The organism is Caenimonas sedimenti, assembly GCF_007833165.1.
Lineage (GTDB): Bacteria > Pseudomonadota > Gammaproteobacteria > Burkholderiales > Burkholderiaceae_C > Ramlibacter > Ramlibacter sedimenti.
In genome coordinates, this window is the sequence record NZ_VOBQ01000022.1 from 1 (window position 1) to 55,820 (window position 55,820).

The following is a 55,820-nucleotide window of genomic DNA, read 5'->3' on the forward strand; positions in this document are numbered from 1 at the left end:
GCGTCGAGCCGCTTTGCCGCAGTGGAACCACTTCTACAACTGGCACCGACAGCACCATGGGATCGGCTGCAAACCGCCAATCTCCAGGCTCTCAGCTACAAACAACCTCTTGACACTTCACACCTAGGAGCCTGGGCGGCAGGGAAACGGGCCTGCGTTGGGCCGAGAACAGGGCTCCTAGGCTTCCTCGAGTTCCACCGGCTGGCCCAGCACCAGCCGGAACCGCCCGCGGCCGGTCTTCTCGATGCGGATCGGCCCGCCTTGCTCCGCCAGCCGCCGTTGCAGCAGGAGCAGGCGTGCCTCGAGGTTGTCCGCGACGTCGGGCAGCTTGTGCGCGAGGTCCAGCCGCAACTCGCGGTTGCTGAATTCCACGCGGCCGGACTGCTGGTGATCGCGCAGCAGTTTCCAGAGGATGGCGCCGGCCACGCCCTTGATCAGGTAGGCGTCCTGCAGGAAGACGCTGTCGTTGCTGCCGAAATGCCGCAGCTTCAGCGGCGTGCCGACCGCGACGGACGGCGCGAGCGGCGGCGCCGCGGCATCCGCGCTGTCCGCCGTGGCCTGCAACAGCTCGATCGTCGCCCCCAATTGGCCTGCGATCGCAACCAGGGCGTCTTCGTCCTCGTAGCTGAATTGCAGGTCGCTCGCGCTCTCCACGAACAGCACGCCCAACAGCCCGCGAGCGCTTTGCACCGGCACCGCCAGCTGGCTGTGCGGTGCCTCCAGCCCCGGGTAGGGAATGTCGGTGACCGGGTCGAAATCCGGAATCTGTGCTTCGAAGCTGCTGCGCATGGCCTGGCTGTACAGCGCCGCGTTGGTCATGTGGCCGATGCGCACCGGCGTGCGCTCGCGGGCGGCCACACCGATCACGCCCTGGCCCATGTGCACCTCCGATCCGACGCCGGACGTCGCATAGCCGCTGCTCGCCACCGTGTAGAGCCGCTGCCTGGCGGAGTCCACCATGAGCACCATCGCGTGCGGAACCCCCAGCGAATCCGACAAGGTCGTCAGCACCGCCCTCAACGCGTCGTCGAGACTCACGCAGCGCACCAGTTGCTCGCTGGCGCGCCGCACCGCGCCCAGCCATCCTGCGCGCGGCGCCGGTGCCGCCAACGGATGGCTCTCCGGCACCTCGATCCGGACCACTTCATACACGTCCGAGCCCAGCAGGCGGAACACGTCCTGCATGCCGCTGTGCGAGGCGATGCCGGCCAGTTGCGCCTTCATGCCTTCGAACAGCGGGCCCCACGTCTCGGTGCGCAGGTAGCGCAGGTGCAGGCGGTAGAACTGCGCCGTGCCCGGATGCAGCAGCAGCGCTGTCGCGCAGGGATTCGCCAGGATGTTCTGCCGCGTCTTGTTGAAGAACTGGAACGAGAGCGCGACGTGGCGTTCGTCCACGTAGAACACCTGCGAGATGTAGGCGACGTTGGGCACGCCGTCCGCGCCACAGGTGGCCACGACGGCCGGAATCGCACCTTCGAAGCAGGCGCGGATTTCGTGCAGCGCGGTGCCGTTCACCGCGCGTCTCCCAACGGCGCGCCGGCGCGCGGGCCGGGCGTCTGTTCGAAGGCCTGTTCGGGCGTGAAGGTGAGCGCGACCACGTCTTCCAGGCGGTGCGCCAGCATCGCCCGCGTCAGCTCCGGCCGGAAGCCCACGGCCTGGATCTCTCGTTCCATCGAAGCGAGATAGGCCGCCAGCACGGGGGCGTCATCCGGCTGCGCGGAACGCTGGACGGTGCGCGAAGCTTTCAGTTGCACCGTGCGATGCGTCGACGGTTCGCTGAAGACCACCGCGATGTGGCCGGTGGCCGCGATGTCCTGCAGCAATTGGCGCGACTGCGGCCGCGACAGATAGACCGTGACCGACGTGCCATCGGCCTCGACGCGGCTGCCGACGCCGCGCATCACGCTGGGCCGCAGGTTCGCATCGCGCGAGCCGACGATCACGGACACGCCGCGGGCCATCATGGCCAGCAGGTCGGGCGGCAGGTGGACGGCCGGCATGGAACGCCTTCAGCTGGCGAAACGCCTGCGCGTGAGCGCCAGCGCCACCCAGAAAGCAGCCACGGTGTACGCCACGAGGACCAGCGCGGGACGCCAGGGCTGTTCGGGCCACTGGTCGAGGAACATCGGCCGCACCAGGTCCACCGTGTTGGTCAGCGGCAGCCATTGCGCGACGGCGCGCACCGCGCCGGGCAACTGCTCGCTCGGAAAGAACACGCCCGACAGGAACATCATGGGTGTGAGGAACAGCGTGAAGTAGTAGGTGAAAAAGTCATAGCCCTGGGCCAGGGCGTTGAAGATCAGCGCGATGCACGAGAAGGTGATGCCCGCGGCCAGCAGCACGCCCCAGGCGGCGAACAGCTTGGGGCTGTGGCTGATGCCCAGCGCCAGCATCACACCCATGATCGCCGTGACCGACAGGATGGCCTTGAAGGCGGCCCACAGCATCTCGGCCAGCACCACGTCGTCCAGGCTCACCGGCGCGTTCATGATGCCGTCCCAGGTCTTCTGCACGTGCATGCGCGAGAAGGCGGAATACAACGCCTCGAAGGACGCCGCGTTCATCGCGCTCATGCAGATGGAGCCGCTGGCCAGGAACAGGATGTAGGGCACCTCGGTGCCGCCCACCCGCACCTGCCCCACCAGCATGCCCATGCCGTAGCCGAAGGCCACCAGCCAGATCAGCGGCTCCGCGATGTTGCCGACCAGGCTGGGCACGGCCAGCTTGCGCCAGACCAGCAGGTTGCGGCGGAACACCGGCCACCAGCGCATCGAGATGGTTGGCGGGCGCCAGGGAGACAAGGTCATGCCTCCTCCCGGATCTGCCGGCCGGTCAGTTTCAGGAACAGGTCTTCGAGATTGGCCGGCCGGTGCAGCGTGCGCATCTTGGGGTGCGCAGCGAGCGCGTCGAGCAGCGGCTTGGCATCTTGCGTATAGAAGAACACCGTTTCGCCGCTCACTTCGGTGCGCGCCGCCAGCGATTTCAAGGGCGAATCCGCCAGGGCCAGCGCGCCGTTGCCATAGGCCTCCACCACATCGGGCTCCAGGTGTTCGCCGATCAGGTCGCGCGGCCGGCCCTCGGCGATCTTGCGGCCGTGGTCCAGCACCAGCAGCCGTGAACACAGGCGCTCGGCTTCGTCCATGAAGTGGGTGGTGAGCAGGATCGCCTTGCCTTGCTGCAGCAGGACTTGCAGGCGCTCCCACATCAGGTGGCGCGCCTGCGGGTCGAGGCCGGTGGTGGGCTCGTCCAGCAGCAGCAGTTTGGGGTCGTTGACCAGGGCGCGTGCCAGGCTCAGCCGGCGGCGCATGCCGCCCGAGAGTTCGCTGGGCTTTGCGTCGGCCTTGTGGGTCAGGGCCGCGAATTCCAGCAGCATCGGGATGCGTTGGCGGATGGCCGCTTCGCGCATGCCGAAGTAGCGCCCATAGACGAGCAGGTTCTCGGCGCAGGTGAAGTCCGGGTCGAGCGTGTCGAACTGGCTCACCACACCCAGCTGTGCCTTGATGGCCAGCGCGTCACGCGGCATGTGCAGGCCGAGCGCGTGGATCTCGCCACTGTCGGGCACGGTGAGCCCGAGGCACATGCGGATGGTGGTGGTCTTGCCGGCGCCATTGGGGCCGATCACGCCCAGGCATTCGCCGGGGGCGATCTCGAACGACACGTCGTTCACCACGGTTGCGTCGCCGTAGCGTTTCGTGAGCTGGTGCGCGCGGAACAGCGTTTCGATCATGGAAGGCTGGCTATTATCAGGGCCATGCTCCCACCGATGGCCATCCAGAAGCAGTACCTCCTGCCAAAGAAACTCATGACGCAGTTCGGCGGGCTGATCGCCGGCATGAAAGGCGGGGCGATCACGCACGCGATCATTCGCAAGTTCGTGGCGCACTACAAGGTCAACATGGAAGAGGCGGTGGACCCGCGCATCGAAAGCTACGCGAGCTTCAACGATTTCTTCACCCGGCCCCTGCGCGAAGGCGCGCGGCCGATCGCCGCCGCGCCCTTCGTCTGCCCGGTGGACGCGGCGATCAGCCAGTTCGGCCCGATCGAACACGACCAGCTGTTCCAGGCCAAGGGCCACAGCTATTCCACGCGCGCGCTGGTGGGCGGTGACCAGGCGCTGGCGCACCGCTTCGACCACGGCCACTTCGCCACCCTGTACCTGGCACCCAAGGACTACCACCGCATCCACATGCCGTGCGACGGGCGCCTGAAGCGGATGATCTATGTCCCGGGCGACCTGTTTTCGGTGAACCCGGTGACGGCGCGCCACGTTCCCAGCCTGTTCGCGCGCAACGAGCGGGTGGTCTGCGAATTCGAATGCCCGCATGGGCCCATGGTGCTGGTGCTGGTGGGCGCCACCATCGTGGGCAGCATGGCCACCGTATGGCACGGCGTGGTCAACCCGCCGCGCACGCGGGCGGTGCGCGAGTGGCGCTACGACGACCAGGACGTGGTGCTGGCCAAGGGCGCTGAGATGGGGCGCTTCCTGCTCGGAAGCACGGTCATCCTGCTGTTCCCGCCCAACATCCTGACCTTCACGCCCGACTGGGCCCCCACCCGGCCGGTGCGGCTCGGGGAGGCGATGGGCACGGTGATCGAGAGCGAAGCGGCCCTGTAGCGTGTGGAAGTGCGCGGAAGTGCGCAGCGCGGGACCGGAATTTGCTTGGCATCGCCGGACGATGCAGATATAAAGTAGTCCGTTTCCGAGGCCGCCACCCGCCACCATGAACTACCGTTGTCCCCAGTGCCGCAACACGCTCAGCGTGCCCAAGCTGTTTTTCAGCGACATCTCGGCATGCAAGAACTGCGCTCAGAAGGTGGTGCTCGGGGATTTCCTGGCCTTCTTCGTCGCCTCCGTGTCCATGATGGTGATGGCGCTCAGCTCGCTCTACATCCTCACCAACCGCCTGAACGACAACTACGTGGCCGGCGGCTATGCATTGTCGATCGGCATGCTCACCGGGATCGTGGTGCTGATCCTCCTGGGCCGGGCCACCCCGTACCGGCCGATCCGCAAGCGCAAGGTGGCCGCGCCCACCGGCGCGGCGCCGCTTTCCACGAATTCCGCGCCTCTGAACAAGACGAAGGGCTGAAGAGGCCCTTTCCTACTGGAACGCGACTTCGTCGAAGCTGCGCAGCTTGCGGCTGTGCAGCCGCTGTGGCCCCTGCGAGCGCAGGAGCTCGATGGCGCGCATGCCGATGCGCAGGTGCTGGTCCACCCGCTCCCGGTAGAAGTGATTGGCCATGCCGGGCAGCTTGATCTCCCCGTGCAGCGGCTTGTCGCTCACGCAAAGCAAGGTCCCATAAGGCACGCGGAAGCGGAAGCCGTTGGCCGCGATGGTGGCGCTTTCCATGTCGAGCGCGATCGCCCGGCTCTGGCTGAAGCGCCGCTGCGGCTCGTTGCCCGGCAGCAGTTCCCAGTTGCGGTTGTCGGTGCTCGCCACCGAGCCGGTGCGCATGATGCGCTTGAGGTCCGCGCCCTTGAAGCCGGTGACGTCGGCCACGGCCTGCTCCAGCGCCAGCTGGATTTCCGCCAGCGCGGGGATGGGCACCCACTGCGGCAGCTCCTCGTCCAGCACGTGGTCTTCGCGCACGTAGCCGTGGGCCAGCACGTAGTCGCCCAGCTGCTGGCTGTTGCGCAGTCCGGCGCAGTGCCCCAGCATCATCCAGGCGTGCGGCCGCAGCACCGCGATGTGGTCGGTGATCGTTTTCGCGTTGGAAGGCCCGACGCCGATGTTCACCATGCTGATGCCGTCGCGGCTGGCGCGCATCAGGTGGTAGGCCGGCATCTGGGGCAGGCGCGGCGGCGGCGCCCCCAGGGTGTCATGCGCCTCCAGGGGCAGGCCCACGCGCCGCGTGACCACGTTGCCCGGCTCCACGAAAGCGACGTATTCGCTGTCCGGTTTGGCCATTTCCTCATGGCCCAGGCGCACGAATTCGTCGATGTAGAACTGGTAGTTGGTGAACAGCACGAAGTTCTGGAACCAGTCCGGCGCGCTGCCCGTGTAGTGGCGCAGCCGGTGCAACGAGTAATCGACGCGCGAGGCGGTGAAGAGCGACAGCGGCTGCGGCTCGCCCGGCCCCTGGCGCCAGGTTCCGTTGGCGATGCCGTCGTCCATGGCGCCGAGGTCCGGCAGGTCGAACTGGTCGCGCATCAGCGCGCGGCGCGCGGGCGACAGGCTGCCCTCGATGTGGTCGTGCTCCGCGAAGGAGAAGTGCACGGGGATCGGCTCCGCGCTGGTGCCCACTTCGAGGTTGATGCCGTGGTTCTGCCGCAGCAACTGGAACTGCTCCAGGTAGTAGTTGCCGTACAGGTCGGGCCGCGTCAGCGTGGTCTCGAAGCGGCCGGCGTCGGCGACGAAGCCATAGCTGAGGCCGGAATTCTCCAGCGCCGCCTGCGGCGCGACCGTGTCGGTGTGGATCCGGACGAACGGATAGCAGGCGCGCACGCGCCCGGGAAGCGAATCGCCCGCCACAAAGCGCTGCATGGCTTCGCGCAAGTGGTTGATCTGCTGCGCATAGATCGTCCGGACCTGCCCGAGGGCCTGCTCGGGATCCGCGTGGTAGGTGGGCGCGATGAAGGGCGGCATGAACGGCATGCGCCTATTGTGCAACTCCGATGTGACAAGGCGTTGTGTCCCGTTTTGCCGTGCGCCACCGTCCTACAAGGCGTGACGAACTCACCCGACGTTACATCTTGCGACCACCGGCCACAGTCTGCTTCATCAAGAACAACGCGTCGCAGCGCGCTTTCAAGGAGTTCAAGAAAATGACGACAGCAGTGGCCGCCAACCCCTTCGCCTTGATGGTCGACCCAGCGCAAGTGCGCGAAATGATCGCCGGGTCGGCCGAACTGAGCCAACTGAGCCAGCGCCAATGCCACCCGCTCGACCGCGCCGTGATCCGCTGCGCGAGTGCCGAAATTGCCGCCTACGACGCCAAGATCGATCGCACCACCATCTACCTGCCGCCGGAAGAAGAGAAGCCGTCCCCCGTGGTGCGTTCCGCCTATCCGCGGCGCGTCAACTAGGGCGCTTCCAGCACACTTGATCCGACGGCGCCCCGTCAGCTGACCCGGCGCAGCGGAAAGCCCATCGGCGCCGGCCTCGTGGGCTGGTTGGCGGGGATCACCTGCTGGTGCCGCAACCAGACTTCGTGATCGCGTTGCCGCTGGTCGTTCAGGGCCCGTTGGCGAGCAGCCACTTCGCGGCGTGCATCGTCATCGCGCCGGGCCTGTTCTTCCCGCTGCGCGTCTCGCCTGGCCAGGTCTTCCCGGCGTGCTTGCTCCTCGCGGCGGGCCTGTGCCGCTTCGCGTGCCTGCAACTCATCGCGCCGCGCCTGGTCCTGCAGCCGCGCCAGCTGTTCACGCCGTGCCGCTGCGATCTTTTCTGCTTCCTGCCGGCGCGCCTGCGCCACACGCTTGTCCTCAGCCGCCCGCCTGGCCTGGGCCACGCGGCGTTCCTCCTCGGCCCGCTGGGCCTGCAGGGCGCGCCGTTCCTCTTCGGCCCGCCGTGAAGCCACGGCGCGGCGCTGGTCATCGGCGCGCCGCACCTGGGCCAGCCGCTTGTCTTCCGCCGCGCGCTTGGCCAGGGCGGCCTTGCGGTCCTGGTCCGCGCGCTTCGCGAGCACGGCGGCCTTGCGGTCCTCTTCCGCCCGCTTGACGATCGCGGCCTTGCGGTCCTCTTCGGCCGCACGCTTTTCTTCCACGCGCCTGGCGTTGACATTGGCGCTGCGGCGTTCGGCCTGGGCGAGCTGGCGTGCCGCGTCAGCGCCAGGTTTGACGGCGGTCGCCGCGGCTTCCGGGGCCGCGGCAGGCGCTGCAGGCGCCGCCTGCATCGGAGCGGGCACCGCCCGCGCCTTGGCGCCGGAGCGAAGCGCGGCGAGCTGCCGGTCTTCTTCGGCGCGTTGCGCGGCCAGACGCCGGTCCTCCTCCGCCCGCTGGGCGGCCAGCCGGCGTTGCTCGGCGGCCTGCAGCTGCGCGACACGTTGCCGTTCTTCCTGATCCCGCTTGGCCTGCGCGGCGGCCAAGGCCTGCGCCTGGGCGGCGGCTTTGGCTTGGGCCGCCGCCTCGGCCTGCGCGGCGGCCTGGGCTGCTGCCGCTTGGGCGGCCGCCTGCACCTGGGCCGCGTTCGCCGCGCCGCCGGCCGGCACGCCAACGCGGATCGCCGAGGCCGCAGTCGGCGCGGCCGCCGCCAGGGGCGAAGCGGTGGTCGCGGAGGCCTTCGCGGCGGGAGGCGCGCTGCCGGCCAGCTGTGAGCCCGGGGGCGCGGGGATGATGATGGGCGCGCGGCCGCTCATGGGCGGCGTGGGGACCGGCGCCGACGCGGCGGCCATGGCGGGCATCGTGACCGTCGGCTCCCCCTTGCGCCGGGCCGTCGACCAGCGGTCGAAATCGTCCATCACGGCGAAGGCCGGCTGGTTCACCTTGGTGAGCGCCCGCTCCCGGAAGACGAGCCGCTGGCCGTTGCGCACCTCGAGGCTCTCGCCGCGCTCGCCGTAGACGATGCCGAGCCCCGCCAGCACGCTGACGCGTGTCGTGCCCTGCTTGGCGTCCACGTCGATGCGGTATTCCCCCGGCATGCGCGCGCGGAAGGCCAGGTTGGGCGTCCCCAGCTCGAAGCCTTCGCCGGGGTTCAGGCGAGTCACGCTCACGGCCACATGACCTTGCGTCAGGCTGAGCTGGGTCGCGGTTTCCCCGGCGTTCTCAATGGTCACCTGGGTGTGGCTGTCCAGGCGCAGCACGTGAGGTCCGGCCTGGACTTCGGCGCGGGAGCCACCGTCGATCCACAGCCGGTCGCCGCGCTTGAGCACGCGGCGGGGCTGGATGTCGTGCCATTCCTGCTCGCCCTTCGGGGCGTGCGCCACCGTGCCCTCCGCATGGTTCAGCTGGGCGCCGGACGAAGTCTGGGCCTGTGCGGCGCCGGCGAGGAGGCAGGCCGCTGTGATCTTGCCCAGTGCGTGCCAGCGGGGGGCCGTGCCGCCGGCTGCTCGGTCGAATGCGTTCATTTCCCGATCAACGCATGAGCCACCCGCGGTGTCCGCTAACGCCGTGTAAAGGTGGGCGTCAACGCGTGAATTTTTTGGCCTGGCGGCGGGGCCACGCGACGCGCGGCCCGCCCGTCCTCAACCGGGCAGCGGCTCGCGCATCGTCACGAACTCCTCCGCCGCCGTCGGGTGGATGCCCACGGTGCTGTCGAACACCGCCTTGGTCGCGCCCGCCTTGAGGGCGACGGCGAAGCCCTGGACGATCTCGCCTGCGTCGGCACCGACCATGTGCAGGCCGACGACGCGGTCGGTGTCCCCGTCCACCACCAGCTTCATCAGCGTGCGTTCGGTGTTCTCGCTCAGCGTGTGCTTCAGCGCCTTGAACTCGCTGCGGAACACACGCACTTTCGGATGCGCCTTGCGCGCCTGGTCCTCCGTCAGACCCACGGTGCCGATGTTGGGATGGGTGAAGACGGCGGTCGGGATGAATTCATACGACAGCTGGCGCTTGCCATCCCCGAAGAGGTGGTCCACCAGCACCATGGCTTCGCCCAGCGCCACCGGGGTGAGCTGCACCCGCGCCGTGACATCGCCCAGGGCGTGGACGGAGGGCACCGAGGTCGCGTAGTTCGCATCGACCTCGATGGCGCCGCTGGGCGCCTGCCGCACGCCCGCGGCGTCCAGCCCCAGGCCGTTGACATTGGGGACGCGTCCCGTGGCGTAGAGCACCGCATCAGCCTCGACCACCCGTCCGTCAGCCAGCGTGACGGCGAGCCCGGCGCCGGCGCGTTGCACGGCTCGCACTTCGGCGCCCAGCCGCAGGTCGATGCCGTGCTTGCCCATCTCCTGGGCCACGAACTGGCGGACGTCTTCATCGAAGCCGCGCAGCACCTGCGCGCCCCGCACCACCTGCGTGACCTGCGCGCCCAGTCCCTGGAAGATGGAGGCGAATTCGCAGGCGATGTAGCCTGCGCCCACCACCACCAGGCGCGCCGGGAACGGTTCGAGATCGAACATGGCATCGGACGTCACGACCAGCTCGCGCCCTGGCAATTCGGGAACGGAGGGCGTGCCGCCCGTGGCCACCAGGATGTGGCGCGCGCGAACCCGCCGCGCGCCGTCCGTGGTTCGCAGATTCACCGTGTGGCCGTCGACCAGGCTGGCCCAGCCCCGCAGCATCTCGACCCCGGCGCTGCGCAGCAGGTGTTCGTAGATGCCGTTCAGCCGCGCGATCTCGCGCGCCCGGTTCGCCTTCAGGCGCTGCCAGTCGAGCCGCGTGCGGCCCACGTCCCAGCCGAAGCCGGCGGCATCGCTGAAGTCCTGGGCGAAATGCGCCGCGTAGCTGTAAAGCTTCTTCGGGATGCAGCCGACGTTGACGCAGGTGCCGCCCAGCGCCGCCGCCTCGGCCAGCAGCACCCGGGCGCCACGTTGCGCCGCCATGCGCGCGGCGCGCACGCCCCCGGAGCCGCCGCCGATGACGAAGAGGTCGCAGTCGAAGTCGCTCATGGCTGGTCCTTGGGGGCGCGGAACTGGGGGATCTCCGCGCGGATGAAGTCGATGAAGGCCCGCGTGCGCGCCGGCAGCAGCCGCGCATGAGGGTAGACGATGCTGATGGGTCGCGGCGGCAGCTCGAATCTTTCCAGGACCACGCGCAACTTCTTCTGTTCGATGTAGGGCGCGACCTGATAGTAGAAGAACATGCCGAAGCCGGCGCCGGCGGCGCAAGCCTCCACGGCGGGAAGCAGGTGATTGAATTCGAGGTTCCCCGTCACCGGCACCTGGAACACGCGGCCCTGCTCCTGGAAATCGCCCCAGCCGGCACGCCCGGACAGGACGCGCACGCAATTCACTTCCTGCAGGTCGCGTGGATGGCGCGGCGTGCCTTGCTTGCGCAGCAAGGCGGGCGTCGCCACCACCACCCGGCGGATTTCGCCCAGCGGCTGCGCGACCAGCGACGAATCCTCCAGCCGGCCGATGCGGATGCCGAGGTCCAGCCCTTCCTCCAGCAGGTTCACCATGCGATCGAGCAGCATGGTGGTGCAGCGCATCTGAGGGTGTTTCTGCACGAAGCGCGTGACGGCCGGCGCCACGTACATCTGGCCGAACAGCACGGGTGCGGTGATGCTCAGGTGGCCCGCGGGGACGGCCGCGCCCGCGCGCAGCGCCGACTCCGCATCGTCCACTGCCGCCAGGACCTGCCGGCAGCGTTCCAGGTGCTGGCGGCCGTCCTCGGTGAGCGAGATGCGACGCGTGGTGCGATGGAACAGCCGCACGCCCAGGGTGGCTTCGTAAGCGGCGAGGGATCGCACCACGGCTGGCAAGGAGGCGCCCGTGGCCCGCGCGGCCGCGGTCAGGCTGCCTTCGTCGGCGATGCGCGTGAAGGTCTGCATGGCGCGCAACTTGTCCATGGCAACATATTACTGCGATTGCTGCAGTAGTGTCCTGTGATGTCCGGCATTGATCCGGCTGGCGCAGCAAAACACAATGCAGCCCATGCAAAACCTCATCCCCGCCCAGCCCATCCGCCTGTATCGCGCGGCCATCTCCGGCCACTGCCACCGCGTGGAACTGCTCCTGTCCCTGTTGGGCCTGCCTTATGAAGTGGTCGAGATCGACTTCGCGGCGCGCGACCACAAGCAACCGGACTTCCTGGCTCGCAACCCCTTCGGGCAGGTGCCGGTGATCGAGGACGGCGAGGTGACGCTGGCGGACTCCAACGCCATCCTGGTCTACCTCGAGGGCCGCTATGCGCCAGGCCGCTGGTTGCCGCGCGATCCGCTCGGGGCGGCGCGTGTGCAGCGCTGGTTCTCGGTGGCCGCGGGGCCGCTCGCCTTCGGCCCGGCCGCGGCGCGCGTCATCGAACTGTTCCAGCGCCCGGATGATCCAGCGCCCCTGGTGGCGCGCGCGCACCTGCTGTTCGGCCTGATGGAGCAGACGCTGGCGCAGACCGACTGGCTGGCCGGCGACAGCGCGACCCTGGCCGACATCGCGAACTACAGCTACGTGGTGAGCGCGCCGGAAGGCCGAGTGGCTTTGGATGACTATCCGAAGCTGCAGGCTTGGCTGCGGCGCGTGGAGGGCTTGTCCGGCTTCGTGCCCATGGTGCGCTCGCCGGTGGGCCTGCACGCATGACCACTCCTGCGTGGCATGCGGGCGAGGTCGCTCTGCAACAGCGGGTCGGCAGTGCCGAGCGCCTGGCCGCCGCCGGACCGCGCGTGCTGCGCGACCACATGCCGGACCAGCATCGGGAGTTCTTCGCCGAGCTGCCCTTCGTGCTGGCCGGCACGCTCGACGCGCAAGGCCAGCCCTGGGCTTCCGTGCTGGCCGGTCGGCCCGGGTTCGCGCATTCGCCCGAACCCCACCTGCTGCGCGTGGACGCGGCACCACTGCGGCACGACCCGCTGGACGGCGCGATCGCCGACGGCATGGCCATCGGCCTGCTCGGCATCCAGCACCACACCCGCCGGCGCAACCGCATGAACGGCTGGGTGCGCGACAGCGGCCCGGGCGGGTTCACCGTCGAGGTCGGCCAAAGCTTCGGCAACTGCCCGAAGTACATCGACCCGAGGGAATTCCGCCACGCACCTCCTGGCGCGGCGCCAGCCGAAGTGACCGAGGGTGAGCACCTGGACGAGGCTGCACGCGCGATCGTGCGCGCGGCCACCACCTTCTACATCGCCACCGCGCATCCGCGCGCCCGCGATTCGTCGGATCCGGCGGAAGGCGTGGACGTTTCGCACCGCGGCGGTCCGGCCGGCTTCGTCCGGATCGGGCGCGAAGGCGAGCTGCTGGTGCCCGACTACCTGGGCAACGCCTTCTTCAACACGCTGGGCAACCTGCAGCTGGAGCCGCGCTGCGGATTGCTGTTCCTGGACGCGGCCCGCCGACAGCGGCTGTACCTCGCGGCCACGGCCAGCTTGCAGTGGGACGGTCCCGAGGTCGCCGCGATTCCCGGAGCGCAACGGCTGCTGAAACTGCGGATCACCGCGGCCCGCCGCGTGAGCGGCGGCCTGCCCCTGGCTCAGCTGTAGGCGCCGCCTTACGAAGCCATAGCGGCGACGCCGTTACCATCGGCGCATGAGACGCACGGCCGTTCCGAAGGCGAATGCCGCAGCCCGAAGGGCGGGGGCTTCCTGATGACGCACATGACGGCCTTGTATCGGAAGGTCGGCCACACCAGCCTGACGCCGGTGCGGTGGCTGGCGGCATGGGCCCGCATCACCTTCTTCGGCGCCGTCATGCTGGTGCGCGCGCTGTCGCCGGCCAGCTACAGCCCGCAGACGCGCTACAACCTGGCCCGCCACGCCTACGTGGACACGGCGCCCATCCTCGGGTGGTTCACGGTGATGATCGCGCTCTTCACGCTGATCATCACCCGCATCGTCATCGTCACGGCGACGAGCTACGGGCTCTCCTTTTACGCGCTCGAGATGGTGATCCGAGTGCTGGTGATCGAATTGATCCCCCTCACGGCCGCGCTGTTTGTCGCCTTGCGCTGCACCATCCCGAGTGGCGCCGCGCTGGTGGAGATGCGGCGCATCGGGCACTTCCGCAAGCTGCGCCGGCGCCGGCTGGACCCGATCGCCGTGGAAGTGCTGCCGCGGATGCTGGCCGGCGTGTTCTCCTGCATCACGCTCGCGGCGCTCAGTTGCGTGGTCGCCGGCGTGGTGGCCTACCTCGCGGTCTACGGCGCGACGCCGGCAGGCGCGGGCGCCTACACGCACATGTTCGGGCGCGTCTTCGATCCGCTCTTCACGCTGATCTTCGCCTTGAAGACGCTGTTCTTCGCGCTGGCGGTCTCCATCATCCCGATGGCCTCCGGCCTCAACAACGTCGACGGGGTCAGTTCCCGCGAGACCGCTGCGCTGCAGGGCCTGGTGCGCATGTTCATCGTGCTGCTGGCGCTCGAAGGCATCTCGCTGGTCGGCAACTACATCTGAAGGCAGGAATGGCCGAGCAATCCCCACCGCCCGCGACGCCGCCGCCGCAGCCCGACACGCCGGTGCAGAAGTCGGAGCCCACCGCCCAGGCCCAGGCCGTGCCGAACCTCGCCATCAAGGCCACGCTGCTCCTGCTGTTCACGGTGGCGCTGATCATCGGCACGGCGCTATTCCTTCTTCGCGCGCGCGGCTACTTCGAACCCAAGCAGACGCTGGTGCTCATCACCGACAACTCCGAAGGCGTTTCGGCGGGCATGGACCTCACTTTCTCCGGCTTCCCGATCGGCACCGTGGAAAAGGTCGCGCTGGGCGAGCAAGGCAATGTGCGGATCCAGATCGCCGTGATCAAGCGCGACGCGAAATGGCTGCGCACCTCCAGCGTGTTCACGCTGGTGAAGGGCCTGCTGGGCGCGCCGCAGCTGCGCGCCTACAGCGGCGTGCTGACCGACCCGCCGCTGGCGGACGGCGCCGAGCGGCCGGTGCTGCGCGGCGACGCCAACGAGGAATTGCAGCGGGTCATCGGCGCCACGCGCGACGTGCTGGACAACCTGAACGACATGACGACGGCGACGTCCGAAATGAACCAGGCGATGGCGAACCTGAAGGTGTTCACGCAGAAGCTGCAGAGCCGGCAGGGCGCGCTGCACGCGGTGTTCGGCAACGAGGAGGACGCGCGCAAGCTGGTGCAGGCCGTCGAAAGCGCCAACGCCGCCATGGGGCGGGCGAACCGCCTGATGACGAGCGCGGACCGCCTTGTCGGCAACGCCGACCGGGAGGTGTTCGGGCCGAACGGACTGTCCACGGAGACGCGCGCGGCCATCCGCCAGATGCAGGGCATCCTGACCGACGCGCAGGGCAGCCTGCGGCGCGTGGATGCAGTGCTCACCGAGGCCCAGGGTGTGGCCGCGAACGTCAAAGCCGGCACCGCCGACCTGGGGGCCCTTCGTGGCGATGTGGAGGCGAACCTGCGCAAGATCGAGGACCTGATCAACGACCTGAACCGCAAATGGCCGTTCGCCAAGGAGCGCGAGGTGCAGGTGCCATGAGGGAGCTGTTCGTTGCTGCCGTCGCGGTGCTGCTGCTGGCCGGCTGCGGCAACAAGCCGCGGCAGCCCGACTGGCTGGTGAATGCCGACGGCGCGCAGGACCGCTATGTGCGGGCCTATCTCTCCGGGAACGACCGGGTGGCGGATTCCGAGTTCGCACGGCTGCGGGCTGAAGTCACGAGCACCGGCCAGCCCGGGCTGGTGGCGCGCGTCGAACTGACGCGCTGCGCCCTGCGCGTGGCCAGCCTGGACTTCGCCCCCTGCACCGGCTTCGAGGCCTTGCGCGCGGACGCGCCGGAGGCCGAGCGGGCCTACGCGGACTTCATCGCCGGGACCCTCGCACCGGAGAGCGCCAAGGCCTTGCCGGAGCAGTACCGGGCGGTTCCGGGTGCTGCCAATGCCGGTGCTGCCGTCCAGGCGATCAAGGATCCGGTCTCGCGCGTGATCGCCGCGGGGGCGCTGCTGCGCGCGGGCCGGGCCGATCCGCAGGTCTTGCAACTCGCCGCCGACACTGCCTCCGAACAGGGCTGGCGGCGCGCCGTGCTGGCTTGGCTGGGCGCGCAGGCACTGCGTGCCGAGCAGGCCGGCGCCACCGAGGAGGCCCGGCGCCTGCGCCGCCGCATGGCGCTGGCTGCGCAGGAGCGTTGACTTCTACCGTCCCGTGCCGCGGCGGTGCGAGGGCGTGCGCAAGGTGATCGAATAGCGCAGCGCCTTGGTGGGCGGCACGTGGTGCTGCCATTCCCAGCGGGCCGGGCCGTGCAGCAGGTAGATCGAACGGGGCAGCACTTCGAGCTTGAGCGAGCGGGCCTTGCTCCCAGTTTCGTGCGGATAGGGGCGAAACCGGAGGGTCGCCGCGTTCAGCAGAGAGATGCCGACGACGTCTTCGAAATCGGGGACGTCGCGATGCCAGCCGAGTGGCGTGCCGGGCTGGTATTCCGCGACCAGCGCTTGCGTGAAGGCGCCCGGCGCCAAGCCGGCCCAGCCGGCCGCGCGCCGGCACAGAGGCGCCAACCAATCGGGAAGCGGCTCCGCTGCTTCGAGTTTCTGCGCGCTGAAGTCGTACTGCCCGCCGTAGCTCACCACGCGCCGGCGGGCGGTGTACTGCTGGTAGCGCATGGGCGCGAGCGGCAGTTGCTCGATGCGCGCGACGAGCGCGGCTTCTTCGGCGGGCGAGAGGAAATCCGCCTCGTAGCGCAGGCCGGGAGGCAGCTGGGCTTCCGCCGGGGCGAACAGTGAAGCTTGCATGGCCGCAGCCTCCCGCCGCGCCGGCTATTCCTGCGCCAGCAGCCGCCGCGCGTTCAGGTAGGTCGGCACTTCGACCCAGAGCCCATCCACGAGCGCGCGTTCCTCGCCGCGCGCCCGCGCCGCTTCGAATGCGGTCACCAGGCGTTCGGCGGCAGCGCGTTCGGCCGCGTCGGGCACCAGCGCCGCCCGGATGGGCCCGGCATGGTCCGGCCGCACCAGGCTCTTGCAGCGATAGCCCAGCCGCCTCGCGTAGCGCGCCTCGCGCACCGCGCCTTCGGCGTCGCTGAAGGTGTAAGGGGCATCGATCGGCTCGATGCCCGCGGCCCGGCACTCCAGCACGAAGCGGCGGCGGGCATGGTCCAGCTCCACCGCTTCGCGGCTGCGTTCCGCCATGAGGTCGGCCGCCAGGTCTTCGGCACCGAGCAGGGCGAAGCGGATGCGCGCGCTGGCGGCTGCGATCTCGCGGACGTTGACGACGCCGAGCGCCGTTTCGCAGACCGGCAAGATCCCGATGGCGCCCGGCGGCAGGCCGTGCCGCTGCTCCTGCGCGGCGATGGCCGCGTCGAGCGCCCGCATGTCCGCCGCCGTCGATGCCTTCGGATACGACACGATGTCGGGCCGCGCGGCGACGGCGTGCTCCAGGTCGTCGACGCCGCCACCGTCCAGCGCATTGATGCGTACGCACACCACGGCACCCGCCTGGCGCCAGCGGGCATACAAGCCGGAGGCAAGCGCGCGGGCTTGCGGCCGCAATGCCGGCGGCGTGAAGTCTTCCAGGTCCTGGATCAGCGCGTCGGCCCCACTGGCCGCCATCGCCGCATGGTTGGTCTCGTCGGCACCGGCACCGAACAACCAGGTGCGCGGCAGCTTGCCTTTGCTTTCATTCATGCCGCAGTATCGCGCGGCCGCTGGCCCAGGTAGCGGCCGACTTCCGCGGTGCCGGGGCCCTGTCGTGCGCCCGGGCCCACCAGGAACTCCAGCTCACCCAGCGCCAGGGGTTCACGGCAGACTGAACAGCAGGGCACGGCCGCGGTGACCTGGCCGCACGTCGCGTGGCGCACCAGCACCGGCTGGCCGCCGGCCGGCGCCAGCCATTTGTCGCCCCAGGCCATCAGCGCGAGCAGCACCGGATAGAGCTCGCGCCCTTGTTCGGTGAGGCGATAACGCCAGCGGCGGGCGTCCTCGGCATCGGCCTCACGCTCCACCAGTCCCGCCTCGCGCAGGCGCTGCAGCCGGGCGGCCAGCACGTTGGAGGCGATGCCCAGGTCGCGCTGGATTTCGTCGTAGCGCGACATGCCGGCAAACAGGTCGCGCAGGATCAGAGGCGTCCACCACTCGCCCACCAGGTCGACGGCACGGGCGATGGAACAGGCGAAATCGGAGAAGGCGGCCATGGCTTGCTTTTCGAAAGTGATTGCGGCAGCTTGCTTGCATTATGCAAGTGATCTAGGAAATCCATGTACCACGCCATCGTCGAACACCAGCTGCGCCGTGTCTTCGCCCGCCTCGGCCAGGGCGATTTCTGGCCCATGATCGACAGCCTCGCGCCCGGCTTCGTCTACCGCTTCGAGGGCGATTCGGCGATCGGCGGCGTGCGTTCCAGCCGCGTCAGCATGCAGTTGTGGTGGGAACGCATGTACCGGCTATTCCCGGGGCTGTCGTTCGAGGTGCAGGACGTCGTGGTGAGTGGCGGGCCGTGGCACACCCGCATCTTCACGCAGCTGGAATTCCGCAAGCCCTTGCCGGATGGCACGCCCTACCGCAACGTGGTGATGCAGCGCATGGTGATGCGCTGGGGGCGCATCACGGAGATCCACACGCTGGAGGACACGCAGCGGTGCGCAAGGCAGCTGGCATGGCAGGCCAGCCAGGGGAAGGCGGAGGCAAGCGCGGCGCCGATCACGGATGTCGAATGGCCGCAGCGGGGGCCGTTTCTGAGTGGGGATACCGTGCCTGCAACATAGGAGTGCCACGCGTGCCCCCACCCCGACCCTCCCCCAGAGGGGGAGGGAGGAAGAAAAGAGGGGAGTTCAAATCCGCTAGCGGCACCCGGATCGATCGGAGCATCGCGCAGAGCGATCCCCCTTTCTGGATTTGCGGGTCCCCCGCGAATCCAGAACCAATCAGACCACTCGGAAATCGCGCAGCGATTTCCGAGTGAACACAAAAAAAGCCGCGACCTTGCGATCGCGGCTTCGAACCTTGATGAGGCGCTTGCGCGCGTTTTAAGGTTTGGATGCCGTCGGGAACGGCCAGGCGGCCTGCGGGTTGAGCGTCGTCTGCGCCGCAGGCGCAGAAGGCGCAGCCGCCGGTGCCGACTTGGCAACCGGCTTCGCAGCAGGCGCTTTCGCGGCCTTTTTCGCAGCGGGCTTTTTCGCCGCCTTTTTCGCCGCAGGCTTTTTCTTCGCAGGCGCCTTCTTGGCGGTGGCCTTCTTCGCCGTCGCCTTCTTGGCTGCCTTCTTCGCCGGGGCCTTCTTGGCCGCCTTCTTCGCGGTGGCCTTCTTGGCCGCCGGGCGCTTCGCTGCCGCCTTCTTGGCAGCGGGGCGCTTCGCCGCGGCCTTCTTCGCCGGGGCCTTCTTGGCAGCGGCCTTCTTCGCCGGAGCCTTCTTCGCCGCCGCCTTCTTGGCCGGGGCCTTCTTCGCAGCCGATTTCTTCGCAGGCGCCTTCTTGGCGGCCGATTTCTTCGCAGTTGCCATTTCACTATCTCCTGTTCAAGTTGATCAACATCAACCAAAGAAGCACTTCGCGGTTGTTGGTTCGCGAAGCGATCCGTGGGGTTGGGCCTAGGCCCAGCCCCACGAACACCATTTGTCCGGATGCCTTCAGCCTCTAGCGGGCGTCGAAGGTCATGCGGACCAATCCAAGCTCATTCGCAGTTGCCTATCAATCCCAAGAGAGAGCGCCACCCGTCTGGTATTCGATCACGCGGGTCTCGAAGAAATTGCGCTCTTTCTTCAGGTCAATCATTTCGCTCATCCAGGGGAAGGGGTTCTCCTCGTTGGGGAACAGCGCTTCCAGGCCGATCTGCGTGGCGCGCCGGTTGGCGATGTAGCGCAGGTAGCCCTTGAACATGGACGCATTCAGCCCGAGCACGCCGCGGGGCATGGTGTCCTCCGCGTAGCGGTACTCGAGCTCGACGGCTTGCTGGAACAGCCCCTTGATCTCGGCCTTGAATTCGGCCGTCCACAGGTGCGGGTTCTCGAGCTTGATGGTGTTGATCAGGTCGATGCCGAAGTTGCAGTGCATCGACTCGTCGCGCAGGATGTACTGGTATTGCTCGGCGGCGCCGGTCATCTTGTTCTGCCGGCCCAGCGCGAGGATCTGCGTGAAGCCGACGTAGAAGAACAGGCCTTCCATCAGGCAGGCGAAGACGATCAGGCTCTTCAGGAGCTTCTGGTCGGCTTCCGGCGTGCCGGTGTGGAAGTTGGGGTCCATGATCGCGTCGATGAACGGGATCAGGAATTCGTCCTTGTCGCGGATCGACTGGACTTCGTGGTACGCGTTGAAGATCTCGGACTCGTCCAGGCCGAGCGACTCCACGATGTACTGGTAGGCGTGCGTGTGGATCGCCTCTTCGAACGCCTGGCGCAGCAGGAACTGCCGGCACTCGGGCGCCGTGATGTGGCGGTAGGTGCCCAGCACGATGTTGTTGGCGGCCAGCGAATCGGCGGTGACGAAGAAGCCGAGGTTGCGCTTGACCAGGCGGCGCTCGTCCTCGGTCAGACCGTTCGGGTCCTTCCACAGGGCGATGTCGCGGTTCATGTTCACTTCCTGCGGCATCCAGTGGTTGGCGCAGGTGGCCAGGTACTTCTCCCAGGCCCACTTGTACTTGAAGGGGACGAGCTGGTTGACGTCGGTCTGGCCGTTGATGATGCGCTTGTCGGCGGCGGTCACGCGGCGCTCGATGGTCGCAGCACGGGGCGCCTGCGCCGCCTGCGTGGCCGCCGGTGCGAGCGCGACGTCGTCGAGCGTGCGCATCGCGGGTTGGGCGGCGGAGGCGGTGACCGGTTGCAGCGCGGGTGAAAGACCCGCCATGCGGTCTGCTTGGAGACCACTGCTCACGGAATTTGACGGTGTGGGCTTGACTTCGTCGTCCCAGGTCAACATAAGTTTTCCAGTGCTCGAATTATGCGAGCTGTGATGACGAATGAAAAGTGTTCGTTCACATCACGCTCGCATTTTGTTGCTTGATCGCATCGGCTTCTTGTCAGAGAACGCCGACAACATGCTCTCTGTTCGTGCGCGCGCGCATCGCACGCGCATCCATCACTGACAGGCCTCGCAGGTCGGATCGTCGATCGCGCAGAACTTGATGTCGGTCGCCGGCGCCGCATTCATCTGCGCTTGCGCGGCGGCAGCCGCCGCTTCCATCGGGCTCATGCCGCGCGCGTTGCCGCTGCTCGCCCCACCGCCGGAGTCCACCGCGTTCAGGCGGCCGGAGGACACCGTCGACTTCTCGGCTTGCGTCGCGCTGGTCGTGCGCAGGTAGTAGGTCGTCTTCAGGCCGCGCAGCCAGGCGAGCTTGTAGGTCTCGTCGAGCTTCTTGCCGGAAGCGCCCGCCATGTAGATGTTGAGCGACTGCGCCTGGTCGATCCATTTCTGGCGGCGCGCGGCGGCTTCGACCAGCCACACCGGTTCCACTTCGAAAGCGGTGGCGTAGAGCGCCTTCACTTCCTGCGGCACCCGGTCGATCGGGCGCAACGACCCGTCGAAGTGCTTCAGGTCCATGACCATCACGTCGTCCCACAGGCCCAGGCGCTTCAGGTCGCGCACCAGGTAGTGGTTGATGACGGTGAACTCGCCGGACAGGTTGGACTTGACCGAGAGGTTGCCGAAGCAGGGCTCGATGGAGGCGTCCACGCCGATGATGTTGGAGATGGTGGCCGTGGGCGCGATCGCCAGGCAGTTGCTGTTGCGCATGCCGTCGGCGGCGATCTTCTTGCGCAGGGCGTCCCAGTCGAGCGTCGACGAACGGTCGACCTCGACATAGCCACCGCGGGCCTTCTGCAGCAGGTCGAGCGTGTCCAGGGGCAGGATGCCCTTGTCCCAGAGCGAGCCCTTGTAGCTGGAGTACTTGCCGCGCTCGCGGGCGAGCTCGGTCGAGGCCCAGTAGGCGTGGTAGCAGACGGCTTCCATCGACTGGTCGGCGAACTGGACGGCCTGCTCCGACGCGTAGGGGATGCGCAGCTCATACAGCGCGTCCTGGAAGCCCATGATGCCGAGGCCGACCGGCCGGTGCTTCATGTTGGAGTCGCGGGCCTTCTTGACGGCGTAGTAATTGATGTCGATCACGTTGTCGAGCATGCGCATCGCGGTGGCGATCGTCTTCTTCAGCTTCGCGTGGTCGACGCCGCCATCCTTCAGGTGCTGCAGCAGGTTCACGGAACCCAGGTTGCAGACGGCCGTCTCGGTGTCGCTGGTGTTCAGCGTGATCTCGGTGCACAGGTTGGACGAATGCACCACGCCCACGTGCTGCTGCGGCGAGCGGACGTTGCAGGCGTCCTTGAACGTGATCCAGGGATGCCCGGTCTCGAACAGCATCGAGAGCATCTTGCGCCACATGTCGGTGGCCTGCACCGTCTTGCTGGGCTTGATCTCGCCGCGCTTCGCCTTCTCTTCGTAGGCGACGTAGGCCTTCTCGAACTCGACGCCGAACAGGTCGTGCAGGTCGGGCACGTTCGACGGCGAGAACAGCGTCCACTCGCCCTTTTCCATCACGCGGCGCATGAACAGGTCGGGGATCCAGTTGGCCGTGTTCATGTCGTGGGTGCGCCGGCGGTCGTCGCCCGTGTTCTTGCGCAGCTCCAGGAACTCTTCGATGTCCAGGTGCCAGGATTCCAGGTAGGTGCAGACCGCGCCCTTGCGCTTGCCGCCCTGGTTCACCGCCACGGCCGTGTCGTTCACCACCTTCAGGAACGGGACCACGCCCTGCGATTCGCCGTTGGTGCCCTTGATATGGGAGCCCAGGGCACGCACACGCGTCCAGTCGTTGCCCAGGCCGCCCGCGAACTTGGAGAGCAGCGCGTTTTCCTTGATCGATTCGTAGATGCCGTCCAGGTCGTCCGGCACCGTCGTCAGGTAGCAGGAAGACAGCTGCGAGCGCAGCGTGCCGGCATTGAACAGCGTCGGCGTGCTGGACATGAAGTCGAAGCTCGACAGCACTTCGTAGAACTCGATGGCGCGGGCTTCGCGGTCGATCTCGTTCAGCGACAGGCCCATGGCCACCCGCATGAAGAAGGACTGCGGCAGCTCGATCCGGCTCTTGCGCACATGCAGGAAGTAGCGGTCGTACAGCGTCTGCAGGCCGAGGTAGTCGAACTTCAGGTCGCGCTCAGGCTTGAGCGCGGCGCCCAGGCGCTGCAGGTCGTACTGCAGCAGTTTCTCGTCGAGCAGTTCGTTCTCGACGCCCTTCTTGATGAAGAGCGGGAAGCTGTCGGCGTAGGCCACGGCCCGGTCGGCCGGCGCGACTTCCTGGCCCAGAATCTCCTTGAAGATCGTGTGCAGCAGCAGGCGGGCGGTCACGAAGGTGTAGTCCGGATCTTTTTCGATCAGCGTGCGGGCGGCCAGGATGGAAGCCTTGTAGACCTCGTCCAGCGGCACGCCGTCGTACAGGTTGCGCATGGTCTCGGCGACGATCGGGTCGGGCCGGACATCGTTGCCCAGGCCTTCGCAGGCCGACACGATCAGGCTTTGCAGGTGCGCCGAATCCAGCGGCACCCGTTGGCCACCGTCGAGCACGTGAAGCTGGGGCGCCTTGGGCGCTTCGGTCTGGGCCTGCTTGGAACGCTCCTGCGCGCGGCGCTCGCGGTACAGCACATAGGCGCGGGCGACTTCGTGATGGCCGCCGCGCATCAGGCCGAGTTCGACGGCGTCCTGCACATCCTCGATGTGGAAGGTGCCGCCGCCCGGGCGCGAGCGCGCCATCGCCTTGATGACGGACTGGGTGAGCTGGTCGACCTGCTCGCGCACGCTCGCCGAAGCGGCGCCTTGCGTGCCGTGCACGGCCAGGAACGCCTTCATCATGGCGACCGCGATCTTGTCGGGCGTGAACGGCACGACAGCGCCGTTGCGGCGGATGATCTGGTAGTGGGAGAGGGGGTTGGAAGCGGGGCCCGTGGATTCGGGCGTGCTGAGCGGGCGGGCCGTGGTGACAGCGGATGCAGCGGGGGTACTCAATGCAGGTTGCATGCGTTTGTTTCCTCGTCGGTGACTTCTTTTTTCGCGAAGCGGAGTGTACCTGGGCTCGCGGCTCCGGGACACTATATATAGGGTCTGGGGCCATTACAAGCCGCTACGGGTAGTGGTTTCCTTGGGTTGGCGCGGTGCACATCCCTGTGGACAGGATGTGCAGCGCGGGTTACGGAAGGGCTGCGGGCCGCGTGGATTCAACATGACGCCGTGCACAGGCAAGTGGTGGCGCAGTTGCTGGCGCGGTTTGGTTCATGGCGCCGCTTCAGGCCTGGATCGTCCGCTCGTAATTGCAAGAGATTGAAACGCGTGTGGTTGGGGCGCCGCAGTGGATGGCTCTCCGCCGTTCTTCGCGCCTCTTCCTCGCGGCAACGCCGCGCGTGGCCGGGCTGTGGCGCGCTGGCACGGCGTCCGTCGTGGCGCTGCGCGCCCCTACCGGATTCCCTGCGCCGCACGCCCTCGCGGCCCCGCCGCCGAACTCGCGCCGCGCCCTTTGGGCGCTCTGCTCAAACAGCGGCGGCGAGCATGAAACGGTCGCGTGTCTCGATACGCACCCTGCGGGCGCTCTCGTAGACCCGCTGGGCCGCGAGGGCGTGCGCCGCAGGCGCCTGGGCCCTGATGCGCGCCACAGCCCGGCCACGCGCGGCGTTGCAGATGCGTCGTAGCATTCCACCAGCAGCGCGCCGCTTCCATGACTGAAAGCCGAGGAGCCGCCCTGCGATTGGTTGGCGCGCTCCGATGGCGCCGGCAAAGCCGCACGCGGGCGGGCTGTGGCGCGCATAAGGGCCCAGGCGCCTGCGACGGCCGGTCTTGCGGCCCAGCGCGGCTACGAGAGCGGCCCGCAGGGCCGCGTATCGAGCCGTGCGACCGTTTCATGCTCGCGGGCGCTGTTTGAGCGCAGCGCCCGTAGGGCGCGGAGCGAGTTCGCCCGCGGGGCCGCATGACCGGACGGCGCAGGGAATTCGGTAGGGCCGCGCGCGGCCCGACGAACGCCGTGCCAGCGCGCCACAGCCCGCCCGCGTGCGGCTTTGCCCGCGAGGTGCCTGCAAAAAGCCTATGAGCGCAAGAACGCAAACCGCTCGTCCGCCCACCCAAGACTGCGCTGCAATTCGGCCCACTCAAACCCCGAGCCAGGATCCCCCTTGCGCCCCGGCGCAATGTGCTCATGCCCGGCGACATGCACGACCGGGTAATGCTGAGCAATGGCAGAAGACAGCACGGCCAGCGCCTCGTACTGCGCAGCCTCGAACGTCTCGCCCTCCAGCCCCTCCAGCTCGATCCCGACCGAATCGTCATTGCAGTTGGAGCGGCCCCGGTAGGACGACGGCCCCGCATGCCAAGCCCGATCGTCGCAGCTGACGAACTGCCACAACGCCCCATCGCGGCGGATGTAGAAGTGCGCCGAAACCTGCATGCCTTCGATGCTCTTGAAATAGGGGTGCGCTTCCCAGTCCAGCGTGTTGGTGAACAGCCGCTGGACCTCGTCGCCGCCGTACACACCGGGCGGCAGGCTGATCGAGTGCACCACGATCAGGTCGACCAGGGCGCCAGCCGGGCGCGGGCCGAAGTTTGGGGAATCCAGCCGCCGCGCGAAGCGGTACCAGCCGTCCGCCCACAGCGCGTCGCCTCCGCTCTCAGCCGGCGGTGTCATCCGCGTCTTCGCTTCCCGGTGTTGCGATGGCCAGCCGCGCGATCCGGTAGCGGATCTGCCGCAGGCTCAGGCCCAGGCGCTGTGCCGCGGCGGTCCGGTTGAAGCCGGTTTCGCGCAAGGCCTTCACCAGGATTTCGCGCTCGCGCTGATCCATGTAGGCCTGCAGGTCGTTCGGGACCGCGGGTTCCATGGCGCCGGCCACCCCGTTCGCCGACAGCTCGCCCGCCGGCGGCGCCATGGCCGACGGCGCGAAGTCCACCTGCAGCTGGGAGCCGTCGCTCAAGGCCAGCGCGCGATGCAGCAGGTTCTCGAGCTCGCGGACGTTGCCGGGCAGCGGGTGTTCCTGCAACTGCTGCAGCACTTCGGGCGACAGCACCGGCGCCGGCATGCCCGATTCGAGCGCGATGCGGGTGAGCAGCGCGGCGCACAGCGCGGGCAGGTCCTCGCGGCGCTCGCGCAGCGGCGGCACCAGGATCTCGATCACGTTCAAGCGGTAGAACAGGTCCTGCCGAAAGCGGTTCGCCTGCACGTCGGAGGCGAGGTCGCGATGGGTCGCGCTGACGATGCGCACGTCGACCGCGTCTTCCTGGGTGGAGCCGAGCGAGCGCACCTGGCGTTCCTGGATCGCGCGCAGCAGCTTCGACTGCATGGGCAGCGGCAGGTCGCCGATCTCGTCCAGGAACAGGGTGCCACCGCGCGCCGCTTGGAAATAACCTTCGCGGTCCGCCGTGGCGCCGGTGTAGGAGCCCTTGCGGGCGCCGAAGAACTCGGCTTCCAGCAGCGTCTCCGGGATGGCGCTGCAATTCACGGCGACGAACGGCCCGTCGGAGCGGTGGCTGCAGGCATGGATCGCGCGCGCGACGAGCTCCTTGCCGGTGCCGGACTCGCCCCGCACCAGCACCGGGGCCATGCTGCGCGAAACCTTCTCGATCCGCTCCTTCACCAGCCGCATGGGGGCCGAGTCGCCGACCAGGCGATGCAGCGCGTTCGAGGCCGCACCGCGCTCGAACCCATGGGCCGCCGGTGCCGCCGAGGCGGTCGCCGCCCCCGCGCGGGCCGGCCCCGCCGCGGGCTTGATCCGCTGCTGCGTGTCGTGGATCGCCGAAGCCACGACGGTGCGGAACTGCTTCAGGTCCACCGGCTTGGTCAGGTAATCGAAGGCGCCCGCTTTCAGCGCATCGACGGCGTTCTCGGCGGAGCCATAAGCCGTCATCACGATGCAGCGTTCCGGCCGCTGCTGCGCCAGCATCCGTTGCAACAGCTCGAGGCCCAGGCCGTCGGGCAGCCGCATGTCGGTGATCACGGCGTCGAACTTGCGCTGTTCCAGCAGTTGCCAGGCCTCGCCCAGCGTGCCCGCCGCGTCGACGCGGTAGCCCTCGCGCAGCAGCGTCAGCTCATAGAGCGTCCGGAGGTCCGGCTCGTCGTCGACGACCAGGACTTGCGCGGAGGGGTTCGGGGACTGGGCCATGCGGTGGGATGTTCAGGCGCCTATTGTGTCAAAGGGTGCGGGCCCCGGGACCGGCTGGGCGCGGCTGCGGACGCGGACCGTGAACTCGTTCCCATCGCGGCCGCTGCCGTCCGGTGCGGGCGCGCGTCGGTAGGCAATGCTTGCGCCGTGCCGCTGGCACAGCTCGCGGCAGATGTACAGGCCCAGGCCGCTGGAGCGGCTTTCCGAGGAAAAGAAGGGTTCGAACAGGTGGCGCTGCACGCCCTGGTCCAGCGCGCGGCCGTCGCTCCAGACGCGCAGCCAGGCCAGGTCGTCTTCGCGCTCGGTGGCGACGACGATCGCGGCGGGCGCCGTGGTGGCATAACGCCACGCGTTGTCCAGCAGGTTGATCAGCACCCGGCGCAGGTGTTCGCTCTCGAACACCACGGACACGTTGTCGGGTGGCGGCAACACCAGCAGGCGCTCGCCGGCCTGCTGGTGCTGCGACCAGTCGCCGCACGCCCCCAGGACTTCCTGCCCCACGTCCACCCAGGTCGGCGAGGCCTGCTGCTGCACACGCGCCAGGTTCAGGATCTCCTCGACGATCTGCGCCAGGCGCTGGGTGTTCTTGCGCACCAGCGCGCTCAGCTGGACCTGCGTGGGCTCGGTCAGCTCTTCGGACAGCAGCGCGTTGGCCTGGGCGATCGCGGCCAGCGGGTTGCGGATCTCGTGCGCCACGGCGGCCGACATGCGGCCCATCGCGGCCAGCTTTTCGGTGCGGGTGCGGGCCTCGGTCTCGCGCAAGTCCTCCAGGAACATCACGCACAGCGCGTCGGACTGCAGGTCGTGCGGCGGCGTCAGGCGGGTGCGCACACGCACGTGCAGGTGCTCCTCCGGCGCGAGTTCCAGCGCGGCCTCGGTGCCCTGCGGCGCCTGGTCGATGAACGTGCGGTGCGCCAGCTCCACCAGGGGTTGCCAGCCGGGGCGCGACGCCAGCGCCAGCGATGCCGGCGTTTCGCGTGCGTGCCAGGCCAGCAGCTTGCGCGCGGCCGGATTCGCGGCGTGGATGCTGTAGTCCGAACCGACCACCAGCACGCCTTCGCTCAGTGTCTCGATCACCAGCTCGTTGACGTAGGCCTGGGTGCGCGCCGCCGACAGGCTGCGCCGCGCGGCCTGCTCCTCGCGCGCCAGGCGCGCCGCCAGCTGGTTGGCCAGCAACGCGACCGCGAAGTAGCCGCCGCCGGTGAGCCCCGCCTGCACGAAGCGCGCCGCGTAATCCTGCGGCACCTGGAGCGCCTGCAGCCAGGCCTCGATCAGCAGCAGCAGCGTGACGGCCGCGGCGGTGCCGAGCGCGAGCAGGCCGGAGCCGAGCACGGAGGCCGTCAGCACCGGCAGCGCGAACAGCGGTGAGTAGTTCAGGCCGGCCGCCTGCAGGAAATGCAGCGTGGAGAACGCGACGAGGTCGATGCCGATGGTCGAGACCCATTGGGGGTCGAACGCGTCTCCCGGCATCGCCGGCCGCGTGAAGAACCGCGCGGTGAGGGCGGCGGCCAGGTAGGCGCCGCACAAGCCGACCTGCCAGCGGTCCACCGCGGGCGCCAGGCCCAGCATCATCAGGCTGGCCAGCAGGACGAGCAGCACCAGGCCGATGCCGACCCGTGCCGCCATGAACCCGCGCCAGAGGCGGTAGGAGGTGAAGCTGTCGGTGTCCCAGACGGCGGCGGGCGTCACTTGTTCCTGCTCTAGCCCCCGGCGGCGCGCCGGTGCTCCTGGCTGCAATAGTGGGAGCCGTCGGGCCCGGCCAGCGCGTCGGCGCGCGGCAGGTGCACCAGGCAGACCGGGCACTCCACCATGTCCTGCGGCTGGCCCGGCGGCGCGGCGGCCTGGGCGGGTGGCGGCTTGGCCGCCTTGCGCTCCAGCCGCGCGTTGCGCCACCACAGGTACGCCACCGCCAGCACCGCGAACAGGACCAGGTATTTCATGTGCGCCCCAGCACGACTTCGAGCACGAAGCGCGATCCCACGTACGCCAGCAGCAGCAACAGCGAACCGGTGTACAGCACCCGGACCGCCTTGCGCCCGCGCCAGCCGAAGCGCGCGCGGCCCAGCAGCAACAAGGCGAACGCGACCCACGAGAGCACGGAAAACACGGTCTTGTGGTCCCACTTCCAGGGCCGGCCGTACAGCACTTCGGCGAACAGCATGCCGGCCATCAGCGTGGCCGAGAGCAGCACGAAGCCGGCGGCGGCGAAGCGGAAGGTCAGGCGTTCCAGGGTGAGCAGCGGCAGGCCCGGCTGGGCCTCGGCCGCCCGGCGCATCGTCTTTTCGGCGCGCATCATCAGCCAGGCGTGGACCACGGAAGCGGCGAACAACCCGTAGGACGCGATGCCCAGCGCCCAGTGCAGCGGCAGCCAGGCGGACGCCTGCTGCTGCAACGGCGCACCGGGAAACACCAGGGCCAGCAGCACCGCGGCCGCGCCCAGGCCGGCCAGCGCCCAGCGGGCCTGCAACTGCGGGAACACCTTGCGCTCGATCGCGTAGACCGTGAGCACCAGCCAGGCCGTGACCGACAGCGCGGGCGCGAAGCCGAAGCGGGGCGTCTCGCCGAGCAGGCTCCAGGCCAGCACCAGGGCGTGCAGCACCCACGCGGCCAGCAGGGCCAGCCGCGAGGCCTGCTCGCTCAACCGCGCAGCGGCGGCGGCCGGCACCGCATACGCCGCGGCCGCCGCCAGCGCGAGCGCCACGCCCGCGGGAGACGCACTGGCTAGAATCATGCAGACAGTTTAGTCCTTCGCCTCAGCCACGCCGCGCGCGTTCGGCCTTCTCCCGGGATCCCCCATGGCCTCCGCCCTTTCCGACAAACTTTCCCGCCTGGTCAAGCAGATGCGCGGCCAGGCCCGCATCACCGAGGACAACGTGCAGGAGATGCTGCGCGAAGTCCGCATGGCCCTGCTCGAGGCCGACGTCGCCCTGGCCGTCGTGCGCGATTTCGTCGCCCGCGTGAAGGAGAAGGCGCTCGGCCAGGAGGTGATGGGCTCGCTGTCACCCGGGCAGGCGCTGGTGGGCATCGTCCATCGCGAGCTGGCGGCCACCATGGGCGAGGGCGTGAGCGACATCAACCTGGCGGCGCAGCCGCCGGCGGTGATCCTCATGGCCGGCCTGCAGGGCGCCGGCAAGACCACCACCACCGCCAAGCTGGCCAAGCACCTGATCGAGAAGCGCAAGAAGAAGGTGCTGACGGTGTCGGGCGACGTGTACCGGCCGGCCGCCATCGAACAGCTGAAGACGGTGACGAAGCAGGCCGGCGCCGAGTGGTTTCCCAGCACGCCGGACCAGAAGCCGGCCGACATCGCCCGGGCCGCCATCGACTACGCGAAGAAGCAGTACTTCGACGTCCTGCTGGTCGACACCGCCGGCCGGCTGGCGATCGACGAAGTGCTGATGCGCGAGATCCAGGAGCTGCACGGCATCCTGAAGCCGGTGGAGACGCTGTTCGTGGTCGATGCGATGCAGGGCCAGGACGCGGTGAACACCGCCAAGGCCTTCAAGGAGGCGCTGCCGCTCACCGGCATCATCCTGACCAAGCTCGACGGCGACTCGCGCGGCGGCGCCGCGCTGTCGGTGCGGCAGGTCACGGGCGCGCCGATCAAGTTCGCTGGCGTCAGCGAGAAGATCGACGGGCTGGAGGTGTTCGACGCCGAGCGCCATGCCGGCCGCATCCTCGGCATGGGCGACATCGTCGCGCTGGTGGAGCAGGTGCAGGCGGGCGTGGATGTCGAGTCCGCGCAGAAGCTGGCCGCCAAGCTCAAGAGCGGCACCGGCTTCGACCTGAACGACTTCCTGGCGCAGATCCAGCAGATGAAGAGCATGGGCGGCCTGTCCAGCCTGATGGACAAGATGCCGGCTCAGATGCAGGCCAAGGCCGGCCAGGTCGACATGGACAAGGCCGAGCGCGACATCCGCCGCAAGGAAGGCATCATCTGCAGCATGACGGCCCATGAGCGCCGCAAGCCCGAGATCATCAAAGCCACCCGCAAGCGCCGCATCGCCGCCGGCGCGGGCGTTCACGTGCAGGAAGTCAACCGCCTGCTCAACGAGTTCGAGCAGATGCAGACCATGATGAAGAAGATGAAGGGCGGCGGGCTGATGAAGATGATGAAGCGCATGGGTGGTGGCGGCAAGGGTGGCGGCATGCCCAAGCTACCTTTCTGAAGAGGCCGCCATGCACATCGTCGATTCCTTCGCCGACACCTCGCGCTTCGTCGCGCTGCGCCGCGACATCCACATGCACCCGGAGCTGGGCTTCGAGGAGCACCGCACCTCGAAGATCGTGGCGGACCGGCTGCGCGAATGGGGCATCGAGGTCCACACGGGCATTGCCGGCACCGGCGTGGTCGGTGTGCTGAAGTGCGGCAACGGCCCCCGAACCATCGGCCTGCGCGCGGACCTGGATGCACTGCCGTTGCAGGAGGCCAACCAGTTCGCGCACCGTTCGCAGCACGACGGCCGCATGCACGCCTGCGGCCACGACGGCCACACCACGATGCTGCTGGCCGCGGCCTGGCATCTTTCGCAAGCGCGCGACTTCGACGGCACGGTGCACTTCATCTTCCAGCCCGCCGAGGAGATGGGCAAGGCCGGCGCACTGAAGATGATCGAGGACGGCCTGTTCGAGCGCTTCCCCTGCGAGGCGGTGTTCGCGCTGCACAACTTCCCGATCGGCAAGGTCGGCGGTTTCGCGCTGAACCATGCCGCGCTGATGGCGTCCAGCAACACCTGGCGCGTGACGCTCACGGGCCGGGGCACGCATGCGTCGATGCCGCACACGGGCATCGACCCGGTGGCCGCGACAGTCGATCTCGCCCAGCAACTACGCTCGCTGCTGCCGCGCGTGGTGAGTTCGACCGAGCGAGCGCTGCTGGCCGTCACCCAGATCCAGGGTTCGGACGCCCCCAACGTGATCCCCGACACCGCCTGGGTCGGCGGCACGGTGCGCACCTTCGCCGTGGACGCCACCGACCGCATCGAAGCCGGCTTGCGGCAGGTGGCGGCCGGCGTGGCGGCGGCGCACGGCTGCACCGCCGAAGTCAACTTCCGCCGGGCGTCGCCGCCGGTGGTGAACCACGAGCGCGAGGCGCGCTTCGCGGCCGAAGTGATGCGCAAGATCGTGGGCTCGGACAATGTCGACGAGGCCTTCCCCGCCGTGATGGGCGCCGAGGACTTCGCGCACATGCTGCGCGTGCGGCCCGGCTGCTATGCCTTCATCGGCAACGGCGATGGCGGCCACCGCCTGCCGGACCATGGGCCCGGACCTTGCATCATCCACAACACCTCGTTCGATTTCAACGACGAGATCATCCCGGTCGGCGCCAGCTACTTCGTGCGGCTGGCGCAGGAATGGCTGGCACAACCCCAGGAGCGCACATGAATTTTCGCAACGCCCGAGACCTCGTCCTCGCCCTCGCCCTGACAGCGGCGGCCACGGCGCCGGCCTTCGCCCAGCGCGTCATCCGCATCGTGGTGCCCTTCGGCCCCGGCGCGGTGCAGGACACGGTGGCGCGCACCTTCAACGCCGAGTTGGGGCAGATCCTCGGCGCGTCCGTCGTGGTCGAAAACCGCGCCGGCGCGGGCGGCACCATCGGCACCGCTGCGGTTGCGAAATCGCCGGCCGACGGCAACACGCTGGTGCTGGCCGCCGCGAGCCACACGCTGGGCGGCCACCTGTACGCCAAGTTGCCCTACGAGCCGATCAAGGACTTCCAGGGCGTCGCCTACATCGGCAGCTCGGGCTATGCCATCGCCGTGCCCGGCAACATGGGCGTGAACACGCTGGCCGACTACGTGAAGCTGGCCAAGAGCAAGCCGGGTGAATTCAATTACGCATCCGCCGGCAACGGCAGTGCCACCCACATGGGCATGGCGTACTTCCTGGCCAAGGCCGGCGCGCAGATGCAGCACGTGCCGATGAAGTCCACCGGCGACGCCGTGAACGAAGTGCTGGCGGGCCGGGTGCAGGGGGTGACTTCGTCGCTGATCGGCATCGTGCCCTTCAAGCAGGATCCGCGCATCAAGATCCTGGCGTACACGGGCAACCAGCGTTCGCGTTTCTTCCCGGAACTGCCGACGGTCGCCGAGGCCGGCGTGCCCGACTACAAGTTCGACTCCTGGATCGGCGTGCTGGCGCCGGCCGGAATGCCCAAGGCCGAACTCGACAAGCTGAACGCAGCCATCAACAAGGCGCTGCAGATGCCCGAAGTGCAGGAGCGCCTGACGCGCCTGGGCGTGGAAGTCGGCCCGCAGACCTCGGCCGACGACTTCCAGAAGCTGCTCCGCGCGGACTACGAGACCGCGGGCGCGATCGTCAAGGCGTCCGGCGCGCGCATCGAATAAGGCTCACTGCCCGGCGTGCCGCCACGCGCGGCGCAGCACGGCGGGCGAACGCGCCTCCTCCGGGATCAGCAGCACACCGCGCGAGCGCATCCGCCCGCCGAAGGCCACATGGCTGGTGAGCACCGCCAGCGGCACGGCCAGCAGCAGGGGCAGCCCGACCGGGGCCAGCCACACCAGCGCGCCCATCTGGACCACCGCCACGGCGGCGCCTTGCAGCGCGATCACGGCGGTCATGGGCGCGAGACGCAGCGCGGCATCGCGCCAGGACACACCGGTGGCCGAGCGCGGTGGCGACTTCCATTCCAGCTTCCAGCCGGTGAGCGCGACCAGCACGAAGAACGAATGCGCCAGCATGCGCACCGGCGCCTGCAGCACGGCCAGCACGGTCTCGACGGCTGCGCTGCGCAGCAGCGCCCAGCTGCCGCCGAATCCGGCCGCGCCGCGCCGCAGGAACACCGCGGCGAGCCCGAGCACGCGCGGCATGAACAGCATCAGCAGCGTCCACGCCCACAGGCTGCGCAGCTCCGAGGGCAGGGCATGCCAGTCGGGCGCGACGGCGGCGCCGGTCACCCAGAGCGCGGTGCCGAAGGTCAGGAAGGCGAGCCACAGCGGGGCGGACAGGTATGACATCGCGCCGATGGCGAACATCGCGCGGTGCACGCGATGCAGGCCCGGCTCGGCGATGAGGCGGGAGTTCTGCAGGTTGCCCTGGCACCAGCGGCGGTCGCGCTGCAGCTCCGACAGCAGGTCCGGCGGCTGCTGCTCGTAGCTGCCCGCGAGGTCGCCCACCAGCCACACATGCCAGCCGGCGCGGCGCATCAAGGCGGCTTCGACGAAGTCGTGCGACAGGATGGGGCCGGCCAGCCCGCCGCTGCCGCGGATCGGCGCCAGCGCGCAGTGCCGCATGAAAGGCTCGATGCGCAGGATCGCGTTGTGGCCCCAGTAGTGCGACTCGCCGAGCTGCCAGAACTGCATGCCCAGCGTGAACAGGCGGCCGGTGACGCGCGAGGCGAACTGCTGGGCGCGCGCGTGCAGCGTCGCGTGGCCGACGGCCTGGCTGGCCGTCTGGATGATGCCGGCGCGCGGATTCGCCTCCATCAGCTTGACCAGCGAGACGATGCAGTCGCCGCTCATCACGCTGTCGGCGTCCAGCACCACCATGTAGCGGTAGTCGCGGCCCCAGCGCCGGCAGAAGTCGGCGACGTTGCCGGCCTTGCGATGGGTGCGGCGCTGGCGCAGGCGGTAATACACCTCGATCTGCGGCTGGTCGGGATGCGCGGCCAGCGCCGTGCGCAGCGCCGCCCAGGCGGCACGCTCGGCGGCGATGACGTCGGGCTGATTGCTGTCGGAGAGCACGAACACGTCGAACACCGTCGCGTGGCCGGTGGCTGCGACCGATTCGCAGGTGGCGCGGAGGCCGGCGAAGACGGTGGCGACATCTTCGTTGCAGATGGGCATGATGATGGCGGTGCGCGCCTGAGGGTCCACGGCATGGCCCTGCACGTCGCGCGCGGACAGCGAATGCGGGTCACCACGCAACGTCACCCAGAAACCCATGAGTGCGGTGACGAAGCCGGTGACCACCCAGGTGGACAGGACGGCGAACAGCGCGATCTGCCCCCACTCCAGCCAGGCGCTGCCGTAGTCGGGTTGCGCCTGCGCGAAGAGCCAGCTCGCCAGCCCGGTGCTCAGCACCGTGAACAGCAGGAAGACCAGGCGGCGGCGCGTAGCCGCGGCTTGCCAGGGCTCATGCGGCTCGTCGACGGACGCCGCGCTCGCGCCGCCGGGCAGCATGCGATTGGCGCCCGACAACAGCGCGGTGCCCACGCCGTTCCAGAAGCCGCGCCAGGGCAGCGGCGCCATCGAGCCGCGGTGCACCGGTGGCGCTGTGACCGAGTTGGGGTGGCGTTCCTCGCGCAGCGCGCTGCGCACCGCGCGCGTGGCGTTCATTCGGGAAGGATGATGTTGGTCCATGTCTCGCTCAGGATGTGGGTGTCGTGCTGCAGGAAAGCGCGCAGCTCGACCGGCCGCGCCGGGTCGATGCGCTGCACGCGCAAGGTCATGCGCCAGCTCTTGCCGGCGGGGTTGGGGTAGGCGTTCTGCTCGAGGACGCGGCCGTTGGCATCGGCGCTGGCGACGGCGCGCACCTGCGCGCCCGGCGGCAGGGCGTCCAGCGCCGGGCCGGTGAAATCGACGACGTACTGGACCTGCTGCGCCTGGGCCCTCGCGTCGAGCTTCGAATAGCCGATGCCGCGCCGCGATTGCGCGGCCCAGCTGCCGGGCGGGCGCTGCTGGGTGTCGCCTTGCCAAGCGATCTCGTAGGCCAGCTCCAGCGGTTCGCCCGGCGCGGGCAGGCGCGCCGGCACCCAGTAAGCGACCACGTTGTCATGCGTCTCGTCCGGCGTCGGCAGTTGCAGCAGCTCGACCCGGCCCGGCCCCCAGTCGCCGAGCGGCTTCACCCAGGCGCTGGGCCGGCGCTCGTAGCGCGCCTCCACATCCTCATAGCTCGTGAAGGCGCGGTCGCGCTGCATCAGGCCGAAGCCGCGCAGCCCGTTCGCCGTGAAGGTGTTGACGGTGGGGCGCGCCGGATTCTGCAAGGGCCGCCACAACCATTCGCCGTCGCCGGTCTCGATCTGCAGGCCGTCGGAGTCGTGCACCTCGGGCCGGAAGTCGCCGGCGCGCGGCTGGTTCTCGCCGAAGAAGAACATGCTGGTGAGCGGGGCGACGCCCAGGGTCGCGATGGGCGAGCCGCCGGCACGCAGGAAGATGCGCGAGCGCACGCGCGTGACGGTCTGCGTGCCGGGCACGATCTCGAAGCGGTAGGCGCCGGTGGCGCGGGGCGACTCCAGCAGCGCGTAGAGCACGACCTGGCGCGCGTCAGGCGCGGGCCGCTCCAGCCAGAACTGCGTGAAGCGCGGGAATTCCTCGGTGCCGCCACCCACCGTGTCGATCGCCAGCCCGCGCGCGGACAGGCCGTACTGCTGGCCGGCGCCCAGCGCGCGGAAGTAACTGGCCCCGAGGAAGACGACCAGTTCGTCCTTGTACTGGGGCGAGTTCAGCGGGTAGTGCACCCGCAGCCCCGCATGGCCCAGGTCGCCCCAGCCCTGCGGCTGCAGCGCGTTCTTGCCGAAGTCGTAGTCGCCGCTGTCGTAGGCCAGCGGCCGCACGCCCTGCGGCGTGATCTCGTGGATGCGGACCGCTTCCTGCTGGTAAAGGCCGCGGTGGAAGAACATCGTCTCGAACGGCAGCTGCGCGTCGCGCCACAGGGCGCGCGCCGGCCGGAAGCGGATGTCCCGATAGCCGTCGTAGTCGAGGGCCTGCAGTTCGGCCGGCAGCGCGGAAGTTGCGGCGGCATCGGGTGCGGCGGCGCGTGCACGGGCCAGCCCGGCCACGGTTTCGAAGTCGACCGCAGCGGCCGTTTGCGCGTGCACGGAGTGCCACAAACCTCCCGTCAGGAGGCCCAGGCAAAGCAATCGGAGAAGCCGTAGCAGCTGGAGCATCCAGGCACTAGGGCAAACCCTGTGCCAGCTCCAAAAAACTGTTCTAGATCAACGGCTTGCGATGGAAATTCAATGTTGAGCTGGCCCGGATGCCGTTCTCAGGACGAAATCGCAGCGCTTTTGTCGCCAGACGGCGACAGCTCAGCCGGTCAGCCCCAGAAATCTCCAGTGGAATCAATCACTTGCCGCTGTCGCCGGGAGGCGACGGCGGCTGCGCCGGCGCCGGGGACTGGAAGTGCCCGGGCGTCAGCTCATGCTTTTGCAACAGGCGATAGAACTCGGTGCGGTTGCGGTCCGCGAGCCGCGCAGCGTCGGCGACGCTGCCGTCCGTCAATTTCAGCAGCCCGACCAGATAGTCCCGTTCGAAGCGCTGCTTGGCCTCGGCGTAGGTCAGCACCTGGACGGACGGCACCCGCAGCGCACGCTGCACCAGCGCCAGCGACACCAGCGGGGTGCTGGTCAGGGCGCACACCTGCTCGACCACGTTGTAAAGCTGGCGCACGTTGCCTGGCCAGGGCGCGGCGATCAGTGCCTTCAAGGCTTCCGGCGCGAAGCCGGAGAGCCGGCGCGTGTACTTCGCGGCGAGCTTGTGCAGGAAGTGATTGGCCAGCAGCGGGATGTCTTCGCGACGTTCCGCCAGCGCCGGCAGGGTGAGCGTGACGACATTCAACCGGTAGTACAGGTCCTCGCGGAACTGGCCCGCCGCCATGGCGGCGTCGAGATCGCGGTGCGTGGCCGAGACGATGCGCACGTCGACCGCATGCGACTGGCTGGAACCCACGGGCCGCACCGCGCGCTCCTGCAGCACCCGCAGCAGCTTGACCTGCAGCGCCGGCGGCATGTCGCCGATCTCGTCGAGCAGCAGGGTGCCGCCGTCCGCCGCCTGGAACAGGCCCTTGTGGTTGGCCACCGCGTCGGTGAAGGCGCCCTTGACGTGGCCGAACAGCTCGGACTCCAGCAGGGCCTCCGGGATGGCGCCGCAGTTGACCGCGATGAAGGGACGCGCCGCGCGCGGGCTGGCCCGGTGGATCGCGCGCGCCAGCAGCTCCTTGCCGGTGCCGCTGTCGCCGCGCAGCAGCACGCTGGCGTCGGACCGCGCGACCATGCGCGCTTCGGCCAGCAGGTCCGCCATGCGGCCGGACCGGCTGATGATCTCGGCGCGCCAGCTTTCGTCGCCATGCGTGGGTTCCGCGGCCGGCGTGCCCAGGGCCAGCGCCTGCGCGACCTTGTCCAGCAGTTCCTTGGCGTCGTAGGGCTTGGTGAGATAGGTGAACACGCCGCGTGCCGTGGCTTCGACGGCATCGGGAATGGTCCCGTGGGCCGTGAGCAGGATGACCGGCAGCGAGGGATGGCGGCGCCGCACCTCGTCGAACAGTGCCAGGCCGTCGCGGCCGGGCAGCCGCACGTCGCTGATCACGAGCTGCGGCCGCTCGACCTCGAGCTGCGCCAGGGCCGCCTCGGCCGAGCCCGCGGTGTGCACGCGGTAGCCCGCCGATTCCAGCCGCATGGACAGCAGCCGCAGCAGGTCGGCGTCGTCATCGACGACCAGCAGGCGCGACGCCGACGCGCTCGAAGTTGTGGCAGCGGTCATGGTCAAGGGCCCGTGGGCCGCGACGCTGGCCCACGGGCCGGCGGCGGCACATCGTTGTCGCGCCGGGGCGCGGCCGGCACACTGCGCTCGATGGCGCGCACCGCCTCCAGCCGGTCGTTCAGCTGGTCGATGCGGCGCTGCGCGTCGCGCAGTTGCTGCGCCTGCCGTTCCGCCTGTTCCTCGACGCGCCGCTGTTCCGCCAATTGCGCCGCCAGCAGCCGTGCGAAGGGCTGGAAGGGCCGGGCTTCGGCGTCGGCCTGGGCCAGCACCCGCTGCAGCAAGGCTTGCGCCCGGGCAGTCTGCGCGCTGTTGCGGGACTGGGTCAGCGCCACGGCGAACTGCAGGGCGCGCTCGGGCGAATACGCGCTGTCGCCCAGCCGCTGGACTTCGGCGGCCAGGTCCGCGGGCGGGAGGCTGCGCACGCGATCGGCATAGGCCAGCACCGGCTCCAGGGGGTGGGCCGGCGGTGCCGCGGCCTGGGCGGGCTCCGGCCGGGGTGCCGGCGGAACCGGTGCCGGGGCGGTGGCGGCTGCCGGCGGCGGCGGGACCACGGCTGTGGACGCCGGCGGCGTGGTGCATCCTGCCAGGGCGCACACAACAAGGAAGACCGGGCCCATGAAGGCCAGGCGGGATTCAGTTCGCATGGGGCAGTTCTATCCGGAAATGGCCGGCCTGGCTGTCGGACTCCAGCCGGACGTGGCCGCCATGCGCGGTCACGTACTCCTGGACGATGGACAGGCCGATGCCGGTGCCACGCACCGCGCCTTCGGGCTGGCGCGCGCCGCGGTAGAAGGGTTCGAAAACACGCTCCCGGTCGGCGGGCGCGACACCCGGTCCCTGGTCGCGCACGTCGATGCGCACGGCCGCGTCCGTCTGCGACAGCTGGATGCGGAGGGTGCCGCCGCGCGGCGAGAAACGGATCGCGTTGGACAGCAGGTTGCCGATGGCCGCGCCCAGCTTGCCGGGGTCCACCATCTGGTGGAGGGGCTCGCCCTCGATCTCGACATTGAGCCCGCGCGCCTGCCACTGCAGCCGCTGCGCTTCCACCTGTTCGCGCAGCAGTTCCAGCAAGTCGGTGCGGCGGCGTTGCAGCTGGCGCGCCTCGAAGGCGGCGGCATTGAAGCGCAGCAGCGCCTCGATCTGCGCCTGCAGCGCCAGCGTGTTCTGCCGCAGGATGCCCACCACTTCCTTCTGGTGGCCGACCAGTTGGCCGGCCACGCCGTCCTGGAGCAGCGCCACGCCTTCGTGCAGCGCCGCCAGCGGTGTCTTCAGCTCGTGCGAGACGTGGCGCAGGAAGCGCGCCTTGTCGGCATCCAGCTCGGTGAGCCGCAACCGCAGCCAGTCGAGCTGCTGGCTCACCGCCCGCACGTCCGACGGGCCGGAGATGTCGATGGGCTCAGCCAGGCGGTTCTCGCCCAATTGCACGATGGCGTGTTCCAGCCGCTTGAAGGGCCGCGCGAGCCAGATGCCGAAGCCGACTGCCAGCAGCAACGCCAGCGCGATGGCCGCGAGCACCTGCTGCATCAGGCGGCTGCGCTCGGCATCGAGCTTGCCGGCCAGCGCCGCGTTGCGGCTTTCGATCAGCGCCTGGGCCTGCGCGCGGATGCGGTCGTTGACCGCGTCGAGATCGCGGAATTCACCGGCCACGGCGCGTTCCCGGTCCAGCGCGCTGAAGAGCGGACCCTCCAGCTGGCGGTTGATGCCATCGGCTTGCGAGCGCCAGATGGCGAAGTCCGGGCCCGCGAGGCCGGAGGCATGCATCTGGTCGAGTGCACCGAGCGCGGCGCGCCACTCTTCCTCGAACCGGCGCCGCAGCACGGAATCGTTGAGCACCAGCGATTGCCGCCCGGCGCGTTCCATGCCGGCCGTGTGCGCGTCGAGCGCCTGGGCCGCGCCGTTCAGTTCGAGCGCGCGCGCTGCTTCGAGGCCGCTTTGCGCGACCAGGCGCTCGAGGATGACGACCGCCCGCAGCGCCGTCGCGCTCAGCAGCGCGGCGATCAGCATGAAGGCGATCAGCAGCAGCTGCCGGAACGACCCCATGGGCCGCTCACGCCGCGGCCAGCACCGGTGCTTCGGTCGTCGTCACGACCCGCGCGCGCAGCGAATGCGGCAGGGCCTCGGTGATCGTCACGTCCACCAGCTGGCCCACCAGGCGCGCGGGGCCCGCGAAATTGACGATTCGGTTGCACTCGGTGCGGCCCATCAGTTCGGACTTGTCCTTGCGCGAGGGCCCTTCCACCAGGATCTGCTGCACCGTGCCCACGCGGCTTTCGCTGATGCGGCGCACGTTGTCTTCCAGCACGGCCTGCAGGTGCTGCAGGCGCTTCAGCTTCACTTCGTGCGGGGTGTCGTCATGCAAGGCGGCGGCGGGCGTGCCCGGGCGCGGGCTGAAGATGAAGGAGAAGCTGGCGTCGAAGCCCACATCGTCCACCAGCTTCATCATCCTGCCGAAGTCGTCGTCGGTTTCACCGGGGAAGCCCACGATGAAGTCGGTGGACAGCGAGATGTCCGGACGCACCGCGCGCAGCTTGCGGATCGTGCTCTTGTATTCCATGGCGGTGTAGCCGCGCTTCATCGCCATCAGGATGCGGTCGGAGCCGTGCTGCACCGGCAGGTGCAGGTGGTTCACCAGCTGCGGCACCTTGCCGTAGGCCTCGACCAGGCGCTGCGTGAACTCGTTCGGATGGCTGGTCGTGTAGCGGATGCGCGCGATGCCCGGAATGTCAGCGACGTATTCCAGCAGCAGCGCGAAGTCGGCGATCTCGCTGGTGCCGCCCATCGTGCCCCGATACGCGTTCACGTTCTGGCCGAGCAGCGTCACTTCCTTCACGCCCTGGTCGGCCAGGCCGGCGACTTCGGTCAGGACGTCTTCGAAGGGGCGCGACACTTCCTCGCCGCGCGTGTACGGCACCACGCAATAGCTGCAGTATTTGGAGCAGCCCTCCATGATGCTGACGAACGCGCTCGCGCCGTCCACGCGGGCTGGCGGCAGGTGGTCGAACTTCTCGATCTCGGGGAAGCTGATGTCGACCTGCGGCCGCTGCTGGCGCTCGCGCTGGCGCAGCATCTCCGGCAGGCGGTGGAGGGTCTGCGGGCCGAACACCACGTCCACATACGGAGCGCGTTCGATGATGGCCGCGCCCTCCTGGCTGGCGACGCAGCCGCCCACGCCGATCAGCACGCCCTTGCTCTTGAGGTGCTTGACGCGGCCCAGGTCGGAGAACACCTTCTCCTGCGCCTTCTCGCGCACCGAACAGGTGTTGAACAGGATCAGGTCCGCCTGTTCGACGTCCTGCGTGGGCTCGTACCCTTCGGCGGCGCCGAGCACGTCGGCCATCTTGCCGGAGTCGTACTCGTTCATCTGGCAGCCGAAGGTCTTGATGAAGACCTTGCGCGTCATTTCAGGCCAGCCAGCGCGCGTGCCGCCCAGACGATGTTCAGCAGTTCCATGAAGCGCTTGTAGCCCTCGCCGTCGCCGCTGGCACCGGTGCCGCCGAGCTTGGCATATTCATCGGCCGTCAGCAGCCAGACTTCATGGACCAGGCCCGCGCTGTCGCGCTTGTAGACGGTGTAGACCGACTTGCCGGCCAGGCTGCCGCTCAGCACCATCATGTTGTTGAGGTCGCGGATGCGGGCTCCCGGGGAAAGCCGATCGGCCTTGCCGTCGAGCATGACATCGGGAGGGGTTGCGCTGACCGCCATCACGGCCGGTCTGACGTCCTTGGGGGCGTCGCGGATGATGCCCTGCGCCTGCGCGAAGGTGCTCAAGCAGGCGAGGGCCGCGGCGGCCCACAGTTTCCAGCGTTGCATGGTGTAGATCCAGTGGCTGAGTTGACCCGATTTTAGCGGGCCGGCAGTACCCATTGGTAGCGGGTCTGACCCTTGCTTACTCGGCACCGGGCCCAACCCGGGCCAGGCCGGGCTAGAGTGGCGTTCATGAAACATGCGCAAACTGCCGACCAGCGCGAGGCGATCCGGTTCGAGACCGAGTTGCCGCTGGAAATGGAAGGTGTCCCCGGCTTCACCCGCGACGTGAGCGCCACCGGCATCTACTTCGAAACCGATGCACTGCAGGAGATCGGGCCCGTCGTCAGCTTCACCATGCGGTACCGCCTCGGCGGCAAGCTGCATGAGCTTCAGTGCGACGCCCGCGTGGTGCGCGTCGAGGCGCATGGCGACCGCGTCGGCATCGCGGCAAAACTGATGGCGCCGTTCTTCGAAGACATCGAAGAGGTGAACCTGCTCCACTAGCGCCGGCGCCACATCTCCCACAGGGCGGCGAAGAAGCCGCCGGCCCAGCGCGGCGCGTTCAGCAGCGCCGAGGCCTCCATGCGCGGTCTGAGTTCCCGCCGCAGTTGTTCGAGGCGATCCAGATCGCGCGCCGCGCGCACCGCCTTCTCCACATAGTCGGCTTCGTCCGAAGCGATCCAGTCCTCCAGGCCGAGATTGCGGGCGATGCTTTCGCCCAGGCGCAGCAGCGCGCCGGAGCCCCGCAGCGTGAGCACCGGGACCCCCATGTAGTGCGCCTCGACGCTCGTCGTGCAACCCGGGTAGGGGAAGGGGTCGAGCGCGATGTCCAGCTTGCTGTATTCGCTCAGGTGGCCGGCGGTGGAGGCCACCGGCCCCTGCAGCGTCATCCGTTCGGCGGCGATGCCATGCGCTTCGAAGCGCGCCCGCACCTGGGCCTGCATCCCGGGGCTGCCAAGCTGCCGGTTCTTGAGATACAGGTGCGCCCCCGGCACGGCTTGGAGGACGGCCGCCCAGGTGCGGACCGTCGGCTCCGACAGCTTGGGCAGGTTGTTGAAGCTGCCGAAGGTGATGAAGCCGTTCGCCCGCGCCGGCAGCGGGTGGACGGGCTGGTCGCCGCCCGGCGGCGCGTAGCAGGCCCAGCTCTCCGGCAGCGCCCAGGGTTGCTCGGCGAAGTGGACGGCGTCGCCGGGCTGGGTCGCGTGGGGATCGGTCAGGACGTGGCGGATCTGCCGAACGCCGGTGCTGGCGATCGAGCCCAGCCAGCTCACCTGCACCGGCGCCGGCGCCTGCGCGAACACGTCCAGCCGGTGGTGGCCGGTGTGACCGGCCAGGTCGATGAGGATGTGCACGCCGTCGTCGCGGATGGCCTTGGCGGCATCGGCCAGGCTCGAGGTCGCGATCGAGCGCCACCGGGCGAAGCGCGGCTTCAGCGCCGCCGTCACGTCGTCTTCGTGGGCGTTGGTCGAATAGGCGACCAATTCCACGCCATGCGCGTCCGCATGCGCGAGCACGCTTTGCAGGAAGGTGGCCACGGCGTGCCGGCGGAAGTCGCCCGAGACCAGGCCCACGCGCAACAGCTTCGGCTGGGCATCGCAACGCCAGGTGGTGTAGGGGCGCGGCGCCGCCAGAGCTGCCAGTTCGCCGAAGCGGCGCGCCTGCGGACGCAGGCCCGTCGCTTCGGTGGCGGGCGCGTAGTTCGCGGTGAACAGGAAGTTGCTCAGGAGCTGCATCGAGTCTGGATCGATCTCCAAGGCGCGCCGGCCCTCCGCCAGTGCATCGAGAGCTCGGCCCTGCTCCAGGAGGGCGTGGCCCAGGGTGTCGTGCACCATCGCACTGCCCGGCTTGAGCGCGATGGCACGGCGGTACCAGGGCTCGGCGTCGATCCAGCGTTCCTGCCAGGCCAGCACGACGGCGAGGCTGAAGCAGGCCTGCGCGTCGTCGGGGTTCAGGCGCAATGCGGCCAGGTAGTTGGCTTCGGCCTCGGGCAGCCGGTTCAGCCCGGACTGCAGCTGCGCCAGGTTGTAGAGCGCGTCGAAGTGGGCGGGCTGCGCGACGAGCGCCCGGCGGTAGCAGGCCTCGGCCTCCTCGAAGCGCTGCAGGCCCTGGTAGGTGCTGCCCAGGTTGTTGTGCAGTTCCGCCTTGTCGGGCAGCAGTTCCGCGGCCCGCTGCATGGGGGCCAGGGCTTCGGGCAGGCGGCCCTGTTTTTTCAGCAGCGCGCCCAGCAGCATCCAGCCCAGGGGGTGCTGCGCGTAGCGTTGCGTGAAGCCGCGCGCCAGCGGCTCCAGCTCCGCCAGCGCATCCGCCTGGAACAGGCCGACCGCCCGCCGGGTCTCGTCGGGGCTGGGTGCGAGTGGGGCGTTCAAGGCGTCGGCTTCGCGGCTGCGGGTCGAAACGAAGAAGGGTTAGCGGCGGCTGCCTGCTAACCCTTCGCATGAGTGGTGGCGCTTCAGGGATTCGAACCCCGGACCTGCGGATTATGATTCCGTCGCTCTAACCGGCTGAGCTAAAGCGCCAAAGCCCACGATTATAGCGAACACCAGGCTTGTCAGCTGCCGGTGCCGCCCCGCCGGGCGAGTTCTTCGCTGACCAGCCGCACGATCAGCCGGTCCAGCGTGTCGACCGAGTAATTCTTCACGTCGTGCACGGTTTCCCGGCCGGGGCCCCTGCCCGGGTGGTGGGCCTGCGCATAGGTCAGGAAGACGAAGCGGCCGCCCGTGTACTGGGCGATCTGGCGCTGGATGAACTCACCCTGCCGGTCCAGGCCGCTGGCGCCGACCCCGAAGATCTTGATGCCCTTGCCGAGGGCGGCCACCATGGCGTCGTCGTAGTGCGGCGCCCCGTAGTCGAGGTGGGGCGGTGCGTCGGCCAGCAGGACGACGAGCCGCGTCGCGCCTTCGCCCCGCCAGCTGAGCTGGTGCACGGTTTCGTGCAGGGCCTCGTTCATCGCCTCCGGATAGTCGCCGCCGCCGCCGGCGCGCAGCGGGCCCAGCGCGTCCTGCAGGACAGCGCCGACGTCGTTGGTGAAGTCGTGGGTTCGGGTCAGGAAGGCATCGCCGCGGTCGCGGTAGGCCACCAGGCCCAGGCAGATGTCGGGCCGGCTCGGCAATTGCGCGACTTCCGCCGTGATCGTGCGCAGCGTCGCCTTGAGCTTGTCGATCTCGTCGGCCATGGAGCCGGTGGCATCGATCAGGAACACCAGGTCGAGCCGGGCGCGGGCTTCGGCCGACCGGACATCGAGCACCGCCTCGACGCTGCTCTTCTGGCCGCGGGTGAGGCGGCCAGACGTCTGCCGGCCCTGGCTGCGCACGATCACCTCGTAGGTCGATGCGTGGGACGGATCGAAAGCGTTGGGGTGCAGCCAGGCGCGGCCGCCGGCATCGGTGCGGGCCCACATCGCGTGGCCGCTGGGCGCGTGCACCGCGACTTCGGCGTCGCTGACGACGCGGCCCCGCGTGTCCTTCACTTCCAGCAGGTAGCGCTCGCGGATGTCGCGCGGCCGGTGTTCGACGCGCGTTCGCTGGCGGAAGGAGAGGTACGCGTTGAAGTCGGCGTTGTCGTCCACCACGCCGGCGGTGACGGTGGAAGAGGGATGCGGCGGCGGTTGCATGCTGTCTTGCGGGGCCATGCGCTGGAGTGCCGCGCCGGTGGAAGGCTTCGCCAGCGCGGCGGGCGGTCCCGGGTGGGGCGCCGCGGATTCGGCCACGGCGGCGCCGCGGGACGCGAGGTCGCGATGCCGCTCCTCGCGCGCGGATTTGGCCGCATCGTCGCGCAGGACGCCATGCTGGCGCACCTGCTCCGGCGGCAGGCCGGGCACCTCGCGCGTGCTCACCGGCCGCGCGCAATGCGTGGCGGATGGCGCCTGCAAATTCGGCGTGCTGCGGGCGTGGGGCCAGTGGGGCGGTGTCATCGGCTCCGGCTTCGGGTCCGGCCACAGCGGTTCGCGCGGGCTGTGCGCGACGGCGCTGCAGGAACTGAGGGCCAGTTGGGCACTGAGGACGATCATCAGCAGGCGGGGAAGACGGCGGTGCTCGAACATGGAACGCTCCGGGGTTGCGGTACAAGCTGACACGGCCGGCACCGCGCGATGGGGTCAATCAATTCGCTGCCGGTTAACCCCGGGCGCCGCGGTCCGCCGTAGAACGTGATGTGAAAATCTGCCCATGCCCCGCGCCCACCGCGACATGCCCGACGAGGACCTGATGCTTGCCTATGCAGGGGGCGACGCCGCGGCGTTCGACGTGCTGTACCAGCGGCACGAGGCCGGCCTGTTCCGTTTCGTGCGGCGGCTGCTCGGTTCGGCCGGCGCGGCACAGGCCGACGAGGTGTTCCAGGACACCTGGCTGCGCATCGTCGCCGCGCGCGCCAGCTTCCGGCCGCAGGGCGCCGCCTGGCGCACCTGGGCCTTCACCATCGCGCACAACCTGGCGATGGACCGGCTGCGCGTGAGCGGCCGGGAGATCGCCGTCGATGGAGATGGCAGCGGCGACGATCCGCTCGACTGGCTGATGGCTTCGCTGGACCGCGTGGCGCCCTCCAGCGAAGACCTCGCCTTCTGGCGTGCCGCCGGCGCGCAACTGCTGCATTGCCTGGACGCGTTGCCGGTGGCGCAGCGGGCCGCCTTCCTGCTGCACCACGAGGACGGCGCGAGCGTGGAAGACCTGGCCGAACGGCTGAAGCTGCCGTTCGAAACCGCCAAGAGCCGGCTGCGCTACGCGCTGAAGAAGCTGCGCGGGTGCATGGGCGACTACCTGCTGCCCGTGGGGGCGCCGTGACGGACCTGCGTGACGCGCGCTTGCGAAGGGCGCTCGACGAAGCCCCGGACGCATCGTTGCGGCCGTTGCCGCGCACCCGCGAGGCGGTGCTGGAGGCCGCGCGCTCGCAGGCCGCGCCCCGGCCGTGGTGGCGGCGCCTTTGGGCGCCGGCAGCGGGGGCATCGCGCATGCAATGGAACGCAGCATTTGCGACCGTGCTGGTGGCCGGCCTGGTCTCGGTGTTGTGGCAGGGGCAGGAGGTGCCCGACGCCCAGCCGGAGCGTGTGGCCCGGCCGGCGCCTGCGGCCGCGCCGGCAGCTCAGGATGCTGCGCCGGCGAAGAAGGAGTCGGCGGAGTCGGGCGCTGTCGTGGCCGAGCGTGCGGCGCCTGCCGCGCCCCCGATAGCGGGGGCCGTGCCAGGTTCGGGTGCGCCAGCGACAGTGCCGGCGCCGTCGAAAGCGAAGGCCGCGCCGGAGGCCGAAGGTTTGCGGGGTGCGCGCGAGTCGCGAGCTGCGCGCGAACGGCAGGATGCGGCGGCAGCCGCGCCGCCGGAGGCGCCGCCGCCGGCGCCGGCGGAGCTGGCCAAGCAGCCGGCCCGCGAGGAAAAGCAGACGACGCCGCTGCAGGATCGGGCGGCGTCCGGCCCTGGCCACCTCGCCGAAGCGCCGCCGACTGCACCGCTGGCAGCGCCACCTCTGGCCGCGGGTGCAGCGGCGCGCCCGCCGCCTGCGGTGGCTGCCGCCGCGCCCGCGTCTCCGCGCGCCGCGACGGCGGCGGCCGACTCCCGCGCCGGAGCCAACCTGCAGCGGCGGGCGTTCAATGAGTCCGCCGTGGCGGGAGCGTGGACGCAGTTGCAGGTGGAGGGGGCTGGCCGGACGTTGTCGCTGTCGCGTGCGGAAGCCGGCCGGCTCGCGCAGGACATCGAAGGCGTCCTGCGGGCGCCAGGCGGCAGCGCCGCCCTGGCGGAAGAGCCTGAGATCCGGGTGCGCCTGCTGGAGGGCGAACGGCCCGTGGGGACGCTGACGATCGGCCGCTCGCAATGGCTGTGGGCGCCCGCCGGTGCCGAGCCGGGCGCAGCGCGCTTGCTCGAGCCCGGCCCCGCCCTGGTGCAGTCCCTGCGCGCCGAGTTGGAGCGCAGGCTGCGCTGACTCAGGTCGTCGGCGGGTCTTTCGGGCGGGTGCGCTTCACGGCCGACAGGATGCCGATGCCGAGGAGGATGAGCGCCCCGATCATGATGTAGAGCTGCGGAACGCCGGCCACCACGGCCGCCCAGACGACCCCCGCCAGGAAGACCAGGAAACCGACCATGTAAAGCGCGAAGGACATTGTGTGCTCTCCAGATGGGATGGATGAGCCATTGTTCGGGCTGGCCTGGCGTTCCCTTGTCGGCCCCCCGCTCCCCCGGACGTCGGAAAACCCACCAGAAATTGGGGTCAGATTCCAATTTATGATGCGCTTATGGCCCGCCTGCCTCGCCTCACCGTCCCGGGCTACCCGCATCACATCATCCAGCGCGGCAACAATCGCCAGCCGATCTTCGTCGGCAGCGCGGACTATGAGCTGCTCCTCGCGATGCTGGACGAATACGCGCGCAAGAACCAGGTCGCCGTGCACGGCTACGTGTTGATGAGCAACCATTTCCATTTGCTGGCCACGCCGGAAACGGCGGAGGGCATCCCGCAAATGATGCAGGCGGTCGGCCGGCGCTACGTCCGTCACTTCAATCTGCGCCACGGCCGCACGGGCACCCTTTGGGAAGGCCGATACCGGTCCACGTTGATCCAGGCCGAGCGGCACTTGCTCGCCTGCATGGCCTACATGGATCTGAACCCGGTGCGCGCGGGCATGGTGGCGGAGGCGGCGGAGTACCCGTGGTCGAGCCACGCGCACTCCATCGGGCGTCGGTCGGACCGCTTGGTCGCTCCGCACCCACTCTATTGGGCGCTGGGCAACACGCCGTTCGCGCGCGAGCAGGCGTATGCGGAGCTGGTCCGCGCTGGCATTGGGGCCGAGCAACAGCGAGCGCTGACCGACTCTGCCTTGCGCGGTTGGGCGCTGGGGGAGCCGGACTATGTGGCAGATCTCCAGCGCCGGACGGAGCGTCGCGTCAGCCGCAGCCAAGCCGGACGACCCGTCAAGAAATGATCTGTCCCTAATTGATGGTTGACGTCACGACGGGTCGATTAATTGGAATCTGACCCCAATTAATTTGCTTGGCACGATTGGTGCGCTGCAGTAGATTCGGGTTTCCCCGGAATCTCAGGAGCGCGCCATGACCACGGCTGCCGAAATCAAGCATCTGCAAGAACAAGGCCTGTATTCGGGCGCCAACGAGCACGACGCCTGCGGCGTCGGCTTCGTCGCCCACATCAAGGGCGAGAAGAGCCACAACATCGTCCGCCAGGCATTGAAGATCCTGGAGAACCTTGACCACCGTGGCGCGGTCGGTGCCGACAAGCTGATGGGCGACGGCGCGGGCATCCTGATCCAGCTGCCCGACCTGCTGTACCGCGAAGAGATGAAGCGCCAGGGCGTCGACCTGCCGCCGCCCGGCGAATACGGCGTCGGCATGATCTTCCTGCCGAAAGAGCATGCGTCGCGCCTGGCCTGCGAACAGGAATTCGAGCGCGCGATCAAGGCCGAGGGGCAAGTGCTGCTCGGCTGGCGCGACGTGCCGGTGGACCGCGAGATGCCGATGTCGCCGACGGTCCGCAAGAAGGAGCCGATCATGCGGCAGGTCTTCATCGGCCGCGGCAACGACGTGATCGTGCAGGATGCGCTGGAGCGAAAGCTCTACGTGATCCGCAAGACGGCCAGCGCGGCCATCCAGAAGCTGCGCCTGAAGCACTCCAAGGAATATTACGTTCCCAGCGTCTCCAGCCGCACCGTCATCTACAAGGGCCTGCTGCTGGCCGACCAGGTGGGCGTGTACTTCCGTGACCTGCAGGACCCGCGCTGCATCTCCGCGCTGGGCCTGGTCCACCAGCGCTTTTCGACCAACACCTTCCCCGAGTGGCCGCTGGCCCACCCCTACCGCTACGTCGCGCACAACGGCGAGATCAACACGGTCAAGGGCAACTACAACTGGATGCGCGCGCGTGAAGGCGTGATGTCGTCGCCCGTGCTGCAGGCTGACCTGAAGAAGCTGTATCCCATCAGCTTCGCCGACCAGTCGGACACCGCCACCTTCGACAACTGCCTGGAACTGCTGACGATGGCGGGCTACCCGCTGGCGCAGGCCGTGATGATGATGATCCCGGAGCCGTGGGAACAGCACACGACGATGGACGAGCGCCGCAAGGCCTTCTACGAATACCACGCGTCGATGATGGAGCCGTGGGACGGCCCCGCCTCCATCGTCTTCACCGACGGCCGCCAGATCGGCGCCACGCTGGACCGCAACGGGCTGCGCCCCTCGCGCTACTGCGTGACCGACGACAACCTCGTCATCATGGGTTCCGAGTCCGGCGTGCTGCCCGTGCCCGAGAACAAGATCGTGCGCAAGTGGCGCCTGCAGCCCGGCAAGATGTTCCTGATCGACTTGGAGCAGGGCCGCATGATCGACGACGAGGAACTGAAAGCCTCGCTCGCCAATGCCAAGCCCTACAAGCAGTGGATCGAGAACCTGCGCATCCGCCTGGACGACCTGTCCGACACCTCGGGCCACGCGCCCAAGAGCCCGGTGGAACTGCTGGACCGCCAGCAGGCCTTCGGCTACACCCAGGAAGACATCAAGTTCCTGATGTCGCCGATGGCGCAGGCCGGTGAAGAAGGCATCGGCTCCATGGGCAACGACAGCCCGCTGGCCGTGCTGTCCGACAAGAACAAGCCGCTCTACAACTACTTCAAGCAGCTGTTCGCGCAGGTGACCAACCCGCCGATCGACCCGATCCGCGAAGCGATCGTGATGTCGCTGGTGTCCTTCATCGGCCCCAAGCCGAACCTGCTGGACATCAACCAGGTGAATCCGCCGATGCGGCTGGAGGTGAGCCAGCCGATCCTCGACTTCGCCGACATGCAGAAGCTGCGCGAGATCGAGGCGCACACCTACGGCAAATTCCGCAGCTACACGCTCGACATCACGTACCCGCTGGCCTGGGGCCATGAGGGCGTGGAGGCCAAGCTCGCGTCGCTGAACGCCGAAGCCGTCGACGCGCTGGCGAGCGGCAAGAACATCCTGATCATCAGCGACCGCGGCGTCGGCGCCGACCAGGTGGCGATTCCCGCGCTGCTGGCGCTGTCGTCGATCCACCAGCACCTGATCCGCGAAGGCCTGCGCACCATGGCCGGCCTCGTGGTGGAAACAGGCTCGGCGCGCGAGGTGCATCACTTCGGCGTCCTGGCCGGCTACGGCGCTGAAGCCGTCCATCCGTACCTGGCGATGGAGACCCTGGTTTCCATCCACAAGGACCTGCCGGGCGACCTGAACCCCGACAAGGCCATCTACAACTACATCAAGGCGATCGGCAAGGGCTTGTCCAAGATCATGTCCAAGATGGGCGTGAGCACGTACATGTCGTACTGCGGCGCCCAGCTGTTCGAGGCGATCGGCCTGAACAGCAACACCGTGGCCCAGTACTTCACCGGCACCGCCAGCCGCGTGGAAGGCATCGGCGTGTTCGAGATCGCGCAGGAAGCGATCCGCATGCACAAGGCGGCCTTCGGCGACGATCCCGTGCTCCACAGCATGCTGGACGCCGGCGGCGAATACGCTTGGCGCGTCCGCGGCGAGGAACACATGTGGACGCCCGACGCCATCGCCAAGCTGCAGCACAGCGCGCGCGCCAACAACTGGAACACCTACAAGGAATACGCCCAGATCATCAACGACCAGAGCCGCCGCCACATGACGCTGCGCGGGCTGTTCGAGTTCAGGATCGACCCGTCCAAGGCGATTCCGGTCGATGAAGTCGAACCGGCCAAGGAGATCGTCAAGCGCTTCGCGACAGGCGCCATGTCGCTGGGCTCGATCTCCACGGAAGCCCACGCCACGCTGGCCATTGCCATGAACCGCATCGGCGGCAAGAGCAACACCGGCGAAGGCGGCGAGGACCCGGCGCGCTATCGCCAGGAGCTGAAGGGCATCCCGATCAAGACCGGCCAGACGATGGCGGACATCATCGGCAAGGACGTCGTCGAGGTCGACATCCCGCTGCAGGAGGGCGACTCGCTGCGTTCGCGCATCAAGCAGGTGGCCTCGGGCCGCTTCGGCGTCACGGCCGAGTACCTGTCGTCGGCCGACCAGATCCAGATCAAGATGGCCCAGGGTGCCAAGCCCGGCGAGGGCGGCCAGCTACCCGGGGGCAAGGTCTCCAAGTACATCGGCAAGCTGCGGCACTCGGTGCCGGGTGTCGGCCTGATCTCGCCGCCGCCGCACCACGACATCTATTCGATCGAAGACCTCGCGCAGCTGATCCACGACCTGAAGAACGTGGCCCCGCACGCCAGCATCAGCACCAAGCTGGTCTCCGAAGTGGGCGTGGGCACGATCGCCGCCGGCGTCACCAAGTGCAAGAGCGACCACATCGTGATCGCCGGGCACGACGGCGGCACGGGCGCCTCGCCCTGGTCGTCGATCAAGCATGCGGGCAGCCCCTGGGAAATCGGGCTGGCCGAGACCCAGCAGACGCTGGTGCTGAACCGGTTGCGCGGCCGTGTCCGCGTGCAGGCGGACGGCCAGATGAAGACCGGCCGTGACGTCGCCATCGGAGCGCTCCTCGGTGCCGACGAGTTCGGCTTCGCCACCGCGCCGCTGGTGGCGGAGGGCTGCATCATGATGCGCAAGTGCCACCTGAACACCTGCCCGGTGGGCGTGGCCACGCAGGACCCGGTGCTGCGCAAGAAGTTCACGGGCAAGCCCGAGCACGTCGTCAACTTCTTCTTCTTCATCGCGGAAGAAGTGCGGCAGATCATGGCGCAGCTGGGCATCCGCAAGTTCGACGACATGATCGGCCGCGCCGACCTGCTCGACATGAAGAAGGGCCTGTCGCACTGGAAGGCCCGGGGCCTGGACTTCAGCCGCCTGTTCGCGCAGCCCAAGGTGCCGGCGGACGTGCCGCGCTTCCACGTCGAGTCGCAGGACCACGGCATCGAGAAGAACCTGGACACGCGACTGATCGAGAAGTCGCGCGCGGCCATCGATCGCGGCGAGAAGGTGCAGTTCATCGAGGTCGCACGCAACGTCAACCGCACGGTGGGCGCCAAACTCTCCGGCGAAGTGACCCGCGTGCATCCGGACGGCCTGCCGGACGACAGCATCCGCATCCAGCTCGAAGGCACGGGTGGCCAGTCGTTCGGCGCCTTCCTGGCGCGCGGCATCACGCTGTACCTGATCGGCGACGCCAACGACTACACCGGCAAGGGCCTGTCCGGCGGCCGCGTCGTCGTCCGGCCCAGCATCGACTTCCGTGGTGAGGCGACCAAGAACATCATCATCGGCAACACCGCGCTGTATGGCGCGACCACCGGGGAAGCCTTCTTCAGCGGCGTGGCCGGCGAACGCTTCGCGGTGCGGCTGTCCGGCGCGACGGCGGTGGTCGAGGGCACCGGTGACCACGGCTGCGAATACATGACCGGCGGCACGGTGGTGGTGCTGGGCAAGACCGGCCGCAACTTCGCCGCGGGCATGTCGGGCGGCATCGCCTACGTCTACGACGAAGATGGGCAGTTCGCCAGCCGCTGCAACACCTCCATGGTGTCGCTCGACCGGGTGGCGACGGCCGACGAGCAGAAGACGGGGGCCGGCAAGACCAAGTGGCACCGCGACGAGGCCGACGAATCGCTGCTGCGCAAGCTGCTCGAAGAGCACAACCGCTGGACGGGCAGCCGCCGCGCCCGCGAGCTGCTGGACACCTGGCCCGAGGCACGCCTCAAGTTCGTCAAGGTGTTCCCCAACGAATACAAGCGGGCCCTGGCGGAGATGTACGAGCGCGAGGTGGAGCTGGCGAGCGCGGGCACCAATGCCCACGTGGCCATGCAGCAGGAACAACCGGCCCTGGCCAAGTAAGAGGACGAGATCATGGGCAAAGTCACCGGCTTCATGGAATTCGAGCGTGTCGAGGAGGGCTACAAGCCCGTGCCCGAGCGCGTGAAGCACTACAAGGAATTCGTCATCGGCCTCGATGACGCACAGGCCAAGGTGCAGGGGGCGCGCTGCATGGACTGCGGCACGCCGTTCTGCAACAGCGGCTGCCCGGTCAACAACATCATCCCGGACTTCAACGACCTGGTGTACCGGCAGGACTGGGCCAACGCCTTCGCGGTGCTGGACTCGACCAACAACTTCCCGGAATTCACCGGCCGCATCTGTCCCGCGCCGTGCGAGGCGGCCTGCACGCTGAACGTGAACGACGATGCCGTCGGCATCAAGTCGCTGGAGCACGCCATCATCGACCGGGCCTGGGAGCTGGGCCTCGTGAAGCCGCGGCCTTCGAAAATCCGCACCGGCAAGAAGGTGGCGGTGGTGGGCTCCGGCCCGGCCGGCATGGCGGCTGCCCAGCAACTGGCGCGCGCGGGCCACGACGTGACCCTGTTCGAGAAGAACGACCGCGTGGGCGGCCTGCTGCGCTACGGCATCCCCGACTTCAAGATGGAGAAGTCGCACATCGACCGCCGGGTCGACCAGATGAAGGCCGAGGGCGTGGTGTTCCGCACCGGCGTCATGGTGGGCGAGCTGCCCAAGGACTCCAGGGTCACCAACTGGGCCAAGGAAACGGTCACGCCCGCGCAGTTGCAACAGGACTTCGACGCCGTGCTGCTGACCGGTGGTGCCGAGCAGTCGCGCGACCTGCCGGTGCCTGGCCGCGACCTCGACGGCATCCACTTCGCCATGGAATTCCTGCCGCAGCAGAACAAGGTCAACGCCGGTGACAAGGTCAAGGGCCAGTTGCGCGCTGACGGCAAGCACGTCATCGTGATCGGCGGCGGTGACACCGGCAGCGACTGCGTAGGCACCAGCAACCGGCACGGTGCCGCCAGCGTGGTCCAGTTCGAGCTGATGCCGCAGCCGCCGGATGAAGAAAACCGGCCGCTGACCTGGCCCTACTGGCCCTACAAGCTGCGCACCAGTTCCAGCCACGAGGAAGGCTGCGAGCGCGAGTTCGCCATCGCCACCAAGGAATTCCTGGGTGAAAAAGGCAAAGTCACCGGCTTGAAGACCGTCCGCGTCGAGTGGAAGGACGGCAAGATGAGCGAAATGGCCAACAGCGAACAAGTGCTGAAAGCCGACCTCGTGCTGCTGGCCATGGGCTTCGTCAGCCCGGTCGCCTCCATCCTCGAGGGCTTCGGCATCGACAAGGACGCCCGCGGCAACGCCAGGGCCACGACCGACTTTACCGGTGGTTACGCGACCAACGTGCCCAAGGTCTTCGCCGCCGGCGACATGCGCCGTGGGCAATCGCTGGTGGTCTGGGCCATCCGGGAAGGGCGCCAGGCGGCCCGCTCGGTGGATGAGTTCCTGATGGGCTTCAGCGACCTGCCGCGCTGAGGCCCTTTCGCGCCCGCCGCGGAACCGGCCTCGCCGGGCCGCTGGCGGCGCCCCCTCGGGGGAGGCGCCGCAGGCGCTTCGGGGGGACTTATGATCCGGCCTTTTGCCCTACCGGATGACCCCACCCGATCCCAGCGCGTTGGTCGAATGCCGAAACCTGGTTTTCGGCTACGGCGAGCGCCGCATCCTCGACAACCTGACCTTCACCGTTCCACGCGGCAAGGTCACGGCGTTGATGGGTGCGTCCGGGGGCGGCAAGACGACGGTGCTGCGGCTGATCGGCGGCCAGGTGCGGCCCCAGGGCGGCGAATTGCTGTTCGACGGCCAGAACATCCCCGCGCTCGATCACAGCGGCCTCTACGCCATCCGGCGGCGCATGGGCATGCTGTTCCAGTTCGGCGCCCTCTTCACCGACCAGAGCGTGTTCGACAACGTCGCCTTTCCGCTGCGTGAGCATTCGGGCCTGCCCGAAGGCCTGATCCGCGACATCGTGCTGATGAAACTCAACGCCGTGGGCCTGCGCGGCGCACGCGACCTGATGCCCAGCGAGATCTCCGGCGGCATGGCCCGCCGGGTGGCGCTGGCGCGTGCCATCGCGTTGGATCCGGACCTCGTCATGTACGACGAGCCGTTTGCCGGCCTGGACCCGATTTCGCTGGGCACGGCGGCACAACTGATCCGCCGCCTCAACGACACCCTGGGCATCACCAGCATCGTCGTTTCGCACGACCTGGAGGAGACCTTCCGCATCGCCGACCAGGTGATCATCCTGGCCAACGGCGGCATCGCGGCCCAGGGTACGCCGCAGGAGGTGCGCAATTCGGTCGATCCCCTGGTCCACCAGTTCGTCCATGCCGAAGCGGACGGGCCCGTGCAC

The 55,820-nt window shown here is 68.9% G+C and carries 48 protein-coding genes, 1 tRNA gene and 1 pseudogene (1 of these 50 running past the window's edge); 20 read left to right on the forward strand and 30 right to left on the reverse strand.

Annotated features, from left to right (window positions below; translation table 11 throughout):
* Positions 1 to 127: pseudogene (locus FN976_RS29575) on the forward strand (IS481 family transposase); the annotation flags it as partial.
* Between the two features lie 50 nt (positions 128 to 177).
* On the opposite strand, the gene FN976_RS24535 reads toward FN976_RS29575, so the two are convergent.
* The 4 genes from FN976_RS24535 to FN976_RS24550 are packed head-to-tail and all read right to left on the reverse strand — an operon-like array spanning position 178 to position 3,727.
* A complete protein-coding gene (locus tag FN976_RS24535; RefSeq protein WP_145895902.1) occupies positions 178 to 1,515 on the reverse strand; it encodes a GAF domain-containing protein in 1,338 nt (445 codons plus the stop codon).
* Positions 1,512 to 2,000 (reverse strand): hypothetical protein, encoded by a 489-nt coding sequence (locus FN976_RS24540; protein WP_145895904.1) that lies wholly within the window; start codon positions 1,998 to 2,000, stop codon positions 1,512 to 1,514. The genes FN976_RS24535 and FN976_RS24540 overlap by 4 nt, the downstream gene beginning before the upstream one ends.
* A gap of 9 nt (positions 2,001 to 2,009) precedes the next feature.
* Complete coding sequence (locus FN976_RS24545; RefSeq protein ID WP_145895906.1) at positions 2,010 to 2,807, reverse strand: ABC transporter permease; 798 nt, start codon at positions 2,805 to 2,807, stop codon at positions 2,010 to 2,012.
* Positions 2,804 to 3,727: an ATP-binding cassette domain-containing protein gene (locus FN976_RS24550; RefSeq protein ID WP_145895908.1), complete on the reverse strand. Its 924-nt coding sequence runs from the start codon at positions 3,725 to 3,727 to the stop codon at positions 2,804 to 2,806. Before FN976_RS24550 ends, FN976_RS24545 begins: the two co-directional genes overlap by 4 nt.
* Before the next feature lie 24 nt (positions 3,728 to 3,751).
* Here FN976_RS24550 and asd point away from each other — a divergent pair, with 24 nt between their 5' ends.
* Together asd and FN976_RS24560 are read left to right on the forward strand one after the other, a co-directional pair.
* A complete protein-coding gene (asd, locus tag FN976_RS24555; RefSeq protein WP_145895911.1) occupies positions 3,752 to 4,615 on the forward strand; it encodes an archaetidylserine decarboxylase in 864 nt (287 codons plus the stop codon).
* 106 nt (positions 4,616 to 4,721) lie between these two features.
* Positions 4,722 to 5,090 (forward strand): hypothetical protein, encoded by a 369-nt coding sequence (locus FN976_RS24560; RefSeq protein WP_145895913.1) that lies wholly within the window; start codon positions 4,722 to 4,724, stop codon positions 5,088 to 5,090.
* Positions 5,091 to 5,102: 12 nt separating this feature from the next.
* Here FN976_RS24560 and FN976_RS24565 read toward each other — a convergent pair whose 3' ends face one another.
* Positions 5,103 to 6,596 carry an AMP nucleosidase gene (locus tag FN976_RS24565; RefSeq protein WP_145895915.1) on the reverse strand — a complete coding sequence of 498 codons (1,494 nt, stop codon included), beginning with the start codon at positions 6,594 to 6,596 and terminating at the stop codon, positions 5,103 to 5,105.
* Positions 6,597 to 6,766: 170 nt separating this feature from the next.
* On the opposite strand from FN976_RS24565, the gene FN976_RS24570 reads away from it, so the two are divergent.
* Positions 6,767 to 7,027: a hypothetical protein gene (locus tag FN976_RS24570; protein WP_145895917.1), complete on the forward strand. Its 261-nt coding sequence runs from the start codon at positions 6,767 to 6,769 to the stop codon at positions 7,025 to 7,027.
* 35 nt (positions 7,028 to 7,062) lie between these two features.
* Here FN976_RS24570 and FN976_RS24575 read toward each other — a convergent pair whose 3' ends face one another.
* From FN976_RS24575 to FN976_RS24585, 3 genes are all read right to left on the reverse strand, one after another.
* Complete coding sequence (locus FN976_RS24575; RefSeq protein WP_145895919.1) at positions 7,063 to 9,003, reverse strand: FecR domain-containing protein; 1,941 nt, start codon at positions 9,001 to 9,003, stop codon at positions 7,063 to 7,065.
* A 117-nt stretch (positions 9,004 to 9,120) separates the two neighbouring features.
* Positions 9,121 to 10,488, reverse strand: a complete 1,368-nt coding sequence (gorA, locus tag FN976_RS24580; protein WP_145895921.1) for a glutathione-disulfide reductase — start codon at positions 10,486 to 10,488, stop codon at positions 9,121 to 9,123.
* Entirely contained in the window at positions 10,485 to 11,390 is a 906-nt protein-coding gene (locus FN976_RS24585; protein WP_145895923.1) for a LysR family transcriptional regulator, read from the reverse strand. The genes gorA and FN976_RS24585 overlap by 4 nt, the downstream gene beginning before the upstream one ends.
* Positions 11,391 to 11,475: 85 nt before the next feature.
* Here FN976_RS24585 and FN976_RS24590 point away from each other — a divergent pair, with 85 nt between their 5' ends.
* The 5 genes from FN976_RS24590 (at position 11,476) to FN976_RS24610 (ending at position 15,615) form a co-directional block, all read left to right on the forward strand.
* Complete coding sequence (locus FN976_RS24590; RefSeq protein WP_145895925.1) at positions 11,476 to 12,114, forward strand: glutathione S-transferase family protein; 639 nt, start codon at positions 11,476 to 11,478, stop codon at positions 12,112 to 12,114.
* Entirely contained in the window at positions 12,111 to 13,013 is a 903-nt protein-coding gene (locus FN976_RS24595; protein ID WP_145895928.1) for a pyridoxamine 5'-phosphate oxidase family protein, read from the forward strand. Before FN976_RS24590 ends, FN976_RS24595 begins: the two co-directional genes overlap by 4 nt.
* 105 nt (positions 13,014 to 13,118) lie before the next feature.
* Positions 13,119 to 13,922 carry an MlaE family ABC transporter permease gene (locus FN976_RS24600; RefSeq protein ID WP_145895931.1) on the forward strand — a complete coding sequence of 268 codons (804 nt, stop codon included), beginning with the start codon at positions 13,119 to 13,121 and terminating at the stop codon, positions 13,920 to 13,922.
* 8 nt (positions 13,923 to 13,930) lie between these two features.
* Entirely contained in the window at positions 13,931 to 14,968 is a 1,038-nt protein-coding gene (locus FN976_RS24605; protein ID WP_145895933.1) for an MlaD family protein, read from the forward strand.
* A complete protein-coding gene (locus FN976_RS24610; protein WP_145895935.1) occupies positions 14,965 to 15,615 on the forward strand; it encodes a hypothetical protein in 651 nt (216 codons plus the stop codon). The genes FN976_RS24605 and FN976_RS24610 overlap by 4 nt, the downstream gene beginning before the upstream one ends.
* Before the next feature lie 3 nt (positions 15,616 to 15,618).
* On the opposite strand, the gene FN976_RS24615 is transcribed toward FN976_RS24610, so the two are convergent.
* Genes FN976_RS24615 through FN976_RS24625 form a run of 3 tightly spaced genes read right to left on the reverse strand, consistent with a single transcriptional unit; the run spans position 15,619 to position 17,606 of the window.
* Positions 15,619 to 16,212: an alpha-ketoglutarate-dependent dioxygenase AlkB gene (locus tag FN976_RS24615; protein ID WP_145895937.1), complete on the reverse strand. Its 594-nt coding sequence runs from the start codon at positions 16,210 to 16,212 to the stop codon at positions 15,619 to 15,621.
* A 24-nt stretch (positions 16,213 to 16,236) separates the two neighbouring features.
* Positions 16,237 to 17,100, reverse strand: a complete 864-nt coding sequence (locus FN976_RS24620) for an HpcH/HpaI aldolase/citrate lyase family protein (RefSeq protein WP_145895939.1) — start codon at positions 17,098 to 17,100, stop codon at positions 16,237 to 16,239.
* Positions 17,097 to 17,606, reverse strand: a complete 510-nt coding sequence (locus tag FN976_RS24625; RefSeq protein ID WP_145895941.1) for a winged helix-turn-helix transcriptional regulator — start codon at positions 17,604 to 17,606, stop codon at positions 17,097 to 17,099. Before FN976_RS24625 ends, FN976_RS24620 begins: the two co-directional genes overlap by 4 nt.
* Positions 17,607 to 17,669: 63 nt before the next feature.
* On the opposite strand from FN976_RS24625, the gene FN976_RS24630 reads away from it, so the two are divergent.
* Entirely contained in the window at positions 17,670 to 18,176 is a 507-nt protein-coding gene (locus FN976_RS24630; RefSeq protein WP_145895943.1) for a nuclear transport factor 2 family protein, read from the forward strand.
* A 261-nt stretch (positions 18,177 to 18,437) separates the two neighbouring features.
* Here the strand turns inward: FN976_RS24630 and FN976_RS24635 are convergent, their stop codons facing one another.
* From FN976_RS24635 to FN976_RS24670, 8 genes are all read right to left on the reverse strand, one after another.
* On the reverse strand, positions 18,438 to 18,908 hold the full coding sequence (locus tag FN976_RS24635) for a histone H1-like repetitive region-containing protein (protein ID WP_145895945.1): 471 nt from the start codon (positions 18,906 to 18,908) through the stop codon (positions 18,438 to 18,440).
* Between the two features lie 187 nt (positions 18,909 to 19,095).
* Positions 19,096 to 20,319 (reverse strand): ribonucleotide-diphosphate reductase subunit beta, encoded by a 1,224-nt coding sequence (locus FN976_RS24640; RefSeq protein ID WP_145895947.1) that lies wholly within the window; start codon positions 20,317 to 20,319, stop codon positions 19,096 to 19,098.
* Between the two features lie 159 nt (positions 20,320 to 20,478).
* Positions 20,479 to 23,400, reverse strand: a complete 2,922-nt coding sequence (locus tag FN976_RS24645; RefSeq protein WP_145895949.1) for a ribonucleoside-diphosphate reductase subunit alpha — start codon at positions 23,398 to 23,400, stop codon at positions 20,479 to 20,481.
* 1,054 nt (positions 23,401 to 24,454) lie between these two features.
* Positions 24,455 to 25,051, reverse strand: coding sequence for a 1,6-anhydro-N-acetylmuramyl-L-alanine amidase AmpD (ampD, locus tag FN976_RS24650; protein ID WP_145895951.1), 597 nt, complete (start codon positions 25,049 to 25,051; stop codon positions 24,455 to 24,457).
* Complete coding sequence (locus tag FN976_RS24655; protein ID WP_145895953.1) at positions 25,035 to 26,519, reverse strand: sigma-54-dependent transcriptional regulator; 1,485 nt, start codon at positions 26,517 to 26,519, stop codon at positions 25,035 to 25,037. Before FN976_RS24655 ends, ampD begins: the two co-directional genes overlap by 17 nt.
* A 12-nt stretch (positions 26,520 to 26,531) precedes the next feature.
* Positions 26,532 to 28,208 (reverse strand): sensor histidine kinase, encoded by a 1,677-nt coding sequence (locus tag FN976_RS24660; protein ID WP_145895954.1) that lies wholly within the window; start codon positions 28,206 to 28,208, stop codon positions 26,532 to 26,534.
* An 11-nt stretch (positions 28,209 to 28,219) separates the two neighbouring features.
* Positions 28,220 to 28,459 (reverse strand): PP0621 family protein, encoded by a 240-nt coding sequence (locus FN976_RS24665; protein ID WP_145895956.1) that lies wholly within the window; start codon positions 28,457 to 28,459, stop codon positions 28,220 to 28,222.
* Positions 28,456 to 29,250 (reverse strand): cytochrome C assembly family protein, encoded by a 795-nt coding sequence (locus tag FN976_RS24670; protein WP_145895958.1) that lies wholly within the window; start codon positions 29,248 to 29,250, stop codon positions 28,456 to 28,458. Before FN976_RS24670 ends, FN976_RS24665 begins: the two co-directional genes overlap by 4 nt.
* A gap of 64 nt (positions 29,251 to 29,314) precedes the next feature.
* Between FN976_RS24670 and ffh the strand changes: the two genes are divergently transcribed.
* Genes ffh through FN976_RS24685 form a run of 3 tightly spaced genes read left to right on the forward strand, consistent with a single transcriptional unit; the run spans position 29,315 to position 32,866 of the window.
* A complete protein-coding gene (gene ffh, locus FN976_RS24675; protein ID WP_145895960.1) occupies positions 29,315 to 30,688 on the forward strand; it encodes a signal recognition particle protein in 1,374 nt (457 codons plus the stop codon).
* A gap of 10 nt (positions 30,689 to 30,698) precedes the next feature.
* Complete coding sequence (locus FN976_RS24680) at positions 30,699 to 31,904, forward strand: M20 aminoacylase family protein (RefSeq protein ID WP_145895962.1); 1,206 nt, start codon at positions 30,699 to 30,701, stop codon at positions 31,902 to 31,904.
* A complete protein-coding gene (locus tag FN976_RS24685) occupies positions 31,901 to 32,866 on the forward strand; it encodes a tripartite tricarboxylate transporter substrate binding protein (RefSeq protein WP_145895965.1) in 966 nt (321 codons plus the stop codon). The genes FN976_RS24680 and FN976_RS24685 overlap by 4 nt, the downstream gene beginning before the upstream one ends.
* 3 nt (positions 32,867 to 32,869) lie before the next feature.
* Here FN976_RS24685 and mdoH read toward each other — a convergent pair whose 3' ends face one another.
* The 7 genes from mdoH to FN976_RS24720 all read right to left on the reverse strand — a co-directional run bounded on the left by mdoH (position 32,870) and on the right by FN976_RS24720 (position 41,767).
* Entirely contained in the window at positions 32,870 to 34,816 is a 1,947-nt protein-coding gene (mdoH, locus tag FN976_RS24690; protein WP_255440826.1) for a glucans biosynthesis glucosyltransferase MdoH, read from the reverse strand.
* Positions 34,813 to 36,366 (reverse strand): glucan biosynthesis protein G, encoded by a 1,554-nt coding sequence (locus FN976_RS24695; RefSeq protein ID WP_145895969.1) that lies wholly within the window; start codon positions 36,364 to 36,366, stop codon positions 34,813 to 34,815. The genes mdoH and FN976_RS24695 overlap by 4 nt, the downstream gene beginning before the upstream one ends.
* Before the next feature lie 178 nt (positions 36,367 to 36,544).
* Entirely contained in the window at positions 36,545 to 37,957 is a 1,413-nt protein-coding gene (locus FN976_RS24700) for a sigma 54-interacting transcriptional regulator (RefSeq protein ID WP_145895971.1), read from the reverse strand.
* Positions 37,958 to 37,959: 2 nt separating this feature from the next.
* A complete protein-coding gene (locus FN976_RS24705; protein WP_186511169.1) occupies positions 37,960 to 38,601 on the reverse strand; it encodes a hypothetical protein in 642 nt (213 codons plus the stop codon).
* The gene (locus tag FN976_RS24710; protein ID WP_145895973.1) at positions 38,591 to 39,997 is read right to left on the reverse strand and encodes an ATP-binding protein; all 1,407 of its coding nucleotides are present in this window, start codon (positions 39,995 to 39,997) and stop codon (positions 38,591 to 38,593) included. The genes FN976_RS24705 and FN976_RS24710 overlap by 11 nt, the downstream gene beginning before the upstream one ends.
* Before the next feature lie 7 nt (positions 39,998 to 40,004).
* Complete coding sequence (gene miaB / locus FN976_RS24715; RefSeq protein WP_145895975.1) at positions 40,005 to 41,357, reverse strand: tRNA (N6-isopentenyl adenosine(37)-C2)-methylthiotransferase MiaB; 1,353 nt, start codon at positions 41,355 to 41,357, stop codon at positions 40,005 to 40,007.
* The gene (locus FN976_RS24720) at positions 41,354 to 41,767 is read right to left on the reverse strand and encodes a hypothetical protein (RefSeq protein ID WP_145895977.1); all 414 of its coding nucleotides are present in this window, start codon (positions 41,765 to 41,767) and stop codon (positions 41,354 to 41,356) included. The genes miaB and FN976_RS24720 overlap by 4 nt, the downstream gene beginning before the upstream one ends.
* A gap of 126 nt (positions 41,768 to 41,893) precedes the next feature.
* Between FN976_RS24720 and FN976_RS24725 the strand changes: the two genes are divergently transcribed.
* Complete coding sequence (locus tag FN976_RS24725) at positions 41,894 to 42,208, forward strand: PilZ domain-containing protein (RefSeq protein ID WP_145895978.1); 315 nt, start codon at positions 41,894 to 41,896, stop codon at positions 42,206 to 42,208.
* On the opposite strand, the gene FN976_RS24730 is transcribed toward FN976_RS24725, so the two are convergent.
* The 3 genes from FN976_RS24730 to FN976_RS24740 all read right to left on the reverse strand — a co-directional run bounded on the left by FN976_RS24730 (position 42,205) and on the right by FN976_RS24740 (position 45,743).
* Positions 42,205 to 44,070 carry an O-linked N-acetylglucosamine transferase, SPINDLY family protein gene (locus FN976_RS24730; RefSeq protein ID WP_145895979.1) on the reverse strand — a complete coding sequence of 622 codons (1,866 nt, stop codon included), beginning with the start codon at positions 44,068 to 44,070 and terminating at the stop codon, positions 42,205 to 42,207. The two genes, FN976_RS24725 and FN976_RS24730, sit on opposite strands and share 4 nt — an antisense overlap.
* A 73-nt stretch (positions 44,071 to 44,143) precedes the next feature.
* A tRNA-Met gene (locus FN976_RS24735) sits at positions 44,144 to 44,220 on the reverse strand.
* Between the two features lie 32 nt (positions 44,221 to 44,252).
* A complete protein-coding gene (locus tag FN976_RS24740; RefSeq protein WP_145895980.1) occupies positions 44,253 to 45,743 on the reverse strand; it encodes a VWA domain-containing protein in 1,491 nt (496 codons plus the stop codon).
* A 124-nt stretch (positions 45,744 to 45,867) separates the two neighbouring features.
* Between FN976_RS24740 and FN976_RS24745 the strand changes: the two genes are divergently transcribed.
* Entirely contained in the window at positions 45,868 to 46,479 is a 612-nt protein-coding gene (locus tag FN976_RS24745) for a sigma-70 family RNA polymerase sigma factor (protein WP_255440828.1), read from the forward strand.
* Positions 46,476 to 47,606, forward strand: a complete 1,131-nt coding sequence (locus FN976_RS24750; RefSeq protein WP_145895981.1) for a hypothetical protein — start codon at positions 46,476 to 46,478, stop codon at positions 47,604 to 47,606. Before FN976_RS24745 ends, FN976_RS24750 begins: the two co-directional genes overlap by 4 nt.
* Position 47,607: 1 nt before the next feature.
* Here FN976_RS24750 and FN976_RS29045 read toward each other — a convergent pair whose 3' ends face one another.
* Complete coding sequence (locus FN976_RS29045) at positions 47,608 to 47,784, reverse strand: hypothetical protein (protein WP_186511171.1); 177 nt, start codon at positions 47,782 to 47,784, stop codon at positions 47,608 to 47,610.
* A gap of 132 nt (positions 47,785 to 47,916) precedes the next feature.
* Here FN976_RS29045 and FN976_RS24755 point away from each other — a divergent pair, with 132 nt between their 5' ends.
* The 4 genes from FN976_RS24755 to FN976_RS24770 form a co-directional block, all read left to right on the forward strand.
* Positions 47,917 to 48,603, forward strand: coding sequence for an REP-associated tyrosine transposase (locus FN976_RS24755; RefSeq protein WP_145895982.1), 687 nt, complete (start codon positions 47,917 to 47,919; stop codon positions 48,601 to 48,603).
* Positions 48,604 to 48,730: 127 nt separating this feature from the next.
* The gene (locus FN976_RS24760; protein ID WP_145895983.1) at positions 48,731 to 53,464 is read left to right on the forward strand and encodes a glutamate synthase-related protein; all 4,734 of its coding nucleotides are present in this window, start codon (positions 48,731 to 48,733) and stop codon (positions 53,462 to 53,464) included.
* A 12-nt stretch (positions 53,465 to 53,476) separates the two neighbouring features.
* Entirely contained in the window at positions 53,477 to 54,943 is a 1,467-nt protein-coding gene (locus FN976_RS24765) for a glutamate synthase subunit beta (RefSeq protein ID WP_145895984.1), read from the forward strand.
* A 115-nt stretch (positions 54,944 to 55,058) separates the two neighbouring features.
* A protein-coding gene (locus tag FN976_RS24770; protein WP_145895985.1) for an ABC transporter ATP-binding protein crosses the window boundary here: on the forward strand, positions 55,059 to 55,820 show its 5' portion. Its footprint extends 57 nt past the window's final position; 762 of the gene's 819 nt are visible here — the first part of the coding sequence; the start codon lies at positions 55,059 to 55,061; its stop codon lies off the right edge, out of view.

Coding starts and splice junctions, on each gene's coding strand:
- FN976_RS24540 (WP_145895904.1), bottom strand. CDS start 2,000: ATGCCGGCCGTCCACCTGCCGCCCGACCTGCTGGCCATGATGGCCCGC.
- FN976_RS24545 (WP_145895906.1), bottom strand. CDS start 2,807: ATGACCTTGTCTCCCTGGCGCCCGCCAACCATCTCGATGCGCTGGTGG.
- FN976_RS24550 (WP_145895908.1), bottom strand. CDS start 3,727: ATGATCGAAACGCTGTTCCGCGCGCACCAGCTCACGAAACGCTACGGC.
- asd (WP_145895911.1), top strand. CDS start 3,752: ATGCTCCCACCGATGGCCATCCAGAAGCAGTACCTCCTGCCAAAGAAA.
- FN976_RS24560 (WP_145895913.1), top strand. CDS start 4,722: ATGAACTACCGTTGTCCCCAGTGCCGCAACACGCTCAGCGTGCCCAAG.
- FN976_RS24565 (WP_145895915.1), bottom strand. CDS start 6,596: ATGCCGTTCATGCCGCCCTTCATCGCGCCCACCTACCACGCGGATCCC.
- FN976_RS24570 (WP_145895917.1), top strand. CDS start 6,767: ATGACGACAGCAGTGGCCGCCAACCCCTTCGCCTTGATGGTCGACCCA.
- FN976_RS24575 (WP_145895919.1), bottom strand. CDS start 9,003: ATGAACGCATTCGACCGAGCAGCCGGCGGCACGGCCCCCCGCTGGCAC.
- gorA (WP_145895921.1), bottom strand. CDS start 10,488: ATGAGCGACTTCGACTGCGACCTCTTCGTCATCGGCGGCGGCTCCGGG.
- FN976_RS24585 (WP_145895923.1), bottom strand. CDS start 11,390: ATGGACAAGTTGCGCGCCATGCAGACCTTCACGCGCATCGCCGACGAA.
- FN976_RS24590 (WP_145895925.1), top strand. CDS start 11,476: ATGCAAAACCTCATCCCCGCCCAGCCCATCCGCCTGTATCGCGCGGCC.
- FN976_RS24595 (WP_145895928.1), top strand. CDS start 12,111: ATGACCACTCCTGCGTGGCATGCGGGCGAGGTCGCTCTGCAACAGCGG.
- FN976_RS24600 (WP_145895931.1), top strand. CDS start 13,119: ATGACGCACATGACGGCCTTGTATCGGAAGGTCGGCCACACCAGCCTG.
- FN976_RS24605 (WP_145895933.1), top strand. CDS start 13,931: ATGGCCGAGCAATCCCCACCGCCCGCGACGCCGCCGCCGCAGCCCGAC.
- FN976_RS24610 (WP_145895935.1), top strand. CDS start 14,965: ATGAGGGAGCTGTTCGTTGCTGCCGTCGCGGTGCTGCTGCTGGCCGGC.
- FN976_RS24615 (WP_145895937.1), bottom strand. CDS start 16,212: ATGCAAGCTTCACTGTTCGCCCCGGCGGAAGCCCAGCTGCCTCCCGGC.
- FN976_RS24620 (WP_145895939.1), bottom strand. CDS start 17,100: ATGAATGAAAGCAAAGGCAAGCTGCCGCGCACCTGGTTGTTCGGTGCC.
- FN976_RS24625 (WP_145895941.1), bottom strand. CDS start 17,606: ATGGCCGCCTTCTCCGATTTCGCCTGTTCCATCGCCCGTGCCGTCGAC.
- FN976_RS24630 (WP_145895943.1), top strand. CDS start 17,670: ATGTACCACGCCATCGTCGAACACCAGCTGCGCCGTGTCTTCGCCCGC.
- FN976_RS24635 (WP_145895945.1), bottom strand. CDS start 18,908: ATGGCAACTGCGAAGAAATCGGCCGCCAAGAAGGCGCCTGCGAAGAAA.
- FN976_RS24640 (WP_145895947.1), bottom strand. CDS start 20,319: ATGTTGACCTGGGACGACGAAGTCAAGCCCACACCGTCAAATTCCGTG.
- FN976_RS24645 (WP_145895949.1), bottom strand. CDS start 23,400: ATGCAACCTGCATTGAGTACCCCCGCTGCATCCGCTGTCACCACGGCC.
- ampD (WP_145895951.1), bottom strand. CDS start 25,051: ATGACACCGCCGGCTGAGAGCGGAGGCGACGCGCTGTGGGCGGACGGC.
- FN976_RS24655 (WP_145895953.1), bottom strand. CDS start 26,519: ATGGCCCAGTCCCCGAACCCCTCCGCGCAAGTCCTGGTCGTCGACGAC.
- FN976_RS24665 (WP_145895956.1), bottom strand. CDS start 28,459: ATGAAATACCTGGTCCTGTTCGCGGTGCTGGCGGTGGCGTACCTGTGG.
- FN976_RS24670 (WP_145895958.1), bottom strand. CDS start 29,250: ATGATTCTAGCCAGTGCGTCTCCCGCGGGCGTGGCGCTCGCGCTGGCG.
- ffh (WP_145895960.1), top strand. CDS start 29,315: ATGGCCTCCGCCCTTTCCGACAAACTTTCCCGCCTGGTCAAGCAGATG.
- FN976_RS24680 (WP_145895962.1), top strand. CDS start 30,699: ATGCACATCGTCGATTCCTTCGCCGACACCTCGCGCTTCGTCGCGCTG.
- FN976_RS24685 (WP_145895965.1), top strand. CDS start 31,901: ATGAATTTTCGCAACGCCCGAGACCTCGTCCTCGCCCTCGCCCTGACA.
- mdoH (WP_255440826.1), bottom strand. CDS start 34,816: ATGAACGCCACGCGCGCGGTGCGCAGCGCGCTGCGCGAGGAACGCCAC.
- FN976_RS24695 (WP_145895969.1), bottom strand. CDS start 36,366: ATGCTCCAGCTGCTACGGCTTCTCCGATTGCTTTGCCTGGGCCTCCTG.
- FN976_RS24700 (WP_145895971.1), bottom strand. CDS start 37,957: ATGACCGCTGCCACAACTTCGAGCGCGTCGGCGTCGCGCCTGCTGGTC.
- FN976_RS24705 (WP_186511169.1), bottom strand. CDS start 38,601: ATGCGAACTGAATCCCGCCTGGCCTTCATGGGCCCGGTCTTCCTTGTT.
- FN976_RS24710 (WP_145895973.1), bottom strand. CDS start 39,997: ATGGGGTCGTTCCGGCAGCTGCTGCTGATCGCCTTCATGCTGATCGCC.
- miaB (WP_145895975.1), bottom strand. CDS start 41,357: ATGACGCGCAAGGTCTTCATCAAGACCTTCGGCTGCCAGATGAACGAG.
- FN976_RS24720 (WP_145895977.1), bottom strand. CDS start 41,767: ATGCAACGCTGGAAACTGTGGGCCGCCGCGGCCCTCGCCTGCTTGAGC.
- FN976_RS24725 (WP_145895978.1), top strand. CDS start 41,894: ATGAAACATGCGCAAACTGCCGACCAGCGCGAGGCGATCCGGTTCGAG.
- FN976_RS24740 (WP_145895980.1), bottom strand. CDS start 45,743: ATGTTCGAGCACCGCCGTCTTCCCCGCCTGCTGATGATCGTCCTCAGT.
- FN976_RS24745 (WP_255440828.1), top strand. CDS start 45,868: ATGCCCCGCGCCCACCGCGACATGCCCGACGAGGACCTGATGCTTGCC.
- FN976_RS29045 (WP_186511171.1), bottom strand. CDS start 47,784: ATGTCCTTCGCGCTTTACATGGTCGGTTTCCTGGTCTTCCTGGCGGGG.
- FN976_RS24755 (WP_145895982.1), top strand. CDS start 47,917: ATGGCCCGCCTGCCTCGCCTCACCGTCCCGGGCTACCCGCATCACATC.
- FN976_RS24760 (WP_145895983.1), top strand. CDS start 48,731: ATGACCACGGCTGCCGAAATCAAGCATCTGCAAGAACAAGGCCTGTAT.
- FN976_RS24765 (WP_145895984.1), top strand. CDS start 53,477: ATGGGCAAAGTCACCGGCTTCATGGAATTCGAGCGTGTCGAGGAGGGC.